At 64.0% G+C, this 55901-nt stretch carries 62 protein-coding genes (2 of these 62 cut by a window edge); 8 read left to right on the top strand and 54 right to left on the bottom strand.

Annotated features, from left to right (window positions below):
- Both HU748_RS07520 and HU748_RS07515 read left to right on the top strand, forming a co-directional pair.
- Window positions 1-192, top strand: partial view of a hypothetical protein gene (locus HU748_RS07520; protein ID WP_186666360.1) — the final stretch only. The gene continues 252 nt to the left of window position 1, outside the view; only the last 192 of its 444 coding nucleotides appear in the window; its start codon lies beyond the left edge, outside the window; it ends in the stop codon at window positions 190-192.
- A gap of 67 nt (window positions 193-259) precedes the next feature.
- Window positions 260-808, top strand: a complete 549-nt coding sequence (locus HU748_RS07515; RefSeq protein WP_186666361.1) for an adenine phosphoribosyltransferase — start codon at window positions 260-262, stop codon at window positions 806-808.
- A gap of 32 nt (window positions 809-840) precedes the next feature.
- On the opposite strand, the gene HU748_RS07510 is transcribed toward HU748_RS07515, so the two are convergent.
- Entirely contained in the window at window positions 841-1770 is a 930-nt protein-coding gene (locus tag HU748_RS07510) for a class I SAM-dependent methyltransferase (RefSeq protein WP_186719890.1), read from the bottom strand.
- 41 nt (window positions 1771-1811) lie between these two features.
- A complete protein-coding gene (locus HU748_RS07505; protein WP_186666364.1) occupies window positions 1812-2702 on the bottom strand; it encodes a DMT family transporter in 891 nt (296 codons plus the stop codon).
- A 132-nt stretch (window positions 2703-2834) separates the two neighbouring features.
- Here HU748_RS07505 and HU748_RS07500 point away from each other — a divergent pair, with 132 nt between their 5' ends.
- From HU748_RS07500 to HU748_RS07490, 3 genes are all read left to right on the top strand, one after another.
- Window positions 2835-3272 (top strand): Lrp/AsnC family transcriptional regulator, encoded by a 438-nt coding sequence (locus HU748_RS07500; protein WP_063545655.1) that lies wholly within the window; start codon window positions 2835-2837, stop codon window positions 3270-3272.
- A 432-nt stretch (window positions 3273-3704) separates the two neighbouring features.
- On the top strand, window positions 3705-5240 hold the full coding sequence (locus tag HU748_RS07495; RefSeq protein ID WP_186719888.1) for an NCS1 family nucleobase:cation symporter-1: 1536 nt from the start codon (window positions 3705-3707) through the stop codon (window positions 5238-5240).
- 17 nt (window positions 5241-5257) lie between these two features.
- Window positions 5258-5986: an aspartate/glutamate racemase family protein gene (locus tag HU748_RS07490; protein ID WP_186719886.1), complete on the top strand. Its 729-nt coding sequence runs from the start codon at window positions 5258-5260 to the stop codon at window positions 5984-5986.
- A 79-nt stretch (window positions 5987-6065) separates the two neighbouring features.
- Here HU748_RS07490 and HU748_RS07485 read toward each other — a convergent pair whose 3' ends face one another.
- The 17 genes from HU748_RS07485 to ccmA all read right to left on the bottom strand — a co-directional run bounded on the left by HU748_RS07485 (window position 6066) and on the right by ccmA (window position 18018).
- Window positions 6066-6311 carry a hypothetical protein gene (locus HU748_RS07485; RefSeq protein ID WP_186666367.1) on the bottom strand — a complete coding sequence of 82 codons (246 nt, stop codon included), beginning with the start codon at window positions 6309-6311 and terminating at the stop codon, window positions 6066-6068.
- Window positions 6312-6467: 156 nt separating this feature from the next.
- Window positions 6468-6797, bottom strand: a complete 330-nt coding sequence (locus HU748_RS07480) for a hypothetical protein (protein ID WP_186719884.1) — start codon at window positions 6795-6797, stop codon at window positions 6468-6470.
- 116 nt (window positions 6798-6913) lie between these two features.
- Window positions 6914-7573, bottom strand: a complete 660-nt coding sequence (locus tag HU748_RS07475; RefSeq protein WP_186719882.1) for a histidine phosphatase family protein — start codon at window positions 7571-7573, stop codon at window positions 6914-6916.
- 174 nt (window positions 7574-7747) lie between these two features.
- Window positions 7748-8086 carry an FKBP-type peptidyl-prolyl cis-trans isomerase gene (locus HU748_RS07470; RefSeq protein ID WP_186666370.1) on the bottom strand — a complete coding sequence of 113 codons (339 nt, stop codon included), beginning with the start codon at window positions 8084-8086 and terminating at the stop codon, window positions 7748-7750.
- A gap of 198 nt (window positions 8087-8284) precedes the next feature.
- A complete protein-coding gene (locus tag HU748_RS07465; protein WP_186666372.1) occupies window positions 8285-8689 on the bottom strand; it encodes a GFA family protein in 405 nt (134 codons plus the stop codon).
- A 117-nt stretch (window positions 8690-8806) separates the two neighbouring features.
- Window positions 8807-9595 (bottom strand): PhzF family phenazine biosynthesis protein, encoded by a 789-nt coding sequence (locus HU748_RS07460; protein ID WP_186719880.1) that lies wholly within the window; start codon window positions 9593-9595, stop codon window positions 8807-8809.
- Between the two features lie 38 nt (window positions 9596-9633).
- Complete coding sequence (locus HU748_RS07455) at window positions 9634-10572, bottom strand: 2-hydroxyacid dehydrogenase (RefSeq protein WP_186719878.1); 939 nt, start codon at window positions 10570-10572, stop codon at window positions 9634-9636.
- Between the two features lie 103 nt (window positions 10573-10675).
- Complete coding sequence (locus tag HU748_RS07450) at window positions 10676-11101, bottom strand: hypothetical protein (RefSeq protein WP_065862031.1); 426 nt, start codon at window positions 11099-11101, stop codon at window positions 10676-10678.
- A 12-nt stretch (window positions 11102-11113) separates the two neighbouring features.
- Window positions 11114-12298, bottom strand: coding sequence for a c-type cytochrome biogenesis protein CcmI (ccmI, locus tag HU748_RS07445; protein WP_186719876.1), 1185 nt, complete (start codon window positions 12296-12298; stop codon window positions 11114-11116).
- Window positions 12291-12767: a cytochrome c-type biogenesis protein gene (locus HU748_RS07440; RefSeq protein ID WP_186666379.1), complete on the bottom strand. Its 477-nt coding sequence runs from the start codon at window positions 12765-12767 to the stop codon at window positions 12291-12293. The genes ccmI and HU748_RS07440 overlap by 8 nt, the downstream gene beginning before the upstream one ends.
- A complete protein-coding gene (locus tag HU748_RS07435; RefSeq protein ID WP_186719873.1) occupies window positions 12764-13300 on the bottom strand; it encodes a DsbE family thiol:disulfide interchange protein in 537 nt (178 codons plus the stop codon). The genes HU748_RS07440 and HU748_RS07435 overlap by 4 nt, the downstream gene beginning before the upstream one ends.
- The gene (locus tag HU748_RS07430; protein WP_186720075.1) at window positions 13297-15270 is read right to left on the bottom strand and encodes a heme lyase CcmF/NrfE family subunit; all 1974 of its coding nucleotides are present in this window, start codon (window positions 15268-15270) and stop codon (window positions 13297-13299) included. The genes HU748_RS07435 and HU748_RS07430 overlap by 4 nt, the downstream gene beginning before the upstream one ends.
- Window positions 15271-15281: 11 nt before the next feature.
- Window positions 15282-15737 (bottom strand): cytochrome c maturation protein CcmE, encoded by a 456-nt coding sequence (gene ccmE, locus HU748_RS07425; RefSeq protein WP_186666381.1) that lies wholly within the window; start codon window positions 15735-15737, stop codon window positions 15282-15284.
- On the bottom strand, window positions 15734-15910 hold the full coding sequence (gene ccmD / locus HU748_RS07420; protein WP_054895614.1) for a heme exporter protein CcmD: 177 nt from the start codon (window positions 15908-15910) through the stop codon (window positions 15734-15736). The genes ccmE and ccmD overlap by 4 nt, the downstream gene beginning before the upstream one ends.
- On the bottom strand, window positions 15907-16674 hold the full coding sequence (locus HU748_RS07415) for a heme ABC transporter permease (RefSeq protein WP_186666382.1): 768 nt from the start codon (window positions 16672-16674) through the stop codon (window positions 15907-15909). Before HU748_RS07415 ends, ccmD begins: the two co-directional genes overlap by 4 nt.
- A 46-nt stretch (window positions 16675-16720) precedes the next feature.
- Entirely contained in the window at window positions 16721-17389 is a 669-nt protein-coding gene (gene ccmB, locus HU748_RS07410) for a heme exporter protein CcmB (RefSeq protein WP_186666383.1), read from the bottom strand.
- Entirely contained in the window at window positions 17386-18018 is a 633-nt protein-coding gene (ccmA, locus tag HU748_RS07405) for a cytochrome c biogenesis heme-transporting ATPase CcmA (RefSeq protein WP_186719872.1), read from the bottom strand. The genes ccmB and ccmA overlap by 4 nt, the downstream gene beginning before the upstream one ends.
- Window positions 18019-18257: 239 nt before the next feature.
- Between ccmA and HU748_RS07400 the strand changes: the two genes are divergently transcribed.
- Together HU748_RS07400 and HU748_RS07395 are read left to right on the top strand one after the other, a co-directional pair.
- Complete coding sequence (locus HU748_RS07400) at window positions 18258-19814, top strand: flagellar hook-length control protein FliK (protein ID WP_186709806.1); 1557 nt, start codon at window positions 18258-18260, stop codon at window positions 19812-19814.
- Complete coding sequence (locus HU748_RS07395) at window positions 19811-20155, top strand: EscU/YscU/HrcU family type III secretion system export apparatus switch protein (RefSeq protein WP_186666388.1); 345 nt, start codon at window positions 19811-19813, stop codon at window positions 20153-20155. Before HU748_RS07400 ends, HU748_RS07395 begins: the two co-directional genes overlap by 4 nt.
- A 58-nt stretch (window positions 20156-20213) precedes the next feature.
- Here the strand turns inward: HU748_RS07395 and HU748_RS07390 are convergent, their stop codons facing one another.
- Complete coding sequence (locus HU748_RS07390) at window positions 20214-20588, bottom strand: hypothetical protein (protein ID WP_186719870.1); 375 nt, start codon at window positions 20586-20588, stop codon at window positions 20214-20216.
- A 128-nt stretch (window positions 20589-20716) separates the two neighbouring features.
- Here HU748_RS07390 and HU748_RS07385 point away from each other — a divergent pair, with 128 nt between their 5' ends.
- Window positions 20717-23446, top strand: a complete 2730-nt coding sequence (locus HU748_RS07385) for a DUF6543 domain-containing protein (RefSeq protein ID WP_186719868.1) — start codon at window positions 20717-20719, stop codon at window positions 23444-23446.
- A 39-nt stretch (window positions 23447-23485) separates the two neighbouring features.
- Here the strand turns inward: HU748_RS07385 and HU748_RS07380 are convergent, their stop codons facing one another.
- The 34 genes from HU748_RS07380 to HU748_RS07215 form a co-directional block, all read right to left on the bottom strand.
- A complete protein-coding gene (locus tag HU748_RS07380; protein ID WP_186709803.1) occupies window positions 23486-23881 on the bottom strand; it encodes a DUF2802 domain-containing protein in 396 nt (131 codons plus the stop codon).
- A 1-nt stretch (window position 23882) separates the two neighbouring features.
- On the bottom strand, window positions 23883-24362 hold the full coding sequence (locus tag HU748_RS07375; protein ID WP_016393802.1) for a chemotaxis protein CheW: 480 nt from the start codon (window positions 24360-24362) through the stop codon (window positions 23883-23885).
- A gap of 67 nt (window positions 24363-24429) precedes the next feature.
- Entirely contained in the window at window positions 24430-25329 is a 900-nt protein-coding gene (locus tag HU748_RS07370; RefSeq protein WP_186666396.1) for a CheW domain-containing protein, read from the bottom strand.
- Window positions 25329-26117, bottom strand: coding sequence for a ParA family protein (locus HU748_RS07365; protein WP_186666398.1), 789 nt, complete (start codon window positions 26115-26117; stop codon window positions 25329-25331). The genes HU748_RS07370 and HU748_RS07365 overlap by 1 nt, the downstream gene beginning before the upstream one ends.
- Window positions 26118-26167: 50 nt before the next feature.
- The gene (gene motD, locus HU748_RS07360) at window positions 26168-27055 is read right to left on the bottom strand and encodes a flagellar motor protein MotD (RefSeq protein ID WP_186719866.1); all 888 of its coding nucleotides are present in this window, start codon (window positions 27053-27055) and stop codon (window positions 26168-26170) included.
- Window positions 27056-27058: 3 nt separating this feature from the next.
- Window positions 27059-27799 (bottom strand): flagellar motor protein, encoded by a 741-nt coding sequence (locus HU748_RS07355; RefSeq protein WP_186666401.1) that lies wholly within the window; start codon window positions 27797-27799, stop codon window positions 27059-27061.
- Entirely contained in the window at window positions 27799-28920 is a 1122-nt protein-coding gene (locus tag HU748_RS07350; protein ID WP_186709801.1) for a chemotaxis response regulator protein-glutamate methylesterase, read from the bottom strand. Before HU748_RS07350 ends, HU748_RS07355 begins: the two co-directional genes overlap by 1 nt.
- A gap of 45 nt (window positions 28921-28965) precedes the next feature.
- Entirely contained in the window at window positions 28966-31197 is a 2232-nt protein-coding gene (locus HU748_RS07345) for a chemotaxis protein CheA (RefSeq protein ID WP_186719858.1), read from the bottom strand.
- A 12-nt stretch (window positions 31198-31209) separates the two neighbouring features.
- Complete coding sequence (locus HU748_RS07340; RefSeq protein WP_186666404.1) at window positions 31210-31998, bottom strand: protein phosphatase CheZ; 789 nt, start codon at window positions 31996-31998, stop codon at window positions 31210-31212.
- 18 nt (window positions 31999-32016) lie between these two features.
- Entirely contained in the window at window positions 32017-32391 is a 375-nt protein-coding gene (locus HU748_RS07335) for a chemotaxis response regulator CheY (RefSeq protein WP_104881405.1), read from the bottom strand.
- A 104-nt stretch (window positions 32392-32495) separates the two neighbouring features.
- Window positions 32496-33236, bottom strand: coding sequence for an RNA polymerase sigma factor FliA (gene fliA, locus HU748_RS07330; RefSeq protein ID WP_186666405.1), 741 nt, complete (start codon window positions 33234-33236; stop codon window positions 32496-32498).
- Window positions 33233-34066 carry a flagellar synthesis regulator FleN gene (gene fleN / locus HU748_RS07325; RefSeq protein WP_016393812.1) on the bottom strand — a complete coding sequence of 278 codons (834 nt, stop codon included), beginning with the start codon at window positions 34064-34066 and terminating at the stop codon, window positions 33233-33235. The genes fliA and fleN overlap by 4 nt, the downstream gene beginning before the upstream one ends.
- 75 nt (window positions 34067-34141) lie before the next feature.
- Window positions 34142-35452 (bottom strand): flagellar biosynthesis protein FlhF, encoded by a 1311-nt coding sequence (gene flhF, locus HU748_RS07320; protein ID WP_186666406.1) that lies wholly within the window; start codon window positions 35450-35452, stop codon window positions 34142-34144.
- Window positions 35453-35463: 11 nt separating this feature from the next.
- Window positions 35464-37593, bottom strand: a complete 2130-nt coding sequence (flhA, locus tag HU748_RS07315; RefSeq protein WP_186719856.1) for a flagellar biosynthesis protein FlhA — start codon at window positions 37591-37593, stop codon at window positions 35464-35466.
- A 162-nt stretch (window positions 37594-37755) separates the two neighbouring features.
- Window positions 37756-38898 (bottom strand): flagellar biosynthesis protein FlhB, encoded by a 1143-nt coding sequence (gene flhB / locus HU748_RS07310; protein WP_186719854.1) that lies wholly within the window; start codon window positions 38896-38898, stop codon window positions 37756-37758.
- A gap of 2 nt (window positions 38899-38900) precedes the next feature.
- Window positions 38901-39677, bottom strand: a complete 777-nt coding sequence (fliR, locus tag HU748_RS07305; RefSeq protein WP_186666409.1) for a flagellar biosynthetic protein FliR — start codon at window positions 39675-39677, stop codon at window positions 38901-38903.
- 7 nt (window positions 39678-39684) lie between these two features.
- Entirely contained in the window at window positions 39685-39954 is a 270-nt protein-coding gene (fliQ, locus tag HU748_RS07300) for a flagellar biosynthesis protein FliQ (protein WP_054891869.1), read from the bottom strand.
- 22 nt (window positions 39955-39976) lie between these two features.
- Entirely contained in the window at window positions 39977-40732 is a 756-nt protein-coding gene (gene fliP, locus HU748_RS07295; RefSeq protein WP_186666411.1) for a flagellar type III secretion system pore protein FliP, read from the bottom strand.
- Entirely contained in the window at window positions 40732-41184 is a 453-nt protein-coding gene (gene fliO, locus HU748_RS07290) for a flagellar biosynthetic protein FliO (protein ID WP_186719853.1), read from the bottom strand. Before fliO ends, fliP begins: the two co-directional genes overlap by 1 nt.
- Entirely contained in the window at window positions 41185-41652 is a 468-nt protein-coding gene (gene fliN, locus HU748_RS07285) for a flagellar motor switch protein FliN (protein ID WP_186666415.1), read from the bottom strand.
- 45 nt (window positions 41653-41697) lie between these two features.
- Window positions 41698-42666 (bottom strand): flagellar motor switch protein FliM, encoded by a 969-nt coding sequence (fliM, locus tag HU748_RS07280; RefSeq protein ID WP_054891873.1) that lies wholly within the window; start codon window positions 42664-42666, stop codon window positions 41698-41700.
- A gap of 11 nt (window positions 42667-42677) precedes the next feature.
- Window positions 42678-43175, bottom strand: coding sequence for a flagellar basal body-associated protein FliL (fliL, locus tag HU748_RS07275; RefSeq protein ID WP_186666417.1), 498 nt, complete (start codon window positions 43173-43175; stop codon window positions 42678-42680).
- Window positions 43176-43435: 260 nt separating this feature from the next.
- On the bottom strand, window positions 43436-44833 hold the full coding sequence (locus tag HU748_RS07270) for a flagellar hook-length control protein FliK (RefSeq protein WP_186719852.1): 1398 nt from the start codon (window positions 44831-44833) through the stop codon (window positions 43436-43438).
- Between the two features lie 72 nt (window positions 44834-44905).
- Entirely contained in the window at window positions 44906-45253 is a 348-nt protein-coding gene (locus HU748_RS07265) for an Hpt domain-containing protein (protein ID WP_186709797.1), read from the bottom strand.
- Window positions 45254-45302: 49 nt separating this feature from the next.
- A complete protein-coding gene (locus tag HU748_RS07260; protein WP_186666421.1) occupies window positions 45303-46994 on the bottom strand; it encodes a fused response regulator/phosphatase in 1692 nt (563 codons plus the stop codon).
- A 7-nt stretch (window positions 46995-47001) separates the two neighbouring features.
- Entirely contained in the window at window positions 47002-47307 is a 306-nt protein-coding gene (locus HU748_RS07255) for an STAS domain-containing protein (RefSeq protein ID WP_186666422.1), read from the bottom strand.
- A 92-nt stretch (window positions 47308-47399) separates the two neighbouring features.
- Window positions 47400-47852, bottom strand: coding sequence for a flagellar export protein FliJ (gene fliJ, locus HU748_RS07250; RefSeq protein ID WP_186666423.1), 453 nt, complete (start codon window positions 47850-47852; stop codon window positions 47400-47402).
- Window positions 47853-47858: 6 nt separating this feature from the next.
- Window positions 47859-49217, bottom strand: a complete 1359-nt coding sequence (gene fliI / locus HU748_RS07245; RefSeq protein ID WP_186719851.1) for a flagellar protein export ATPase FliI — start codon at window positions 49215-49217, stop codon at window positions 47859-47861.
- A complete protein-coding gene (fliH, locus tag HU748_RS07240) occupies window positions 49207-49965 on the bottom strand; it encodes a flagellar assembly protein FliH (RefSeq protein WP_186719849.1) in 759 nt (252 codons plus the stop codon). The genes fliI and fliH overlap by 11 nt, the downstream gene beginning before the upstream one ends.
- Before the next feature lie 162 nt (window positions 49966-50127).
- Window positions 50128-51147 carry a flagellar motor switch protein FliG gene (gene fliG, locus HU748_RS07235; RefSeq protein WP_186666427.1) on the bottom strand — a complete coding sequence of 340 codons (1020 nt, stop codon included), beginning with the start codon at window positions 51145-51147 and terminating at the stop codon, window positions 50128-50130.
- The gene (gene fliF, locus HU748_RS07230; protein ID WP_186666429.1) at window positions 51140-52915 is read right to left on the bottom strand and encodes a flagellar basal-body MS-ring/collar protein FliF; all 1776 of its coding nucleotides are present in this window, start codon (window positions 52913-52915) and stop codon (window positions 51140-51142) included. Before fliF ends, fliG begins: the two co-directional genes overlap by 8 nt.
- A 14-nt stretch (window positions 52916-52929) precedes the next feature.
- Complete coding sequence (fliE, locus tag HU748_RS07225; RefSeq protein WP_054891884.1) at window positions 52930-53262, bottom strand: flagellar hook-basal body complex protein FliE; 333 nt, start codon at window positions 53260-53262, stop codon at window positions 52930-52932.
- Window positions 53263-53367: 105 nt separating this feature from the next.
- Window positions 53368-54741: a sigma 54-interacting transcriptional regulator gene (locus tag HU748_RS07220; RefSeq protein ID WP_186719847.1), complete on the bottom strand. Its 1374-nt coding sequence runs from the start codon at window positions 54739-54741 to the stop codon at window positions 53368-53370.
- Window positions 54738-55901: the 3' portion of an ATP-binding protein gene (locus HU748_RS07215; RefSeq protein WP_186666434.1), read on the bottom strand. 54 nt of this gene lie beyond the right edge of the window; 1164 of the gene's 1218 nt are visible here — the last part of the coding sequence; its start codon lies off the right edge, out of view; it ends in the stop codon at window positions 54738-54740. The genes HU748_RS07220 and HU748_RS07215 overlap by 4 nt, the downstream gene beginning before the upstream one ends.

The following is a 55901-nucleotide window of genomic DNA, read 5'->3' as shown; positions in this document are numbered from 1 at the left end:
CACCTTGATAACCCCGAGAACGTGTTCAATGTCACTACTGAATTGGGCGGCGATAAGCAAACCTTTGGCGCTGGCACGATCACTCCGCTGGTAACGGTAGGGCTAGGTGAAAGCAAGGTAGAGGCCATCGAAATTCAGGCCACCAGCGCAGGTTCACTGCATATCGACTCACTGACCTGGAACAAGGTCTGACCAGACAGGATCTTGGGCATCATCCAACAAGGTATACTGGACCAATTGATCATCCAGGATATCCCAGATGCACAGCGACACCTTCGACCTCAAAGCCCTGATCCGCCCGGTAGTGGACTTTCCCAAGCCGGGTGTGATCTTTCGTGACATCACCCCGCTGTTCCAGTCGCCACGCGGACTGCGCTATGTCGCCGACCAGTTCATCGAGCGCTATGTCGAAGCCGAGTTCAGCCACATCGGGGCCATGGACGCACGCGGTTTCCTCATCGGTTCGATCATCGCCCACCAGTTGAACAAGCCACTGATCCTGTTCCGCAAGCAGGGCAAACTGCCAGCCAACGTGCTGTCGGAGCCCTATCAAACCGAATACGGCGAAGCCTTCCTGGAAGTGCATGCCGACAGCCTATGCGACGGCGATTCGGTGCTGATCTTCGATGACCTGATCGCTACCGGCGGCACCCTGCTGGCGGCCGCCAACCTGGTGCGACGTACCGGGGCCAAGGTGTTCGAGGCCGCAGCGATCATCGACCTGCCCGAACTCGAAGGCTCGCGCCGCCTGCAAGCTGCCGGCGTTCCAACCTTCTGCCTGACCGAGTTTTCGCTGTCCGAATACTGATCGCCATCGGGCCGAACCCGACCCCCTCGGGTTCAGCCCAGCTGGCGGAACACCAGCGCCTTCAACCCGCCCTGCGGGTCCGCATCGGGAAACTCCGGCGGGTTCTCCAGGCGCTCGACAAAGACCAGCTGCGGCGCCTGCTGCGCCATGCCGTCGATGAGAAACTCCGGGCCGATCGCCGGATCGTTCACGCAAGCCAGCACCGTCCCGCCTTCACTCAACAGCTCAGGTAGACGACGCAGGATCTTGGCGTAGTCCTGGGTGAGCACGAAGCTGCCACGCTGGAAGGTCGGCGGGTCGATGATGATCAGGTCGTACGGGCCGTACTTGCGCACCTTGCCCCACGACTTGAAAAGCTCATGCCCGAGATAAGCGACACATGAAGCATCGTGGCCATTGAGGCGATGGTTCTCACGCCCACGCGACAGTGCCGACTTGGCCATGTCCAGGTTCACCACCTGCTGCGCGCCTCCAGCAATGGCTGCCACGGAGAATCCGCAGGTATAGGCGAACAGGTTCAGCACCCGCTTGCCCGCCGCCTGCTCACGCACCCAGCGGCGGCCGTAGCGCATGTCCAGGAACAGGCCGTTGTTCTGCCGCACCCCCAGGTCCAGCAGGTACTTCAAGCCGTCCTCGATCACCTCGCGCTGCTGGCAGGGCTCGCCGAGCAGCCACTGGCCCGGGCTGTCGGGCAGGTAGCGATGCTGCAGCAGGATCGCCTGGCCGCTCCATTGCGGGCGCTCGGCGAGGGCATGCAGCATCGCCTCGAGCTCGGCCAACTGGCCATCGGGCGGCTCGCGGAACAGCGCGACCAGCAGCACCCCGTCGAGCCAGTCGACGGTGATCTGCTCCAGGCCCGGCCAGCAGCGGCCACGGCCGTGGAACAAACGACGGGTTTCGACAGGCGCGGGGTCGAGGGCGGTGAGCAGGTGCTGCTCCAGGGTGTGAATCGGGGAGGTCATGGCGGGCCGCATAGCGAAAAACCGTCATTCTACCTGCTTTGTCAGGCCGGGGCCGCCCTGCGCGACCTGAACCACCACCCCTGCTGCATCCCTGCCGCCGCCAGCAGGATCAGCGCCACGCCCAACCACTGCAGCGGCGCCAAGCGATGACCGAACGCCACCCAGTCCACCAGGATCGCGGCTATCGGGTAGATGAACGACAGGGCGCCGGTCAGCGCCGTGGGCAGGCGTTGGATGGCGCTGTACAGCAGCACGTACATCAACCCGGTATGCACCACCCCCAGTGTCACCAGGCTACCCAGCGCGGCAGGCGCTGCCGGCAGACCGCCGAACCCGACCCAAGGCGCCAGCAGCAGTGCCCCGGTGCTTACCTGGATCAAGGCAATCAGGTGCGGCGGTGTCCCGCTCAAGCGCTTGATGATCAAAGCCGCCAGGGCGTAGAGCAACGCCGCCCCCAATGCCAACCCAATGCCCAGCAGGTACTCATCGCCGCCCTGCCCTTGCCCGTGAGCGCTGACGATCGCCAGCATGCCGACAAAGGCCAGCCCCAGCCAGGTCAGCTTGGCTGCGGTGATCCGCTCACCGAGAAACACCGCCGCCAGGCCCACCAGCATGAACGGCTGGACGTTGTACACGGCGGTGCCGATAGCGATCGAGGCCCGTGAATAGGAGGCGAACAGCAGTAACCAGTTGCCAACGATGGCGACCCCGCTGAGCACCGCCAGCAGAAAAGTGGTGCGGGTCAGGATGCCGGGCTTGAGAAAGCCCATGAACGCGCAGATCAGCAGCAAGGTGCCAGCGCCCAGGACACAACGCCAGAACACCACATCCAGCACCGGCTGCCCGGAGACCAGCACGAACCAGCCGATGGTGCCGGATATCAGCATGGCGGCAACCATTTCCAGTGAGCCGCGACGAATCGAACTGTCCATCTCATGCCTCCTGTCGAAGATGGCAACAGTATGCTGGCGCGGATATTGGCACTCCAGCGGATAAACAAGGCCAGAATCACCAATCGCCTTTACTATCAAGGCAGTTTTACACTTTTACCTCACGAGGCAAGTATGACCGACGATATCGACCAACTGCTGATCAATGCCCTGATGGAGGATTCGCGCCGCTCGCTCAAGGCCCTGGCGCAGATCAGCGGCCTCTCCGCCCCCAGCGTCAGCGAGCGGCTGCGCCGCCTGGAAGAACGCGGCGTGCTGCGCGGCTACACCGTGGAAATCGACCCACGCTGCTTCGGCTACCAGTTACAGGCCATCGTGCGTATCCGCCCGCTGCCAGGGCAATTGCAGGAAGTCGAGCGGCAGATCGTTGCCATTCCCGAGTTCACCGAATGCGACAAGGTTACCGGCGAGGACTGCTTCATCGCCCGCCTGCATGTGCGCTCGATGGAACAGCTGGACACCCTTCTTGACCGGCTCAACACCCTCGCCGAGACCAACACCGCGATCATCAAGAAGACACCGGTCAAGCGGCGCCTGCCGCCGATGGCATGACCCAAGACTTGTACACAAGAATGTCACCTAGAGTGCCATTTTTGTGTGCACTAGTTACGGACATGCCCCAACACGTTACACCGGGAAGCCGATAAAAATTGACTCTAAAGTCAACTAGTAAGTGAATGCAAAATAAATACTGATCAAATGGTCAATTTATAGTTCTTTATTTTCATAACGTTACAAAACAAAAGGAGAAAGTCAAAGTAATAGCAACTCAGAAACTGTGCCCTCTCTGGCATGGAACTGGCTTGAGTGAACTTGTGTTTTGTATACAACTTGAACAAAACATAAATACACAAGAACACGCAGCGCCTGCCCCGCAGGCCGCTAGCGCCCAGAACCCAGTGATGCCAATGCTGCACAGACGAGAAGGCGAGCCCGTGCGCAAGCCCGCCTCATCGCAGTCCTAGCGCATCAGGAGCCGCCGGAATGAGTAGCAGTCTCGACCTTGCCCCTGAACTTTCCGTTGCCAGCACCAGCCCCACCGCCACCACGCTGGAAAATCCCGCCGGGCCGTACGAGCTGAGCCCACGTCTGCACAACCGGGACCTGGCGCCCACCCGCATCGAGGGCCGCCGCTGGGGTGGCTACAGCATCTTCGCGCTGTGGACCAACGACGTGCACAACATCGCCAATTATTCCTTCGCCATGGGGCTGTTCGCCCTGGGCCTTGGCGGCTGGCAGATTCTCGTCTCCCTGGCGATCGGTGCTGTGCTGGTGTACTTCTTCATGAACCTCTCCGGCTACATGGGCCAGAAGACCGGCGTGCCGTTCCCGGTCATGAGCCGCATCGCCTTTGGTATCCATGGCGCACAGATTCCTGCGCTGATCCGCGCGGTGATCGCCATCGCCTGGTTCGGCATCCAGACCTACCTGGCCTCGGTGGTGCTACGCGTCCTGCTCACCGCCGTGTGGCCACAGGTTGCCGCCTATGACCACGACAGTATTCTCGGGCTATCGAGCCTGGGTTGGGTGTGCTTCGTGGCAATCTGGATCGTGCAACTGGTGATCCTCGCCTACGGCATGGAGATGGTGCGCCGCTACGAAGGTTTCGCCGGGCCGGTGATCCTGCTGACCGTGGCGAGCCTCGCCGCCTGGATGTTCTTCAAGAACGATGCGCGCATCGCCTGGTCGGTGGCCGATCCACTGACCGGCTACGAGATGTGGCGCAACATCTTTGCCGGCGGCGCGCTGTGGCTGGCAATCTACGGCACCCTGGTGCTCAACTTCTGCGATTTCGCCCGTTCCTCGCCGTGCCGGCGGACCATCCGCGTCGGCAACTTCTGGGGCCTGCCGGTGAACATCCTGGTATTTGCGGTGATCACTGTGGTGCTGTGTGGCGCACAGTTCCAGATCAACGGCCAGGTAATCGACAGCCCGACGCAGATCGTCGCCACCATCCCCAACACACTGTTCCTGGTGCTGGGTTGCCTGGCCTTCCTGATCGTCACCGTCGCGGTGAACATCATGGCCAACTTCGTCGCCCCGGCCTTCGTGCTCAGCAACCTGGCGCCACGCCACCTGAACTTCCGTCGTGCCGGGCTGATCAGCGCCACCGTGGCGGTGCTGATCCTGCCATGGAACCTGTACAACAGCCCGCTGGTGATCGTGTACTTCCTGTCTGGCCTGGGCGCCCTGCTCGGCCCGCTGTACGGGGTGATCATGTCCGACTACTGGCTGCTGCGCAAAGGCCGGATCAACGTGCCGGAGCTGTACAGCGAGAACCCGGCCGCTGCCTATCACTACTCCCGCGGCGTCAACCTGCGCGCGGTCGCGGCCTTCATTCCATCGGCCCTGCTGGCCATCGTCCTGGCACTGGTACCGCACTTCCACAGTGTCGCGCCGTTCTCCTGGCTGATCGGCGCAGGGACCGCGGCCGCACTCTACCTGCTCATCGCGCCGCGCAATCGCCAATACCTCGACGTCAGCGGCGAAGCCATCGCCGTCGACCACAGCAGCCATTGATCAAGGGACATTCGTTCATGCGTATTCTGATCGCCAACGTCAACACCACCGAAGCCATCACCGAGGCCATCGCCGAACAGGCACGCAGCGTTGCAGCGCCTGGTACCGAGATCGTCGGGCTGACGCCCTGGTTCGGCGCGGAGTCGGTGGAGGGGAACTTCGAGAGCTATCTGGCCGCCATCGCCGTGATGGATCGGGTGCTGACCTACGACCAGCCCTACGACGCCGTGATCCAGGCCGGCTATGGTGAGCATGGCCGTGAAGGTTTGCAGGAGCTGCTCAATGTACCGGTGGTGGACATCACCGATGCCGCCGCCAGCACCGCGATGTACCTGGGCCATGCCTATTCGGTGGTCACCACGCTGGACCGCACCGTGCCGCTGATCGAGGATCGCCTGAAGCTGTCAGGGCTGTATGACCGCTGCGCCTCGGTACGGGCCAGCGGCCTGGCGGTGCTGGAACTGGAAGCTGATCCGCAGCGCGCCGTGGAGGCCATCGTCGAACAGGCCGAGCGCGCCGTGCGTGACGACAAGGCCGAGGTGATCTGCCTGGGCTGCGGCGGCATGGCCGGGCTTGACGAGCAGATTCGCCAGCGTACCGGCGTGCCGGTGGTCGATGGCGTGAGTGCGGCGGTGACCATCGCCGAATCGCTGGTGCGACTGGGGTTGAGCACGTCGAAAGTGCGCACCTATGCGACGCCACGGGTGAAGAAGGTGGTGGGCTGGCCGATGCGGTTGGGGCGATAAATTCAGCTCGAGGCCGCCGTATCGTCATCCTGAAGGCGCGGCGGCCTCGTCACAAGCTGACCCACTCTCCCAGTGAGGCTTACGACTTGTCGACATGCCGGTTGCTGCGAAGCATGAGAAAAATGCCGATAGATACAGCGGTTGACTTCCACATGATTATTTCGTGACCAAAAACTCTCCACATTTCGGTCCAGAAAAAGCTGGCCAAGCCACCCGCTAGAAGAGCCAGCCCTACCCATCCGCGCCAGGGTGATACGGTCCAGCGATCCAGTGTCCACCAGATGATCATGATCAAAATCGGCTGCAGCAGATCATCGAACGACATGTTCAACCCCAGCTTTCAGTAACAGGGAAGTAGAACTGCGTTGCGGACCAATACCGCCCTGGACCTTGGCCTCGACTGATACCAAGACATCCCCCGCGTGAAACGTTGGCAGACGGTCGGAGACAAAAGCGAATGTGCCCATCTTTGCCGCACCAACTACCAACGCCGGGGCGAACGTCCCGGTGACTGCAGCCCCCCTGCCGACACCAGAGCAGCGACTGTCCAGCGCTGTGAGTTCAGAGCATCCCCCTGCTCGCGCGTCAACGGCAATGAAACCGCCACCGCCATCACACAGGGCAACTGCCCGGCCTGCATCCGTTCGTACACCTCCTTCACCTTGCCGACCACGCGATATTGATGTCGGCCCGTTGTCGGAATATGCAGCGTATTGAGCCAGCAGCAGTTATCGGCCCTGACAGTGAACTCGATGACATCGAAGGTCACGCCGCGATGACCGATAAACCGATAAGCTCGATCGATTTCCATGCAACCTCGCACTCCCCACGCCCGAAATCGGATTTCCGGAAACCCGTGGACAGTGCCTTGTCGTCATCTGGAAATAAGTCAGCCCGGATACCGCGAGCGAGTCAGAAACATCGGAATCAAGTCGGGCAAACTTCGGATCCGCCATCGAGCTCCTGGCGTACGTTGCGACTGAGCATCGTGGCCTTACCGTCATGCCAGGTCAGGGTGATCACATAGAGGGTGTCGAAGTCGTCGCCGTCCCAGTCCGAGGTGATGACGCGCTTCTCGCCCAGGGCCTTCCCGGCCACGGCGTTGATCAGGTCTGGCAGGTAGCCGTGGGACCACGCGGTGTAGACCGTGGCGTTGCGGTACTTGGCGCGTAGCAGTTCTTCGGCGAGGTCGTCATAGTCGTTGGCGCCGAAGTCGATATTGACTGGCAACCCGAGGCGGATGGCGCTGGGGCTGATGGTCATGAGCGGGCGAATGTAGCTGTAGCGCTGGTCCTCGCTGCCCTCCTCGACATGTCGGCCGGGGTCGGCGGCGAACACGTAATCGGCAGCGCCGAATCGCTCAGGCAGCAACGTGGCCAAGTCAATGGCGCGGTTGAGGCCCTGGCAATTCAGTTGTCCCAGCCCCTCGCCGGGCTTCTCGGCATGGCGCAGGAACACCAGTGTCTGGGTTCCGTCACCGTGCTGGTCGCGGCTTTGCACCACATCGAGGGTCAGCGGTATCAGCACCGCAGCGAGGGTGAGACCGAAAAACAGGTGACGGCGTCGCAGGTATTGCATCCACTTCATGGCAGGGCTCGTTCGGCTAAGGACGGGGAGCATCCTTGCCTGTGCGCCATCCTTGCCGGCGGCGGTGCAAGGCACCGGCCGCCTGATGGGCTCTTCCATGCTCGCCCTCCCTGGCAGCAGCCATGTTAGACCATCGATGTTGCCGAATTACGTCACCCTCGCAACAACTGGACATCAATCATCCCGCGTCAGCACCTCGAGCAGCTCGATCTCGAAGGTCAGGTCCGAGTTCGGCGGAATGCTGCCCACGGAGCGCTCGCCATAGCCCAGGTGCGCAGGTACTTGCAGCCTGCGCTTGCCGCCCACGCGCATGCCCATCAGCCCCTGGTCCCAGCCCTTGATCACCCGGCCGGTGCCGATCACGCACTGGAACGGCTTGCCGCGCGACCAGGACGAGTCGAACTCGCTGCCGTCGGCCAGCCAGCCGGTGTACTGGGTGGTGATCAGGGCGCCTTTGACCACAGCCTTGCCCTCGCCTTCCTGGATCTCGGTGATGTGCAGTTCCTGAGTCACGGTCATTTCCTTGCGGCAGATTTCGAGGCCGCCCTTTTCTCAGGAATGCAAAGGTTTGGCAAGTCCGGGAGTGACGTTGTGCTGGCACATCGACCACCGGACGCCACCGATCACCTTCACGATGGCTGCCGTCTCCAGCCAGGTAGGGGCAGTCCGACATAAAGTCCCACGGCTTCGCCGAGTTGTTGCGACACAGGCTTAGCTGAACAGCTGCATGACCTGCTCGCCGGTGAGGTCTTGGGTCTCATTGGAGAAGCAATACCAGCTCGGGCGCTGTTCAACGTAGATCTGCATCGTGAACTGCCAGTCATCGCCTTTGAGCAGGCCGACCGGCAAGGCGTACTCATTCTTGTCGATCAGCCGGTAATAGAGGTGGGTGCCACACTGCCCGCAAAAGCCCCGCTCGGCCCATTCCGAGGAACGGTAGACACTGGGATCAGCACCTTCGAAACGGGGCGGCTGGGAGCAGTGCACCGCGAGCATCGGGCCTCCGGCCCAGGTGCGGCACATGCTGCAGTGGCAAGCGTTGACTTCGAGGTTGTCGACCGTGGCGGTCAGGCGGATGGCGCCGCAGAGGCAGGCGCCGTGCTTGGTGTGAGACATGGGGGGCTCCTGACGGGTGGGGAAGCTGCAAAGTATAGCGGTGCAGCTACAGACCTCTTGGCGGGCAAGTCGCAGCGGCGAACCGCCGCACAAGAGGCCCGCAAAGCCATCCTCGCCTCAGATGAACACTGTCCCTCGCATATACAGTGCCCCACGCCCGCTGATGATCACCCGGCCATTCCCCGGCACCTCGCACTGCAACTGCCCCTTGCGCACCCCGCCCTGCTCGCAGCTGAGGCTGCGCTTGCCGAGGCGCTCGGACCAGTAAGGCGCCAGCGTCGTGTGCGCCGAACCGGTCACCGGATCCTCGTTGACCCCTACGCGTGGGCCGAACCAGCGGGTAACGAAGTCGAAGCCACGGCCCGGCGCGGTCACGGCAATACCACGCACATCGAAAGCCGACAGCGCGACGAAATCGGGCTTGAGCGGATCGATCAAGGCTGCGTCGTCGATTACCACCACGAAGTCATCCGAGCGGTACAGCGCGCGGGCGCTCGACAGGCCCAAGGCCTTGAGCAGGCCATCGGGGAAATCTACCTTCGCCGGTTGCTTGGCCGGGAAGTCCATGGCCAGCAGGCCATCAGCATCGCGCCTGACCCGCAACTCGCCACTGCGGGTATTGAAACGTAGCACTTCGGCCTGTTCGCCCAGTTGCTCGAACAACACCCAGGCCGAAGCCAGCGTGGCGTGGCCGCACAGGTCGACCTCCACGGCCGGGGTGAACCAGCGCAGGTCATAGCCTTCGCCGTTGCGCACGAAGTAGGCCGTCTCGGACAGGTTGTTCTCTTCGGCGATGCGCTGCAGCACATCGTCCGGCAGCCAGCTCTCCAGCGGGATCACCGCCGCCGGGTTGCCGCCAAAAGGTTTGGCCGAAAAAGCATCGACCTGGAAGATCTCAAGTTGCATGCACACACTCCTTGTCAGGCGGGATCGAAAGCTGGGGGTTACGACAGTACTGGCGTGAGCACCGGCTCGCCAGCGAAGAATGCCTGGAGATTGCGCAGCACCAGGGTAACGGTATCGCGCGCCGCTTCCGGCGACTGGCCGGCGACATGCGGGGTCAGCACGGTATTGCCCAACACCTTGAGTGCCTCGGGCACGGCAGGCTCGTCATCGAAGACGTCCAATGCGGCACCAGCGATGATGCCCGCCTGCAATGCCTGCACGAGCGCCTGGGTATCGACCACGCTCGCGCGGGCGATATTGACCAGATACCCCTCGCCCCCCAGCGCCGCGAGCACCGGGGCATCGACCAGGTGCAAGGTACCGGCACCACCCGGGGTGGCGATCACCAGGATGTCCACGGCCTGGGCCAGTTGCAACGGGCTGTCGTACCAGGTGTAGGGCACATCGGCACGCGGCGTGCGACTGTGGTAGCTGACGCTCATGTCGAAGCCCTGCGCCGCACGCTTGGCGATGGCCTGGCCGATGGCGCCAAGGCCGATGATGCCAAGGCGCTTGCCGCTCACCGACGGGCTGATGACCCGGTTCCATTCACCGCGCCGGGTGCTCGCATCGGCCCGGGGAATGTCGCGCAACATCGCCAGCAACAGGGCCATGGCGTGATCGGCGACCGGGCCTGCGTTGGCGCCAGCGCCGTTGGTGACGGTAATGCCACGGGCCTTGGCGGCGGCCAGGTCGACCTGCTCATAGCCTGCGCCGATCACGCAGATGATTTCGAGTTTGGGCAGTGCCTGGATTTCCGCACCGGTCAGGCCCAGCGGGCCACGGGTGAGGACAGCGTCGATCTGTTCGGCATGCTCGGCGATGGCTTGCGCACGCCGTTGCGGGGATGGGGCACGAATCAGGCGGTAACCGGCCTGTTCCAGCAGCGGCAGGTAATCATCGACGGTTTCCACCAGTACCAGGACTGTCTTGCTCATGCCACCCTCCGGTTCGATTCAGAGGGGGATTATGCCAGTTCGGTTGGAGACTGCGAGGGCCTCTATCGCGGGGACGCGCCCACGACAGAGGCATGAAGGATGCTTACTGCGCGAAGGCCCTGCCCAACCCACCCGGCACACCGCTGCTGTCAGTCTCCTGCCAGGGGCCATTGGGGCTCAGCGACCAGCTCCAGCCCTTGTCATAACGGTAGTAGGTGCGCTGACGATAGAAGGTGTTGGGCTGCTTCTCCAGCACATAGACGCCAAGCTTCGGATCCCAATGGCTGGCACCGCCCGGCGGCGGCGCGAAGCTCGCGGAGGTGCGTGGCATCGGCTTGGGAATACCGGACGGCGCACCAGGCTGCGGTGCGGGCTGGCCGCCCGGCAGCGGCTTGACCACCGGCCCCTGGTGCGGTGGAGGGGTGGTCTCGATCGGTGGCAGCGACTCGCGCTCGCCTGGCTGATGCACCGTACAGGCGGAAAGCCCCAGGGCCAGGGTGATCAAGGTCAGGCGTACGCTGCGGTTCATGGCGGCAATCTCTTATCGGTCGGGGCGGTCGATGGTCAGCTGCTGGGTTGGCTGGCCACGGGTAGCCAGCGGCGCGCTCTGGCCGATCCACTCGCCCTGGGTCGGCTGGCCGGCACGCGATACGCGCGCAACCAGTTGGACTTCAGCGAAGTCCGACAGTTTCATCTGCGGCATCATCGCGTCGGCATCCGACAACTGCACTTCGATCGGCAACTGCGCCACCGTCACTCGCTTGGCCGCCAGCGGCATCGGCGGGCCGTTACTGGCGCGGGCGAAGATGAACACGGTGTCGTCCGGCTTGACCTTGTCCTTGAGCGCTGCGGCCAGCTCGACGCGCACGGTCAGGCTCGCAGTCCGCACCGGCTTGCCGCCGTCAGCCTTGAGCTTGTCGGCAGCGCGGTCGATCCCACCCTGCAGGGCGGCGCGCGAGGCATCGCCTTCGGGCAGTTGCGCCAGCAGGCGCTGCCAGTAGTCGATCGCTTCCTGATAGCGCTCGCCCTCGAAGGCAGCGATGCCGCGCAGTCCCAGGCTGGTGACCTCGTTCGGGTCGGCCTTGAGCGCTTCGTCGGTCAGGCTCTGCAGTTGTGGGCTCCAGTGCTTGTCGGCAGCGAAGTACTGCGCCTGGGCCCACTGCCCGAGCAGCTCGGGCTCACGACCAGCCAGGGCGACCGCACGTTCGAAGGCCTTGGCGGCATCGGCAGGACGCTGGTCGGCCATGTAGGCGCGGCCCAGGAAATACAGGCCCTCGGCAGAGTCCGGCTGGGCCTGCACGGCACGCTCCAGGCGCGTGGTCATCTCCTGCATGGTTTTCGGCGCGTCGGCGAACTCACGGGTCAGCTCGACCTTGTCGGCGGCGCCGAAATGCAGGTACAACCCCAACGCCATCACCGGTACCAGCACGGCAGCCACCAGCGGCAGGGTCTTGCCCAGATGCCCCTGACGCGGCGCCTCGCTCCCTTCGGTGTCGGACAGCAGTTCACGGGCCGCCTCGTCGCGCCCCTTGGCCAGTTGCTCGGCGTCGAGCACCCCGGCCTCCTGCTGTGCAGTCAACTCGGCGACCCGCTCCTGGTACAGGGCCACGTTGAGCGCGGTGCGGTCTTCTTCGGCCTGCTGGCGGCGGCCACGCAGGATCGGGATCATCAGGAAAGCCAGGGCGGCGAGCAACAGCAGGCCCGCACTCAGCCAGAATTCAGTCATGGGTCTGTTCTTTATCCAGCAGTTTGGCGAGACGTTCGCGTTCGTCCACGGAGAGTTCGCAGGTGCCTTGCGCCACCGGGCTGCGGCGCCGACGGACGATCACCGCCAGCACCACGAAGCCGCCAGCCAGCAACACGCCAGGGCCGAACCAGAGCAGCCAGGTACGCGCCGTCAGCGCTGGCTTGTAGCGTACGAAGTCGCCATAGCGATCGACCATGAAGTCGATGATCTGCTGGTTGCTCTGGTTTTCGCCGAGCATGCGGAAGATCTCCCGGCGCAGGTCGGCGGCGATCGGTGCATTGGAGTCGGCAATGTCCTGGTTCTGGCACTTGGGGCAGCGCAGTTCCTTGGTCAGTTGCTGGTAGCGCTCGCGCTCGGCATCGTCGCGAAACTGATAGGTATCGATAGCCGCCCTGGCCATGCCAGCCAGGCTCAAGCCGAGTACGGCGGCGGCAAGCCAACGCTTCATGGCTGCCCCTCATCGACCAGCCCCTGGTACAGCGGCGCCAGTTGCTCGCGCCAGACCGTGGCATCGACCACGCCGACATGCTTGTAACGAATGATGCCCTTGGCGTCGATCAGGAAGGTTTCCGGCGCGCCGTACACGCCCAGGTCCAGGCCCAGGGTGCCCTGCTCGTCGCGGATATCGAGCTGGTAAGGGTTGTGGAATTCGGCCAGCCATTTGAGCGCGGCGGCGTTGTCATCCTTGTAGTTGATCCCGTGGATCACCACCCCTTGCTCGGCCAGTTGGTTCAGATAAGGGTGCTCGACCTTGCACGACGGGCACCAGGTGCCCCAGACGTTGACCAGCGCCGGCCGTCCCTGCAAGTCGGACTGGGTCAGGGTCCGGTCGCCCTGCACGCTCTGCAGCGAAAATGCCGGGAAGGGCTTGCCGATCATCGCCGACGGCAGTTCGTCGGGCTTGAGGAACAGCCCCTTGTACAGAAACACGGCCATCAGCAGGAACACCGCCAATGGCACTACCATGATCCAACGCTTCATGCCGCCGCTCCAGACAGGCCCAATGTTTCGCGCACCCGCACCGTGACCTTGACCCGATAACGCCGGTCCAGCGCCGCGAGCAGACCGCCCAGCGCGGTCAGCAGGCCGCCCAGCCAGATCCAGCGCACGTAGGGCTTGATGTGTACCCGTACTGCCCAGGCACCGTTCTCCAATGGCTCGCCCAGGGCGACATAGAGGTCGCGGGTAAAGCCTGCATCGATACCGGCCTCGGTCATCATCGATTGCTGGACGGTGTACAGGCGTTTTTCCGGGTGCAACACCGTCACTTCACGCCCCTCACGCGACACACGGATGGTGCCCCTGTCAGAAATGAAGTTCGGCCCCTCGAAGTGCTTGGCGCCCTCGAACAGGAAGTGGTAACCGCCCAGCTCGACGCTTTCGCCCGGCGCCATGCGCAGGTCGCGCTCGGCGCTGTTGTTGCTCGACAACACCACGCCCAGGGCACACACCACCAGCCCCAGGTGGGCCAGGTGCATGCCCCAGTAGCTGCGGTGCAGGCCGCGCAGGCCCTTGAGCAGGCCTTTGTGACGGGTCTTGTCGAGGATGTCGCGCACACCGCCGAGCACCACCCAGGCGGCCAGGGCGAAGACGCTGAGCGCCGGCCAGTCGAAGTCGTCGACGATCAGCCCGGCGACCGGCGCCAGGATCGCGCTGCCGATCAGCACCGGCGTCAGCATGCCGAACAGCCATTTGCCAGGCGTATCCTTCCAGCGCACCAGTACACCGATTGCCAGCACCACCATCAGCAGCGCCATCAACGGCAGGAACAACGCATCGAAGTAAGGTGGGCCGACCGACAGCTTGGCGCCGGTCAGGGCGTCGAGCACCAGCGGGTAGAGCGTGCCCAGCAGGATCATCGAGGCGGCCACCACCAGCACCAGGTTGTTGGCCAGCAGCAGCGTCTCGCGCGACCACAGGCCAAAGCCCACGTGGCTCTTGACCACCGGAGCGCGCAGGGCGAACAGGGTCAGCGAGCCGCCGACCACGAACAGCAGGAAGATCAGGATGAACACACCGCGCGACGGGTCGGCGGCGAAGGCGTGCACCGAGGTCAGTACCCCGGAACGCACCAGGAAGGTACCCAGCAGGCTCAGCGAGAATGCCGCGATGGCCAGCAGCACGGTCCAGCTCTTGAACACCCCGCGCTTTTCGGTCACCGCCAGCGAATGGATCAGCGCAGTACCGACCAGCCATGGCATGAACGAGGCATTTTCCACCGGATCCCAGAACCACCAGCCGCCCCAGCCCAGCTCATAGTAGGCCCACCAGGAGCCGAGGGTGATGCCGATGCCGAGGAAGGCCCAGGCGACAATGGTCCAGGGCCGCGACCAGCGTGCCCAGGCCGCATCCAGGCGGCCACCGAGCAGCGCCGCGATGGCGAAGGCGAAGGCCACCGAGAAGCCCACGTAGCCCATGTACAGCATCGGCGGATGGACGATCAGGCCGAAGTCCTGCAGCAGCGGATTGAGGTCGCGACCGTCGGTGGGCACCTGCGGCAGCAGGCGGGTGAAGGGATTGGAGGTGATGATCAGGAACGACAGGAAACCTGTGCTGATCATGCCCATCACCGCCAGCACCCGCGCCAGCATCACCTGCGGCAACTGGCGCGAGAACACCGATACGGCGAAGGTCCAGCCCCCCAGGATCAACGCCCAGAGCAGCAGCGAGCCTTCGTGGGCACCCCACACGGCGCTGAACTTGTAGTACCAGGGCAGTGCGGTGTTGGAGTTGTGGGCGACATAGGCGACCGAGAAGTTGTCGGTCATGAAGGCATGGGTCAGGCAGGCGAAGGCAAAGGCGAGGAAGGCGAACTGGCCCCAGGCCGCGGGGCGCGCCAGGCCCATCCAGAGGCGGTCGCCGCGCCAGGCACCGAGCAGCGGCACGCTGGCCTGCACCACGGCAAAACAGATCGCCAGGATCATCGCCAACTGGCCAAGCTCGGGGATCACCAGGGCAGCGTTCATGGCTTGACCTCGCCGGCAGTGGCGGCCTGGCCGCTTTCCTTGAGCGCCTTGGTCACCTCGGGCGGCATGTACTTCTCGTCGTGCTTAGCCAGCACTTCGTCAGCCACCACCACACCCTCGGCGTTGAGCTTGCCCAGGGCAACGATGCCCTGCCCTTCGCGGAACAGGTCCGGAAGGATACCGCGGTAGGTGATCGGCACCGACTTGTTGAAGTCGGTGACCACGAAGCGTACGTCGAGCGAGTCGGCCGAGCGCTGCACCGAGCCCTTCTCGACCATGCCGCCGGCGCGAATGCGTGTGTCCTGCGGCGCCTCGCCATTGGCGATCTGGGTAGGGGTGTAGAACAGGTTGATGTTCTGCTGCAGGGCGCTCAAGGCAAAGCCCAGGGCCACGGCGACGCCGAGCAGCAGGCCGAGGATGAGCAACAGGCGTTTCTTGCGCTGCGGATTCACTGGTGGTTCTCCCGGCGCAGACGGCGCGCCTCTTCTTGCAGGTAGCGGCGGCGGGCCTGCAGCGGCAGGGCGACATTGATTGCCAGTACCGTCAGGCAAATGCCATAGGCCGACCACACGTACAGGCCGTGATGGCCCATGGCGAGGAAATCACTGAAAGAGGCGAAACTCATCGCACGGTCTCCCGGCCCAGGCTGTTCAGCACTTCGTCGCGCACCCAACTGGCACGCGCTTCGCGCTTGAGCACTTCAAGACGCATGCGCAGCAGCAGCACGGCGCCGAAGAAGCAGTAGAAGCCCAGCACCGTCAGCAACAGCGGCAGCCACATCTCGGCAGGCATGGCCGGCTTTTCGGTGAGGGTGAAGGTGGCGCCCTGGTGCAGGGTGTTCCACCACTCCACCGAGTACTTGATGATCGGGATGTTGACCACGCCGACGATGGCCAGCACCGCGCACGCCTTGGCGGCGCTGTCGCGGTTACTGATGGCCTGGCCCAGGGCGATGATGCCGAAGTACAGGAACAGCAGGATCAGCATCGAGGTCAGGCGCGCGTCCCACACCCACCAGCTACCCCAGGTCGGCTTGCCCCAGATGGCCCCGGTGACCAGCGCCACTGCGGTCATCCAGGCGCCGATGGGAGCGGCGCACTGCAGGGCGACGTCGGCCAGCTTCATCTTCCACACCAGCCCCACCACACCGGCAACGGCCAGCAGCACATAGCAGGACTGCGCCAGCATCGCCGCCGGCACGTGGATGTAGATGATCCGGAAACTGTTGCCCTGCTGGTAGTCCTGTGGCGCGAAAGCGAGGCCCCAGGCGATGCCCACCAGCAACAGGAGCACGGCAGCGATGGTCAGCCACGGCAGCATGCGCCCGCTGATGGCATAGAACCATTTTGGGGAACCCAGTTTGTGGAACCACGTCCAGCTCATTTTCATCAGGGTACATCCAGGGTCTTTGCCGGGCTTCGGTGCCCGGGACTCGTTATTCGCCGACGCTGATCTTCAGGCCGGCCGCTATCGCAAAGGGTGCCAATGTCACGGCCAGGGCGGTCAGGCTGGCCAGCCAGAGCAGGTGTCCGGTCGCGGGCATATTCTGCAACGCCGCCTGCAACGCACCACTGCCCAGGATCAATACAGGGATATACAACGGCAGAATCAGCAACGCCAGCAGCAAACCACCGCGCTTGAGCCCGACCGTCAGCGCCGCCCCCACCGCTCCCAGCAAGCTCAGCACCGGGGTGCCGAGCAGCAGCGAGCCTAGCAGCACCGGCAGGCAGGCGACCGGCAGCCCCAGCATCAGCGCCAGCAGTGGCGCCAACAATACCAGCGCCAGCCCGGAAAAGGTCCAATGCGCCAGCACCTTGGCCAGCACCAGCAATGGCAGTGGATGCGGTGACAGCACCCATTGCTCCAGCGAACCGTCCTCGAAATCGCTGCGGAACAGGCCGTCCAGCGACAGCAATACCGCCAGCAAGGCCGCGACCCAGACCAGTCCCGGCGACAAGGTTTGCAACAATTGTGTCTCGGGGCCGACCGCCAGCGGGAACAGCGCCACGACGATGGCAAAGAACACCAGCGGGTTGGCCAACTCCGCCGGGCGACGGAACAACAGGCGTGCTTCGCGGCGCAGCAACAGAAGGAATACGCTCATGCCGTCCACTGCCCCAGGTTGAGTTCGCGGTAGCCCGACGGCCTGCGCTCGAGGTTGTGATGGGTGGTCAGCACCACCGTGCCCCCCTGCTCGCAGTGCGCGGCCAGGTGCGCTTCGAGCTGGGCCACCCCTTGTTTGTCCAGGGCAGTGAAGGGTTCGTCGAGGATCCACAGCGGCGGGCAGTCCAGGTACAGGCGGGCCAGGGCGACACGGCGCTGCTGGCCGGCCGAGAGCGTGTGACAAGGCACGTCCTCGAACCCGCGCAGGCCGACTGCCTCGAGTGCCGTCCAGATGCCCTCGCGGGTCGCGGGGCGATGCAGGGCACAGAGCCAGGCAAGGTTCTCTTCGGCCGTCAGCAGTTCCTTGATCCCGGCAGCATGCCCAATCCACAGCAGGATGCTGGCCAGGGCATGGCGCTGGTCGCCCAGCGCACGGCCGTCAAGCAGGATCTGCCCGGCAGTCGGCTGCATCAACCCGGCCAGCAGGCGCAGCAGGCTGGTCTTGCCGCTGCCATTGGGTCCGCTGACCTGCAGCATATCGCCGGGGCGCAGTTCGAAGTCCAGGTGCTCGAAGAGCAGTCGCCAGTCGCGCTCGCAGGCAAGGTTCGCGGCTTGGAGGTGGAGGGTCACGGTTTCGCCTTAATGCTGTTGGTGGCGTGTCGAGCGGTGGCGCCTTCTTCGCGGGCAAGCCCACCCCCACAGAGGCCCTGTGGGAGCGGGCTTGCCCGCGAATGAAACACCGCAGATCAACACCCTTGTCTCAAGTCGCCCCGCCCCTGGCCGTTATACTGGCAGTGGCAGCGCGCCCGGCATTATTACATGTGCCACCCGGCTGCCAAGAGGGCTGGCTCGACAGGTTGTATACAATCATGACGGAAATCAATAGTCTCGGCGCACAAAGCGCATTCGCGGCGCAGGTGGCCAAGGCCAGCCTGACCGGTGAGCTGCTGCGCCTGAGTCAACCGCAACCCGGCCTGATCCCCCCGGGCCAGACTGCCCAGGCCGAAGTGCTGAACCTGCGCCAGGTGGGCCAGGACTTCATGATGCTGTTGCGCCTGAGCCTGCCCAACGGCAACCAGGCCCAGGTGCAGGCCAGCGCCAACCAGCCGCTGCCCCCCGGCAGCCAGATCACCCTCGGCCAAGCCGACGGCAACCGCCTGGCGGTCGTCTTGCAGCAGGCCAGCGCCAGCAACATCGCTACCCTCACGCAGCTCGACACCGGCAAGATACCGATCGGCACCCTGCTGCAGGGCAAGGTCCTGACCAGCCAGGCGCTGCCGGGCGCCACAGCGTTCCGCTCATTGGTGAGCCTGCTCAACAGCAGCCAGGCCGGCGCCACCCTGACCCTCGACAGCCCACGCCCGTTAGCGGTCGGCAGCCTGCTCAGCGCGCTGGTGCAAGGCGACCAGTCGCTGCGCTTCGTGCCCCTGAGTGGCCGTCAGGATCAACTGACCATCGCCCAACAACTGCTGACCCAACAAAGCCGCCAGGCTTCGCTGCCAACCTTGCTCAATGCCTTGCAGCAGATCGCCAGTGCCCCTGCCGGCAACAGCGAGCTGAGTGCCACGGCGGCACGCCTGCTGGCCAGCCTGCCTGACCCTACGCAACTGGGCGATGCCAAGAGCATCGCCCAGGCGCTGAACAACAGCGGTGCGTTTCTCGAAGCCAAGCTGCTCGGCGGGCTGGGCGCCGCTGTCACGCCGGACCTCAAGGCACAACTGGTGCGCCTGGTGGCGCAGATCCTGCCAGGTGTTCCGAGCAACCCGACCTTCAACCCGGCCCTGGCCGCCACCGCCCTGGCTCAGGTCCTGCCGGGCATGGCCCGCAGTGCCCTGGGCATGCTCGACCAGGTCAGCAGCCGCCCTCAACCTGGTGCCTTTCCCCTGCCCTCGCGACTGCTGCAGAGCCTGGAAGAAAAAGGCGACCTGCAGCAATTGCTGCGTCTGGCCGCCGCCGCCATCTCGCGCGTACAAAGCCATCAACTGGCCAGCCTGCAGCAGACCGGCACCACCGAGAGCGGCAACCAGCAGACCACCTGGCAAACCGAGATCCCCTTGCGCCACGGCCAGGAGTTCATCCCGCTGCAGGCCAAGCTGCAACGCGAGGACACCCCACAGCAGCAGGCCGACCCGCAGCGCGAGCAGCGTGATCCGCTGCAGTCGCTGTGGCGCATCGAACTGGCCTTCGACCTGCCACCACTGGGCCCGCTGCAAGTACAGGCACAACTGAGCCAGGGCCGCCTCAGCGGCCAGCTGTGGGCCGAGCGTCCACAGACCGCACAACTGATCGACAGCCAGCTCGGCAGCCTGCGCGAACGCCTGCTCGCCCGTGGCCTCGATGTGGGTGACCTGGCCTGTCACCCCGGCACCCCGCCGCAAGGCCCGCGTACACGACTGGAACAACGCTGGGTGGACGAAACCGCATGAACAACAAAGCCCCTCGCCAGGCCATCGCCCTGAGTTACGACGGTGCACAGGCACCGACCTTGAGCGCCAAAGGCGAGGATGAACTGGCCGAGGCGATTCTCGCCCTGGCCCGCGAACATGAAGTGCCGATCTACGAAAACGCCGAACTGGTGCGCCTGCTGGCCCGGCTGGAACTGGGCGAACAGATCCCCGAGGCCCTGTACCTGACCATCGCCGAGATCATCGCCTTCGCCTGGCAGTTGCGCGGCAAACTACCGGCGAATTTCGACGACACGCCCCCAGGCGAGCGCGATATCACCCCCGGACCGCACCTGCCCCTTCCCGACGCCAGCAGTATCTAACACCCCGCCCATTACCGAACCGCTGTTCGATGAACTTGCCAAGCGCCAGCAGCAAAGGTCATACGCCGATGCCGACAGCCAGATCGTCAGCAATCACCAGATCGACAAGGCGCGCTGGAGCAGCTACCTCAATGCCGCCATGACCCTGCTCGCCCCCGTGGCCATGGTGGTTCCAGCACTCACCCCGCTGCTGGCCGCAGGAGGGCTGGCCCAGTTCGGCCTGGGGCTGGACAAGGCAATCAACGGCAACACGCTCGCGGACAAGGCCGCTGGCGTGAAGGCGCAAGCCTTTGGTCTGTTCAATGCGCTGCCATTGCTGGGCAACGCCCGTTTCCGGCCCGATGCACTGTTCAGCTACTGTCGGCCAGGCTTCGTCACCTTTGGCCAGATGCTGCAGCCCGTGGAAGAAGCCAGCGAGGCCCTCGCCCTGCAACCGTTGGCGCCAAAGCGCTGCCCACCTGCGGATGGCATGCCCGTCCACAGGCAGGGTCGCAGATATCTACCACTGCCGTCGCCACGAAAGCGCCACGCTGGGTCTCCCCCTGCCCAAAAGGTGATGTCATGCTTTCGACTCGAATCAACCCCGCCGGCGTGCAGTACGTACGCGACCATCTGGCTAACCTTCCGCGTCCCGACCATGAAGTCGGCCGCAGCATACAGACCTGGCTGCGCGCCCAAGGCGTGCAACTGGCGCCCGATCAGATCGAGGTCGTGACCCTGCATGTCCGTGAACCAGGTTCCGGCATACCCCTGGCGCAGGTGATCCAGCGCGTCAGTCTGATCGAAGCGGTGCTGATGAATTGGCAGGGTGAGTCAAACAACAATGTGTTCGACGCGCTGTTCGAGCACCCATGGGCCGGAACCTTGCCTGCAGGCAAGATCCGCATCGTCGACACCTTGCCTTCTCCACCGATTGGCCACAACGGTGACTGGTACCGCGTCTTCAATGGCCTGTTCCGCCGCACCGATGATTCGCGCTTCGACTCCAAGACGCTGCTGACAATCTCCGCCGAAACCCTGCAAAGCCATATCGAGGCCCTGGATTACCACACGCAGTACAAGGCATTGCTCGACACCTATTGGGCCGCCCATCTGCAAACCTATGGCCAATCCTGCAAGCTCAACTTCATCGCCGCCTGCAACAAGCAGGTCAGCGAAGGCAGCCTAAGCGATCCGGCAAGACGGCTGATCTGGCGCGCAGCCAAGTTGCTACCGCGCGGCAGGCTGCGCCTGAGCACCCTGAGCATCTATGGCTATGCTTCCACCGACCTGTTGTACATCAATGATGTGGCAAGCGACCTCACCGTGCTGTACATGCCTGGCAACAGCTCGCCGCTGCTCGAATTCGCCAGCGAAGAGGCGATGAAGGACTGGATCGGCGAACAGTGCAAGGACGCCGGTAAACGTAACGCACTCAAGCGCCACTTCCGCCTCGCCGATGGCCCTCAGGGCATTGATTTCAGCGGTCTGGACACTGCCCTGGAAGGGCTTGGCGCCTACCCCGCCAGACACAACCTGCCACCGGAGCATGGTTTTTTCAACGACGACGGAACCTGGCCGCCACGGACCTACGTCAACTACCGACCCGGCAAGTACAATCCCAAGATCAAGGGCGACCTGTTCCAGGCCCTGGCCAAGCGCCAACGCCAGCGTACCTACGACGATGCGGACTTCCTCATCACCAGCGACAGCGAGGTGACGAAGAAAAGGTGGCAAGGCTATCTGAACACCACCCTGAATCTGGTCGCCCCCCTGACCCTGGTGGTTCCCGGACTGGCACCTTTGATCGCCATCGGCGGGCTGGCACAGGCAGGGTTGGGCCTGGACCAGGTCATCAACGGCAAGCATCTTCAGGACCAGCAAGCAGGCGTTAGCAACCTTGCCTGGGGCCTGTTCAATGCCCTGCCGCTGGTTGCCCAGGGTGTGGCCAAGAGCACGACCTTGTTCGAGATCAAGAGCGAAAGCTTCGTCCCTCCTCGGCGCCTGAACGAGCAGATCGGCTACCCACTGAGCCCGATCAGCCCGCCACGCCTGCCGGAACTGGATGCCGCCCCCTACTTCCACAACCACAGCTCGGTCACGCCACTGCCGGGGGCCGATCAGACCGTCGCCGACTCGGTGATCCGCGTCCCCAAGTACGACGGTTCGCTGGACGACCTGGACGCCAGCATAGGCGGCTACAACGTGCGCATGATCTATGACATGGAAAAGAATGCCTTCATCATCGAAGGCGATGAGAACAGCATTGAACCGATCCGCCATGTTGCCCTGCCCCACAGCAAAGACCTGGAGCCCGTCGAAGGTCCGCGCGAGGTCACCGACGCCATGCGCACCAGCACCTTGCGCGCACTGGGTATCGACCTTCCCTTGCCGGTGCAACTTCCGACCCTTGCCGAGAATCGCCTGCCCATTCCCAAGACCTTCTCTTCACTATGGGTCGGCGGCAACGTGATGGACCAGGACCTGATTCGCAACCTGGCCAACAACGCCAGCCACCTGCAGAACAGCGAATATCGGCTACGCCTGTTCCTGTCCAATGCGTCCCCTGCGGCCTTCGAGGAAAATCTGCGCCTGCTCAACGAACAAGCTCCCGGCGTACAGGTTCTGCCGCTGGAAGAGCAAGCGTTCTTCCGCAGCTTCAGCCAGAGCAAGTACCACGCGCAGTACCAGGCTGCCCTCGACGGCAATGGCGGCGTGGCGCGCAACTATGCCTCGGCCGCAGATGTGCTGCGCTACCAGATGCTCTATCACGAAGGTGGCGTATACATTGACGTGGACGATACGCTATTCATGCCCGGCGAGATCGTCGATGGCAAGCCTGCACCAGCCGTCGATCAAGTCGAGCTGCGCACCACCCCCGACGGCCTGTTGCTGGCACCTGCGATGTCCAACGAAAAGATGGGCATGAACTGCCTCTTCAACAACAGCTTGATCGGCAGCCATCCGGGCAACCCGACGCTGGAAGCGATCAGCGAAGAGATGCACACCCGCTACCTGGCCCGCCCCGATTTCTACGACAGCAAACCCAGCGTGGCCGAAGACCCTCTCGGCTTTTACCGCTACGCCCAGCAGTTGAGCGAGCTCACCGGCCCCGCCCTGCTCACCCAAGTCGTCGACCAACGCCTGCCGGGATTGGCAACCTTGCGCCAGATCAACAACTTGTGCGGTATCCCGCGGGTCAACTCGTACCTGTTCGTCGACCTGCCGCAGGCTCAGAAACTGACCGACGAACTGCTGCCACTGGGTCGTGTGGCGAAGGTGGGAGGCAGCAACTCGTGGGCACGAACGTGAAATGAAACAAGGCGATCGATTGATCGCCTTGTTTTACCGTTATTCCCGACGATGCAACTTGCTCATCAACTCAGCCTCCGCCTGGGTCAGCCCGCAGCTTTCGGTGAGTTCGGAAACGCTCGCGCCCATCCCCACCAGCTTGGCGGCCTGGGAGAAGGTGACATTGTTGGGATCGCGCTGCTCCAGTTGCAGCAGCCTGTCAGGCAGCGGCGAGACCGCCGCGCGCAGTTCGTGAATGGCCTCGCCCATGCGCACGGTGACGTTCTGGTAATCATCCAGACGTTTGGCCAGGTCCTTGATGCGCTGGTCACGCAGCGCATCGCCCTGGGCCTGCTGGCTGGCCATCTCGCGCTGGCGCTTGCTGTAGTTGAGGAAAAACCACAGGCTCAGCGCCCACAGCAGCGCCAGAAGGATTACCGCAGCCTCGAAGATCACCTCAGATGTTCTCCAGCTCCGACCACTCTTCCTCGGTCATCATCTTGTCCAGCTCGACCAGGATCAGCAGCTCGCCGTTCTTGTTGCAGACGCCCTGGATGAACTTGGCCGACTCTTCGTTACCGACATTCGGCGCCGTCTCGATCTCCGACTGGCGCAGATAGACCACTTCGGCCACGCTGTCGACCAGGATGCCGACGACCTGTTTGTCCGCCTCGATGATCACGATACGGGTATTGTCGGTGACATCGGACGGCATCAGGCCGAAACGCTGACGGGTGTCGATCACGGTGACCACGTTGCCGCGCAGGTTGATGATACCGAGCACATAGCTCGGCGCACCCGGCACCGGAGCGATCTCGGTATAGCGCAGGACTTCCTGCACCTGCATGACGTTGATGCCGTAGGACTCGTTGTCCAGACGGAAGGTGACCCACTGCAGGATCGGATCTTCGGAACCCTGTGCAGACGACTTTTTCATTCCCCTAGCCCTCTCAATCCGCCGTTGGCGGTGTGCTCGTTGTCGCCGCGGCAGCTGCGGCGCCGATTCAGTTGTGTTTGGTATTCATCTGCTTGACCGCACCGCTGGCGATCAATTCGGCCAGCTCGGCAACGTCGAGCAAGGCACACATGTGTTCGATCACCGTACCGGCCAACCACGGGCGCTGGCCACGCTGGCTGCGCCACTTGATCTCGGCCGGATCCAGGCGCAGCGAGCGGCTGACCTGATGCACCGCCAGCCCCCACTCGTAGCCCTGCACGGAAATCACGTACTGCAGGCCTTGACGGAAATCGTCACGGTAGCGGTCAGGCATGACCCAACGCGCGGTGTCCAGCACCTTCAGGTTGCCGGCCTGGCAACTGAGGATGCCGAGGAACCAGTCCGGTTGGCCGAACAGCGGCGTGAGCTCCTGGCCGGCCAGGCTGTAGATCGAGCCCAGGCACACCAGCGGCACCGCCAGGGTCAGCCCGGCCACGTCGAACAGCAGGCATTCGAAAGGCTCCGCTGCCCAGGCCGGACGACCATCGGCGGTGGCCGGTGGAACCGGTGCAGCAGGCGCCGGCAGGTGAACTTCGACCAGCGGTGCGACCGGCTCGATGGTCTGTGCTTCGGTCAGCACCGGGATGGCCGCCTCGGCCAGCACCTGGTCGTCGACCATGCTGACCACCGGCTGCACCGGCGGCAACACCGTGGGCAGGACATTGGCCACAGGCTCGGCGAACGGCTTGAGCGCTACCACCGACGCGGGTTCGCGGCGCGCATCGCGGGCCTGCTCTTCGCGCACGGCCGCGGCGAATTCGTCGCTGGGCTCAGGTGCCTCTGCCTGCGCAACCGGCAGCGGCGCCTCGGGCACCGAGGCCGGTTCAGTGGCTTCCTGCAACAGACCGTCGAGGTAGGACTGCAGGGCGAGTTGCGGCTTGCTGGTGATCTGCGGAGCGCGGTTCATCAGGCCACCTGCAATGCGTTGCGGTACGTCAGCAGGTGCTTGAGCAGCGCCCGGTAGGCGGTCACACCGCGGCTCTTGCCGTCGAACTGCGAGGGCGTGACACCATTGCGGCTGGCATCGCGCAGGCGCGTGTCGACCGGAATATAACCTTGCCAGACCTGCTCGCCGTAGGTGTCGCGCAGCACTTTGAGCGTGCCGAGCGAGGCCTGGGTACGGCGGTCGAACAAGGTCGGGACGATCTGGAAGGGCAGTGCCTGCTTGCGTGAACGGTTGATCATCGCCAGGGTGCCGACCATGCGCTCCAGGCCCTTGACCGCGAGGAACTCGGTCTGCACCGGGATCACCAGCTGCTGGCTGGCCGCCAGGGCGTTGACCATCAGTACGCCCAGCAAGGGCGGGCTGTCGATCAGGGCAAAGTCGAAATCCTGCCACAGCTGCGCCAGACTCTTGGCGATTACCAGGCCCAGGCCATTCTGGCCCGGCGACTGGCGCTCCAGCACCGCCAGTGCAGTGCTCGAAGGCAGCAGCGAAATGCGCTCATGGCTGGTCGGCAGCAGCAATTGCCCCGGCAGCCCTTCGGGCACCACGCCCTTGTGCAGGAACAGGTCGTAGCAGCTGTGCTCCAGAGCGTCGGGATTGTGCCCGAAATAGCTGGTCATCGAGCCGTGCGGGTCGAGGTCGACGACGACCACGCGCTTGCCCGCCTCGGCCAGCAGGCCGGCCAGGGCGATGGTAGTGGTGGTCTTGCCGACGCCACCTTTTTGATTGGCTACTGCCCAGACTCTCATCGTGCGTTGCTTCCTCCCAGCATGGGCGAAATGTCCCGCCGGGAACGGTTTTATAGATTCGGTGACGGAGATTTGACGGGATTGCTCCCGACCGTCGTGGCTGGCGTAGCTGGTGCACTTTGTGTGCCAGCACGGCGCAACGCCGCGTCCGGGGTGGCATTGGCACTGCCGGAGCCAGTCAGGCTGCGGCGCACCTCGAGGTTGCGCGAAATCACCAGCACGACCCGGCGGTTGCGCGCCCGGCCGTCAGCGGTATCGTTGCTGGCGACCGGCTGATACTCGCCGTAACCCACCGAGGCCATGCGCGCCGGGTTCACCCCTTCCATCGCCAGCAGCCGCACGATGCTCGCGGCCCGCGCCGAGGACAGTTCCCAGTTGGTCGGGTACTGGGCGGTACGGATCGGCAGATTGTCGGTGAAGCCTTCGACATGCACCGGGTTGGCGAAGGGTTTGAGAATCCTGGCCACCTTCTCGATGATCTCGAAGGCGATATCGCTGGGCATGGCGTCGCCGCTGCCGAACAACAAGGCCGAGTTGAGTTCGATCTCCACCCACAGCTCATTGCCACGCACGGTCATCTGGTTCGACTTGATCAGGTCGCCGAAGGCAGCGTCCACCTGGTCGGTGATGGTCTTGAGCGGATCGACGCTGGTCTGCCCCAGGCCCGCATCGACCTGGTCACTGTCCTTGATCAAGGGTTCTGCCGGCTTGATCGTCAGCGGACGTTCATCGCCGATCGGGATCGGCTTGAGGCTGCGCTCGGGGTCGTTGAACACCCCGATCAGCGCCTGGGAAATGACCTTGTACTTGCCCTCGTTGATCGAGGAGATCGAGTACATCACCACGAAAAAGGCGAACAGCAAGGTGATGAAGTCAGCGTACGAGACCAGCCAGCGCTCGTGGTTCTCGTGCTCCTCGGTATGGCGACGACGACGCATGGCTTACTCCATGAAGCCTTGCAGCTTCAGCTCGATCGAGCGTGGGTTCTCGCCTTCGGCGATCGACAGCAGCCCCTCGAGCAGCATCTCGCGATAACGCGACTGGCGCATGACGATGGCCTTGAGCTTGTTGGCCACCGGCAGCAGGATCAGGTTGGCACTGGCCACACCATAGATGGTGGCGACGAAGGCCACGGCAATGCCGTTACCCAGTTGCGACGGGTCTGCCAGGTTGCCCATCACATGGATCAAGCCCATCACCGCACCGATGATGCCGATGGTCGGCGCGTAGCCGCCCATGCTCTCGAAGACCTTGGCCGCCTGGATGTCACGGCTCTCCTGGGTGAGGAAATCGACCTCCAGAATGCTGCGGATCGACTCAGGCTCAGCGCCATCGACCAGCAGCTGCAAACCTTTGCGTGCGTACGGGTCCGGTTCGGCATCGGCGACGCCCTCCAGCCCCAGCAGGCCTTCCTTGCGCGCGGTCAGGCTCCAGTTGACGACACGGTCGATACCGCCGGCCAGATCGACCCGTGGCGGGAAGAAGATCCAGCGCAGGATCTGCAACGCGCGCTTGAACGCCGACAGCGGCGACTGCAGCAGCGCTGCGGCCAGGGTGCCGCCGATCACGATCAGCCCGGCCGGGCCGTTGAGCAGCGCGCCGACATGCCCGCCTTCAAGGAAGTTGCCACCGACGATGGCGACGAACGCCAGGATCAGGCCGATAACGCTGAGAACATCCATCAGACACAGGCCTCTACGAGGTGCTTGCCGATCTCGTCCAGGCTGTACACGGCGTCAGCCAGGTTGGCCTTGACGATGGCCATGGGCATGCCGTAGATCACGCAGCTCGCCTCGTCCTGGGCCCATACGGTGCTGCCGCCCTGCTTGAGCAGGCGAGCACCTTCGCGTCCGTCGGCGCCCATGCCGGTCAGCACGACCGAAAGCACCTTGTCACCGTAGGTCTTGGCCGCCGAGCCGAAGGTGATGTCTACGCAGGGTTTGTAGTTCAGGCGTTCGTCACCCGGCAGGATCTTCACCGTGCCACGGCCATCGACCATCATCTGCTTGCCTCCCGGGGCCAGCAGTGCAAGGCCTGGACGCAGCACATCACCGTCCTCGGCCTCCTTGACGCTGATCTTGCACAGCTTGTCGAGGCGCTCGGCAAAGGCCTTGGTGAACGCCGCCGGCATGTGCTGGATCAGCACGATGGGTGCCGGGAAGCTGGCGGGCAGTTGCGTCAGCACCCGCTGCAGGGCCACCGGGCCACCTGTGGAGGTCCCGATCGCCACCAGCTTGTAGGGCTTGCGCTTGGGCGTCGGCGAATGGCTGGCTGCGGCGCGCACCGGTGCCGCAGCACGAACCGGGGCAGTGCTGCCCAGGGTGCTGGCCGGAGCATGGCTGGTGCTGGGCGCGGCACTGGCAACCGGGCTTGGCGCGTGACTGGCGAAACTGCTGAAACGGCGATTGCTGCGCGAGATGGTGTGGACCTTCTCGCACAGCATCTGCTTGACCTTCTCGGGGTTACGCGAAATATCCTCGAAGTTCTTCGGCAGGTAATCGACCGCCCCTGCGTCCAGCGCATCGAGGGTGACACGCGCGCCTTCGTGGGTGAGCGAAGAGAACATCAGGACCGGCGTCGGGCAGCGCTGCATGATGTGCCGCACGGCGGTAATGCCGTCCATCATCGGCATCTCGTAGTCCATGGTGATCACATCAGGCTTGAGCGCCAGCGCCTGGTCGATCGCTTCCTTGCCGTTGGTCGCGGTGCCGACCACCTGGATGGTCGGGTCCGCCGAGAGGATTTCCGAGACACGGCGGCGGAAGAAACCGGAATCATCCACCACCAGGACCTTGACTGCCATAAACACTCCATTAGGCGGCGCAACCGCCAGGTCGCGCCGCCGAAATCAAATACGCCGGGCGGCGTAACGCTTGAGCATGCTCGGGACGTCGAGGATCAGCGCGATACGACCGTCACCGGTGATGGTGGCGCCGGACATGCCCGGGGTGCCCTGCAGCATCTTGCCCAGCGGCTTGATCACCACCTCTTCCTGGCCCACCAGCTGGTCGACCACGAAGCCGATACGCTGAGTGCCGACCGACAGGATCACCACATGCCCTTCGAGCTGCTCCTCATGCTGCTGGTCCTGGACCAGCCAGCGCTTGAGGTAGAACAGCGGCAGCGCCTTGTCGCGCACGATCACCACTTCCTGGCCATCGACCACGTTGGTGCGCGACAGGTCGAGGTGGAAGATCTCGTTGACGTTGACCAGCGGGAACGCGAACGCCTGGTTGCCCAGCATCACCATCAGCGTCGGCATGATTGCCAGCGTCAGTGGCACCTTGATGATGATCTTCGAGCCCTGGCCCTTGGCCGAGAAGATGTTGATCGAGCCGTTGAGCTGGGAAATCTTGGTCTTCACCACATCCATGCCCACACCGCGGCCGGACACGTCGGAAATCTCGGTCTTGGTCGAGAAGCCCGGAGCGAAGATCAGGTTGTAGCAATCCGACTCGCTCAGGCGGTCGGCTGCATCCTTGTCCATCAGGCCCTTCTCGACCGCCTTGGCGCGCAGGACGTTCGGGTCCATGCCCTTGCCGTCGTCGGAGATCGACAGCAGGATGTGGTCACCCTCCTGCTCCGCCGACAGGACCACCCGACCGGTGCGCGCCTTGCCGGAGGCCTCGCGCTCTTCGGGGGTCTCGACGCCATGGTCGACCGCGTTGCGCACCAAGTGCACCAGCGGGTCGGCCAGGGCCTCGACCAGGTTCTTGTCCAGGTCGGTCTCTTCGCCGACCAGCTCCAGGTTGATTTCTTTCTTGAGCTGGCGGGCCAGGTCGCGCACCAGGCGCGGGAAGCGGCCGAAGACCTTCTTGATCGGCTGCATGCGGGTCTTCATGACCGCGGTCTGCAAGTCGGCGGTGACCACGTCCAGGTTGGACACGGCCTTGGACATGGCCTCGTCGCCGCTGTTCAGGCCCAGGCGCACCAGGCGGTTACGCACCAACACCAGTTCGCCGACCATGTTCATGATTTCATCCAGGCGCGCGGTATCGACCCGCACCGTGGTTTCCGCCTCGCTGGCGCCGTGCTTGTCGGCAGCCGGGGCTGCAGCGCGTGCAGGGGCCGCAGCGGCGGCAGGCTTGGCGGCTGGCGCGGGTGCAGGCGCCGGTTTGGCGACGGGCTTGCTTTCAGCCTTGGCAGCAGGTGCGGCCGCCACGGCAACGGCAGGCGCTTCAGCCGCAACGGCATCGCCACTGAACTTGCCCTTGCCATGCAGTTGGTCCAGCAGGGCCTCGAACTCGTTGTCGGTGATATGGTCGCCGACAGGTTCGGCCGCCGGTGCAGTGGCAGTGCTGGCGGTGGCTTCGACGCTCGGCAGTGCATCGGCGGCAAAAGCGCCCTTGCCATGCAACTGGTCGAGCAGCGCCTCGAACTCTTCGTCGGTGATCTCGTCACTGGCCGGCGCCGCGACTGCAGCCTCCGGCTCGCTCGCCGCGACTTCCGGCGAGAACTGACCCTTGCCATGCAACTGGTCGAGCAGCGATTCGAACTCGGCGTCGGTGATCTCGTCAGCGCTGCCGGAAACGGCTTCGCCCTGCGACTGCTCGGCCGCCTCGGCCTGGGCCTTGACCGCGTCGAGGGAATCGAGCAGTTGTTCGAATTCGGTATCGGTGATGTCCGCCTCGGCAGCCGGTGCCTCGACGACGGCCGCGGCCACGGCAACCGGTGCCACGGCATCGGCGCTGGCCGGTTCGGCCAGGCGCGACAGCGCGGCGAGCAGCTCTGGCGTGGCCGGGGTGATGTCGCTGCGCTCGCGAACCTGGCCAAACATGCTGTTGACCGTATCCAGCGCTTCGAGCACCACATCCATCAGTTCGGCATCGACCCTGCGCTCTCCCTTGCGCAGGATGTCGAAGACGTTCTCGGCAATGTGGCAGCACTCCACCAACTCATTGAGCTGAAGGAAGCCGGCGCCCCCTTTTACAGTGTGAAAACCGCGAAAGATCGCATTGAGCAAATCCGCATCGTCAGGTCGGCTTTCCAGCTCGACCAGTTGCTCGGACAGTTGCTCGAGGATTTCGCCGGCTTCTACCAGGAAATCCTGAAGGATTTCTTCATCGGCGCCGAAGCTCATTAAACGTGCTCCCTAAAAACCCAGGCTGGACAGCAGATCATCGACATCGTCCTGACCGGACACGACGTCTTCACGCTTATCGGCATGAATCTGCGGACCTTCACCCCGAGTTGGATGTTTTTCTTCATCTTTTTCAGCACGCAATTGATCGTGGTCATGTTCGATACCGGCAAAGCGGTCGACTTGACTGGCCATCAACACGAGCTTGAGCAGATTGCTTTCGACTTCGGTGACCAGCGCGGTCACCCGCTTGATCACCTGCCCGGTCAGGTCCTGATAGTCCTGAGCCAGGAGAATATCGTTGAGGTGGCCGGCCACCTTGCGGTTACCTTCGGCGCTGTGCGTCAGGAAACTGTCGACGCGCTTGACCAGCTCACGAAACTCCGGCGCCGCCACCTCGCGACGCATGAAGCGCTGCCAGTCGACGGACAAGGTCTGGGCCTCGCTCGCCAGGTCGTTGAGCACCGGCGTGCTCTGCTCGACCAGGTCCATGGTGCGATTGGCCGCGTTCTCGGTCAGCCGGACCACGTAGGACAGCCGTTCGGTGGCGTCGGTGATCTGCGACACTTCCTCGGCCTGCGGCATGCGCGGATCGATTTGGAAACTGACGATGGCGCTGTGCAGCTCGCGGGTGAGCTTGCCGACCTCCTGGTAAAGGCCACGGTCACGGGTCTGGTTGAGCTGGTGGATCAGCTGCACCGCCTCGCCGAACTGGCCGCGCTCCAGGCTTTGCACCAGCTGCTCGGCGTGCTTCTTCAGGGTCGACTCGAACTCCCCCAGAGAATCGTTTCTTGATTCCATAGCGCCCCCAGACATGGCTCAGCCGTTGACGCGTTCGAAGATCTTCTCGATCTTTTCTTTGAGTACCTGCGCGGTGAAAGGCTTGACCACGTAGCCGTTGACGCCGGCCTGGGCCGCTTCGATGATCTGGTCGCGCTTGGCCTCGGCGGTCACCATCAGCACCGGCATGCCCTTGAGACGGTCGTGGGCACGTACCTTGCGCAGCAGGTCGATACCGGACATGCCGGGCATGTTCCAGTCGGTCACCAGGAAGTCGTAATGACCGCTTTCGAGCATCGGCAGGGCCGTGGTGCCATCGTCGGCCTCGTCGGTGTTGGTGAAGCCCAGATCACGCAACAGGTTCTTGATGATCCGCCGCATCGTCGAGAAGTCGTCAACGATGAGGATTTTCATATCTTTGTTCAATTAGACCTCCAAGCAGTCTTAAACGCGCTCGTCTGGCAAGCGCGCGCTCAATCAATTCGGCACCACGTAAAACGACTGCATCGAACCCGGGTTCACCGTGCCCGCCATTCACCCAACCGGCTGCGCAGACGCGCTGCGCACTGGCTGTGCAACTGGCTGACACGCGACTCGCTGACCCCCAGCACTTCCCCGATTTCCTTGAGGTTCAACTCTTCGTCGTAGTACAGCGCCAGGACCAGGCGCTCGCGCTCCGGCAGGTTGGCGATCGCGTCGGTCAGTGCGGCCTGGAAGCGTTCGTCTTCCAGATCCCGCCACGGCTCGACCTGGCCGCTGGCACCGTCCTCGTGCAGCCCTTCGTGTTCGCCGTCCTGCAGCAGGTCGTCGAAACTGAACAGGCGGCTGCCCAAGGTATCGTTCAGAATCCCGTAATAATCGTCGAGACTCAATTGGAGTTCGGCAGCAACCTCGTGATCTTTAGCGTCACGACCGGTTCTTGCTTCGACGGCGCGAATCGCGTCACTGACCATGCGCGTGTTGCGGTGCACCGAACGCGGCGCCCAATCGCCCTTGCGCACCTCGTCGAGCATGGCGCCACGGATGCGGATGCCGGCATAGGTCTCGAAGCTCGCGCCTTTGCTGGCGTCGTACTTGTTGGCCACTTCCAGCAGGCCGATCATGCCGGCCTGGATCAGGTCCTCGACCTGCACGTTGGCCGGCAGGCGCGCCAACAGGTGGTAGGCGATGCGCTTGACCAGCGGGGCATAGCGCTCGACCAGCTCGTACTGGGCGTCCTTGGACGCCTTGCTGTACATCTTGAATCCGCTCGCGTTCATAGCACCGGCCCCGCACTGGTAGGCTGCACCAGGCGCTCGACGAAGAACTCCAGGTGCCCACGCGGGTTGGCCGGCAGCGGCCAGCTGTCGACCTTCTGCGCAATGGCCTTGAAGGCCAGGGCGCACTTGGAGCGCGGGAAGGCCTCGTACACTGCGCGCTGCTTCTGCACCGCCTTGCGCACGCACTCGTCGTAGGGCACGGCGCCGACGTACTGCAGGGCCACGTCGAGGAAGCGGTCAGTGACCTTGGTCAGCTTGGCGAACAGGTTGCGCCCTTCCTGCGGGCTCTGCGCCATGTTGGCCAGGACGCGGAAGCGATTCATGCCGTAATCGCGGTTGAGCAACTTGATCAGGGCGTAGGCATCGGTGATCGAGGTAGGCTCGTCGCACACCACCAGCAGCACCTCCTGCGCGGCGCGGACAAAACTGACCACCGAGTCACCGATACCCGCAGCGGTGTCGATCACCAAAACGTCGAGGTTGTCGCCGATCTCGCTGAACGCCTGGATTAGCCCGGCATGCTGGGCCGGCGCCAGGTGCACCATGCTCTGGGTGCCCGAAGCCGCCGGCACGATGCGTACGCCGCCCGGCCCCTGCAGCAGCACGTCGCGCAGCTCGCAGCGTCCTTCGATGACGTCGGCCAGGGTACGTTTGGGGGTCAGCCCCAGCAGCACGTCGACGTTGGCCAGACCCAGGTCGGCGTCCAGCAGCATGACCCGGCGGCCGAGTTCGGCCAGCGCCAGGGACAGGTTCACTGAAACGTTGGTCTTGCCGACGCCACCTTTGCCACCGGTGACGGCGATCACCTGTACGGGATGCATGCTACCCATGTCTGTTCTTTACCTTGTCTCGCGTGGGACCCGCCCACTTGAAGGGCCGCTGTCGACCCCCTGCGCCGTTCATCTTCAACCCGCGCGCTTATCGGGATTGTGGTAGAGATCAGCGAACATGTCGGCCATGGCCTCTTCGCTGGGCTCTTCCTGCAACTGCACGCTGACCGCACGGCTCACCAACTGGTGCTTGCGCGGCAACTGCAGGTCGTCCGGAATGCGCGGACCATCGGTGAGATAGGCCACGGGCAGTTCGTGACTGATGGCCAGGCTCAGCACTTCGCCGAGGCTGCCCGTTTCATCGAGCTTGGTCAGGATGCAACCGGCCAGGCCACAGCGCTTGTAGCTGTGATAGGCGGCGGTCAGCACCTGCTTCTGGCTGGTGGTGGCCAGTACCAGGTAGTTCTTGGCGGCGATGCCGCGACTGGCGAGCGACTCGAGCTGCATGCGCAGGGCCGGATCGCTGGCCTGAAGGCCCGCGGTGTCGATCAGCACCACGCGCTTGCGCAGCAGTGGTTCCAGGGCCTGGGCCAGCGACTGGCCCGGATCGACATAGGTCACCGGCACATTGAGGATGCGCCCGAGGGTCTTGAGCTGCTCCTGGGCACCGATGCGATAGCTGTCCATGCTCACCAGCGCCAGGTGCTGCGAGCCGTACTTGAGCACGTAGCGTGCCGCAAGCTTGGCCAGGGTGGTGGTCTTGCCCATGCCGGCCGGGCCGACCATGGCGATGACCCCGCCCTCCTCGATCGGCTCGACCTCAGGCACCTCGATCAGGCGCGCCAGGTGCGCCAGGACCATGCGCCAGGCCTGGCGCGGGTCTTCGATTTCACCGGCCAGGTCGAGCAGTTCACGGGCGATCGGGCCAGACAGGCCCAGGCGCTGCAAGCGACGCCAGAGGTTGGCCTGCTGAGGCTTGCTGCCCTGCAACTGGCCCCAGGCAAGCGAGCCGAGCTGCACTTCGAGCAGCTCGCGCAGGCCCGAAAGCTCCGAACGCATGGCATCGAATACGCGCTTGTCCACCGCCGGAGCTGCCGGGGGCGGCGCAGGCACCGGCGCTTCCACATGCGGCTCGACCAGTGGCTCGGACGCGGTCAGCGACAGGCCGGCAAACAGTTGCCGGTTGCCGAGCTCGGCGTCACCACGCCCGTCCAGCTCGGCCTGGGCGGTGGCGATGCGCGAATGGGTCTTGCGCAGCTCGTCCTCGAGCTCGACATTCGGCACGCGTGGGGCCAGGGCGGACAGCTTGTAGTCCAGCGCGGCCGTCAGTTCGACACCGCCGGCGATACGCCGGTTGCCGATGATCGCGGCATCGGCGCCAAGCTCATCACGGACCAGTTTCATGGCCTGACGCATATCGGCGGCGAAAAAACGCTTAACTTGCATAACCCACTACCTCAGCCATTAGGGCCCACGGTGGCAACGATGGTGACTTGCTTGTTGTCCGGTATTTCCTGGTACGCCAGCACATGCAGGTTGGGCACGGCCAGACGACCGAATCTCGACAGCATGGCACGGATCGGGCCGGCGACCAGGAGGATGGCCGGCTGGCCTTGCATCTCCTGGCGCTGCGCCGCCTCGATCAGCGAACGCTGCAACTTCTCGGCCATGCTCGGTTCAAGAAGAACACCGTCTTCCTGACCCTGCCCGGCCCTTTGCAAACTATTGAGCAAGATCTGTTCCAACCTTGGTTCAAGGGTGATCACAGGCAGCTCGGACTCAACGCCGACAATGCTTTGCACGATGGCGCGGGACAAGCCGACCCGCACCGAAGCCACCAACGCGGCGGTATCTTGACTCTTGGCGGCATTGTTGGCGATGGCCTCGGCAATGCTGCGGATGTCACGCACGGGCACCTGCTCGGCAAGCAGGGCCTGCAGGACCTTGAGCAACCCCGACAAGGAAATGACACCCGGCACCAATTCCTCGGCAAGTTTCGGCGATGCCTTGGACAGCACCTGCAGCAACTGCTGAACCTCTTCATGGCCGATCAGCTCGTGGCAGTGCTTCTGCAGAATCTGGTTGAGGTGAGTGGCGACCACGGTGCTGGCATCGACCACCGTGTACCCCAAGGACTGCGCCTGGGCGCGCTGGGCCACATCGATCCACACCGCCTCCAGGCCAAAGGCCGGGTCGCGCGCGGCGATACCATTGAGGGTGCCGAACACCTGCCCAGGGTTGATCGCAAGCTCGCGGTCCGGGTAGATCTCCGCCTCGGCCAGGATCACCCCCATCAGCGTCAGGCGATAGGCACTGGGCTGCAGGTCGAGGTTGTCGCGAATGTGCACGGTGGGCATGAGAAAGCCCAGGTCTTGCGAGAGCTTCTTGCGCACGCCCTTGATCCGCGCCAGCAACTGGCCGCCCTGGTTGCGGTCGACCAGCGGAATCAGGCGATAGCCGACTTCCAGGCCGATCATGTCGATCGGGGTCACGTCGTCCCAGCCCAGCTCCTTGGTTTCCATGGCGCGCTGCGGCGATGGCAGCAGATCCTGTTGGCGCTGCGCTTCCTGCACGGCCTGGAGCTTGGCCTTCTGCTGTTTCTTCCACACCAGGTAGGCGCCACCACCGGCCATCAGGCCGAGGCTGAGGAAGGCGATGTGCGGCATCCCCGGCACCAGCCCCATCACCACCATCAGCGCGCCGGAAACGGCCAGCGCCTTGGGCGAATCGAACATCTGCCGGTTGATAAGCTTGCCCATGTCCTCGGAGCCCGAGGCGCGGGTGACCATGATCGCGGCCGCAGTGGACAGCAGCAGCGAGGGCAACTGCGCCACCAAACCGTCACCGATGGTCAACAAAGCGTACACCTTGCCGGCGTCGCTGAAGGTCATGCCATGCTGCAGCATGCCGATGAGCATGCCGCCGATAAGGTTGATGAACAGGATCAGCAGGCCGGCGATGGCGTCACCACGCACGAACTTGCTGGCACCGTCCATCGAACCGTAGAACTCGGCCTCCTGGGCCACCTCGGCGCGACGCGCCTTGGCCTGGGTCTGGTCGATCAAGCCGGCGTTGAGGTCGGCGTCGATCGCCATCTGCTTGCCGGGCATGGCGTCGAGGGTGAAGCGCGCGCTCACCTCGGAGATACGCCCGGCACCCTTGGTCACCACGACGAAGTTGATGATCATGAGGATGGCGAACACCACCGCACCGACCACATAGTTGCCGCCGATCACCACCTCACCGAAGGCCTGGATCACCTTGCCCGCCGCTCCATGGCCCTCCTGGCCGTGGAGCATGACCACGCGAGTCGAGGCGACGTTGAGCGCCAGGCGCAGCAGCGTCGCCACCAGCAGGATGGTCGGGAAGGCGGCGAAATCCAGTGGGCGCAGGGCGTAGACGCAGACCAGCAGGACCACGATCGACAGCGCGATGTTGAAGGTGAAGAACACATCGAGCAGGAACGGCGGGATGGGCAACATCATCATTGCCAGCATCACCAGCAGCAACAGCGGCACACCCAGGTTCCCCCGACCGAGACCGGCCAGGTTGTTACGGGCGTTGCTGATTAACTGAGCGCGATCCACCGGGTATCCTCTTCAAGCAAAACTTTGACGCCTGGACGGCGCTTGGGCGTGGCTTTGCAAGAAGCTTTCCAACTTTGCCTGGGTGCGGGGCCAGGCGCTCTGTTGCGGTGTTTTCGCGGTCATCGCGGTGGTCTTTTCGCGGGCAAGCCCGACCCCACAGGATCAATTGTCGCGCTGCAGGTCCGGCGGAATCGGCAGATCCTTCTTCAGCGGCTCGGGCGGCTTGCCCTTACCCGAGCGGTACTGGCGAATCTGGAACACGTACGCCAGCACCTGCGCCACTGCCAGGTACAGCCCGGCCGGAATTTCGTGCTCAAGCTCCGTGGAGTAGTAGATCGCCCGTGCCAGCGCCGGCGATTCGAGGATCTGTACCTTGTGCTCCTGGCCGATCTCGCGGATCTTCAAGGCCAAAAAGTCAGTGCCCTTGGCCAACAGCAACGGCGCCGCACCGCCCTTCTCCGGGTCGTACTTGAGCGCCACGGCATAGTGCGTCGGGTTGGTGATGATCACATCGGCCTCGGGCACCGCCGCCATCATCCTGCGCTGCGACGCCTCGCGCTGCAGTTGGCGAATGCGCTGCTTCACCTCCGGCTTGCCCTCGGTATCCTTGTATTCGTCGCGCACTTCCTGCTTGGTCATCTTCAGCTTCTTGTGCGTCTGCCAGAGCTGGAACGGCACATCGACGATGGCGATCAGCAGCAGACCCGCTGCCATCCACAAGGTGCTCCAGCCCACCACCTGCACGCTGTGGATGATCGCCTGCTCGAGCGGCTCCTTGGCAATCGCCATCAGCGCCTCGCGGTCGTTGGCCAGCACCACCAGCGCCACCACCAGCACCAGGAAGAACTTGGCCACCGCCTTGAGCAGTTCGGTCAGCGAGTTCAGCGAGAACATGCGCTTGATCCCGGACAGCGGGTTCATCCGGCTGAACTTGGGCTGCAGCAAGGAGCCGGAAAACAGAAAGCCCCCCAAGGCGATCGGGGCCACGAACGATACGACGAACAGCAACACCAGCACCGGCTGGGTGGCCCAGATGGCCATCTTGCCCGAGGCCATCAGGAAGGCACCCATGGCCCGCTCGTCGACTATCACTTCGCGCGACAGGGTGAAGTTCACGCGCATCAGCGTCATCAGGGTTTCGGCAAGGTGGCCACCGAAGGCCAACAAGGCACCGGCACCGCCCAGGGTCACAGCGAAGGTGTTGAGCTCTTTGGAACGGGCGATGTCACCCTTTTCCCGTGCGTCGCGCTTGCGCTTCTCGGTGGGTTCCTCTGTCTTGTCCTGACCGCTCTCGCTCTCTGCCATGCTCAGGGCGCCCGTGCCAGTTCACGCAGCCACTGCAAGGCCTCGCTGGCCAGCTGCTGATAATGCGAGAGGATGTCGGCAAGGCCGACCCAGAAGATGGCCAGCCCCAGCACCAGGGTCAGCGGGAAACCAATGGAGAAGATGTTCAACTGAGGTGCGGCGCGGGTCATCACACCGAAGGCAATGTTGATCACCAGCAGCGCTGCGATGACCGGCAGGATCAACACCAGGCCCGCACCGAGCACCCAGCCCAGACGCCCGGCGATCTCCCAGAAATGCGCGACCACCAGGGCATTGCCCACCGGCAGCGTGGTGAAACTTTCGGTCAGTACCTCGATCACCACCAAGTGGCCGTTCATCAGCAGGAACAGCACACTCACCAGCATGGTCAGGAACTGCCCGACCACCGCCACGTTGACGCCGTTGGCCGGATCGACCATCGAGGCCATCGCCATACCCAGCTGGATGGCGACGATCTGCCCGGCAACGACGAAGGCCTGGAACAGCATCTGCAGCGAAAACCCGAACAGCGCACCGACGATGATCTGCTCGGCGCACAGCAGCACGCCGCGCACGCTCAACGGCTCGAACTCGGGCAGCGGCGGCAGGCCCGGCACGATCACCACGGTGATCGCCACCGCCACGTACAGGCGGATCCGCGCCGGCAGCATGCGCGTACCGAACACCGGCATGGTCATCAGCACCGCTGCCACGCGAAACAGCGGCAGGATGAAAGTGGCGACCCAGGTGCCGATCTGCGCGGCGCTCAGCTCGAGCATGGGTTCATCATCCGATCAACTGCGGAATGCCGCTGTACAGGCCGGTCATGTATTCCATGAACTTCTGCACCAGCCACGGACCGACCACGATCAGAGTGATCAGCATCACCAGCAGACGCGGCAGGAAGCTCAGGGTTTGTTCGTTGATCTGCGTGGCCGCCTGGAAGATCGCCACCAGCAGGCCGACCAGCAGGCTGGGCACCACCAGCACCGCCACCATGAGGGCCGTCAGCCAGAGCGCATCGCGAAACAGGTCGACGGCTACTTCCGGGGTCATCGAAAACTCTCCTTGAGCGGCCTCAGACGCCGCCGAAACTGCCGGCCAGCGTACCCATGATCAACGCCCAGCCATCGACCAGGACGAACAGCATGATCTTGAACGGCAGCGAGATGATCAGCGGCGACAGCATCATCATACCCATCGCCATCAGCACACTGGCGACCACCATGTCGATGATCAGGAACGGGATGAAGATCATGAAACCGATCTGGAACGCGGTCTTGAGCTCGGAGGTGACGAAGGCTGGCACCAGAATGGTCAGCGGCACCTGGTCGGGACCGGCGATGTCGGTACGCTTGGACAGGCGCATAAACAGGTCCAGGTCGCTTTGCCGGGTCTGCGCCAGCATGAAGTCCTTCAGCGGCCCCTGGGCCTTGTCGATCGCCTGCTGGGCGGTCATCTGCTCGTTCAGGTAGGGCTGCAAGGCATCACGATTCACCCGATCGAACACCGGCGCCATGATGAACATGGTCAGGAACAGCGCCATGCCGGTGAGCAACTGGTTCGACGGTGTCTGCTGCAGGCCCAGGGCCTGGCGCAGGATGGAGAAGACGATGATGATGCGGGTGAAGCTGGTCATCAGGATGACGAACGCTGGAATGAAGCTCAGCGCCGTCATGATCAGCAGGATCTGCAGGCTGACCGAGTATTCCTGCTGGCCGTTCGGCCCATTGGACAGGGTGATGGCCGGGATCGACAACGGATCGGCGGCCAGGGCCACGGGCGCGGCCAGCAACAGCGCCAGGGTCAACAGTAAGCGCAGCGCGCCGCTCATCACTTCTTGTCCTTCTGGTCCTTGCCCATCAGCTCGAGCAGCCGCTGGGCGAATTCCGGTGCCGCCTGGCGCGCGCCGGCAGGCACTTCCACGGGCTCGGCCATGACGTGCAATGCTTCGATGCTGCCAGGGCTGTGGCCGATCAGGATCTGCTCCTTGCCCACCTGCACCAGCAGCAGGCGGTCGCGCGGGCCGAGGGCACGGCTGCCGACGATCTCGATCACCTGCCCGCCGCGCGGCTGCGCCACCTGCAGGCGGCGCAACAGCCAGGCGAGCAGGAAGATGGCGCCCACCACCACGAGCAGGCCAAAGACCATCTGCGCCAGTTGCCCGCCCATGCCGGCCGGCGTCGCCGTGCTGGCCGGCACCGGCGCGGGATCAGCCGCGGCGATCACCACCTCGCTGGCGAGCAATGTGCCCAGGGCGGCGACGCCGCGTATCCGGCCCTTCACTCAGCGCAGCTTCTTGATGCGTTCGCTGGGGCTGATCACGTCGGTCAGGCGGATGCCGAACTTCTCGTTGACCACCACCACTTCGCCATGGGCGATCAGCGTGCCATTGACCAGTACGTCCAGGGGCTCGCCGGCCAGGCGATCGAGCTCGATGACCGAACCCTGGTTCAGTTGCAGCAGGTTGCGAATGCTGATTTCCGTGGCGCCCACTTCCATGGAGATGCTCACTGGAATGTCCAGGATCACGTCCAGGTTCGGACCTTCCAGGCCGACGTTCTCGCTCGGCCGCGGGGAACTGGCGAACTCTTCCATGGGCAGGCGACCTGCGCCGGAGGAGCGGCCACTGTCGGCTGCCAGCAGCGCATCGATGTCCGCCTGGCCCGCATCACCGGTTTCTTCCAGGGCTGCCGCCCACTCATCGGCCAGGGCCTGTTCCTCTGGGGAGGTGATCTCGTTTTCGTTAGCCATAAAGTCCTCGACAGGCTTTCAATTCGTAGTGCGACCGGCTCGCCGTCAGCGGCGCTCGATCGGGTCGATGATCTGCAGCGACAGGGTGCCCTTGTGCGAGCCCAGACGCGCCTTGAACGACGGCACGCCATTGGCGCGCAGTACCAGGTGTTCGGGCAGCTCTACCGGAATCACATCGCCCGGCTGCATGTGCAGGATGTCGCGCAGCTTGAGCTGACGACGGGCAACGGTGGCCGAGAGCGGCACATTGACGTCCAGCACGTCCTCGCGCAGGGCCTTGACCCAACGCTCGTCCTGATCGTCCAGGTCGGACTGGAAACCGGCATCGAGCATCTCGCGCACCGGCTCGATCATCGAGTACGGCATGGTCACGTGCAGGTCACCGCCGCCGCCATCGAGCTCGATGTGGAAGGTCGAGACCACCACCGCCTCGCTGGGCCCGACGATGTTGGCCATGGCCGGGTTGACCTCGGAGTTCATGTACTCGAAGTTCACCGGCATGATCGCTTGCCAGGCTTCCTTGAGGTCGACGAAGCACTGGTCCAGGACCATGCGCACCACGCGCAGCTCGGTCGGCGTGAACTCTCGGCCTTCGATCTTGGCGTGACGGCCGTCGCCACCGAAGAAGTTGTCCACCAGCTTGAACACCAGCTTGGCGTCGAGGATGAACAGCGAGGTGCCGCGCAGCGGCTTGATCTTGACCAGGTTGAGGCTGGTCGGCACGTACAGCGAATGCACGTACTCGCCGAACTTCATCACCTGCACACCGCCCACCGCCACGTCGGCGGAGCGACGCAGCAGGTTGAACATGCTGATGCGGGTGTAACGGGCGAAGCGCTCGTTGATCATCTCCAGGGTCGGCATGCGACCGCGGACGATCCGGTCCTGGCTGGTCAGGTCGTAGCTCTTGACGCCACCGGGCTCGGCAGCGCTCTCGGTCTGTACCAGCCCATCGTCGACCCCATGCAGCAGGGCATCGATCTCATCCTGGGACAGCAGGTCCTGCACGGCCATCGAGTGTGCTCCTACTGCAATACGAAATTGGTGAACAGCAACTGGTCGATGACCGGCTTGCCGACTTCCTTCTGCGCCACTTCCTGGACCACCGCAGTGGCCTTCTGGCGCAGCATTTCCTGGCCCACGGCACTGCTGGCCAGACTGTCGAAACCTTGCCCGGAGAACATCATCACCAGATTGTTGCGAATCACCGGCATATGCACCTTCAGCGCATCGAGGTCAGCCTGGTTGCGGCCCTGCAGGGTGATACTCACCTGCATGTAGCGCTGGCGGCCGTTCTGGTTGAAATTGACCACGAAGGCCGGCGCCAGGGGCTCGTAGATCGCCGCTTGCTTGACGCTGGCCACGGCAGGATCGGCTGCAGGCGCAGGCTCGCTCTTGTGCATGATGAACCAGGTGGCGCCAACCGACAGGCCCACGGCCAGCAGCAGGGCCAGCACCAGCAGCAGGATCATCTTCAGTTTGCCTTTAGTGGCGGGGTCTTTGACTGCGTCGCTCTTCGCCATGCCAATAATCCGTCGTCCATCGGGGTTTCAAGAAAGGATGACGTGGCAGAGCAAGTGTTATGCCAGATTTGGCCGAGGGGGCTTGAGGAGGTGGTAGGAGCGGGCTTGCCCGCGAACACGGGCGTAGCCCGTGCCAGGCAGCGCGGTGTATTTTTCGCGGGCAAGCCCGCTCCCACAGGGATTTGGGCTGGCTTCTAGATTTTGAGCAAGACAGTTGCTCACAAAAGCCCGCACCGGTGTCAGACGCAACCCCCGAGCGATCAGGCGTAGTAATCGACCGCACTGTCGCCGATCACCACCTGCTGCTCCACCGGCCGTGAAGCATCGGCCAGCTCACCGTCCTCGCCCACCTCCCCGGCCCGACGGGCTGCGACACCGGACAGGTTCGACCCACCCTGCTGGGCCTGCTGTTGCTGCTGGCGCGACTGATCGGCGACGTTGACGTCAGGCTGGGCCAGCCCCTGCTGGGCGAACAGTTCGCGCAGGCGGTACAGCTGGCTGTCCAGTGCATCGCGCACGCCGGCGTGACCACTGATGAAGGTGACCTGGGTAGCCTGGTCCGCCGCGACATTGACACGAATGTCCAGGCGGCCGAGCTCGGCAGGTTCGAGCTGGATATCGGCCGACTTGAGGTTCTGGCTGGACAGATACATGACCCGGTTGACCAGGCCCTCCGTCCAGGCGCCCTGGTTCATCGCCAGCGGTTGGTGCAGCGGGTTGGTCGGCGGCACGGCGTGGGCGGTCTTGGGTGTGACGGCCTGGGTCAGGTTGGCCAGGCGATTGGCGAAATCGTCCACACGGGTGTCACTGTCAGCATGCTTGACGTCCTTCAGGCCACTGGACAACAGCTCGGAGAAGCCTTTTTCGCCAGGCTGTGATTGGCCGCGCTCGGATTCGCCCTCAGGCTTGACCGCCAGGCTCGCCAAGGTATTGACGTTGGCCTGGGCACTGTCATCCTGGGCCGCAGCCTTGTCGCCCGCAGCGGACGCATGGGCCGAAGTGGTCCCTTTGGCCTGGGCGTTCTGCTCCAGGGCCAGGCGCAGTGTCGGCATGTTTGCCAAGGCATCGGCTTCGGGATCGAAGTCGCTGTCGCTGGCGGCCTCTTCGGTGAGCGCAGGGGGTAAGGGTTCGGCCTGCGCTGCAGGCTGCTGGATCGCGGCCTGCAGCACGGGCGCCACGGCCTCGGCCTGAGCCTGGATCAGCTGCGCGCCCGCCAGGGCATCGGTCACCTGCCCTGCGACCAGGTTGGCATCCAGCGAGTTCGAGTCGCCTGACTGCGCACTGTTGCCAGGCGTGGAAACCTGTCGATCATCGCCACCAGCCTGCTGGGTGCTGTCGCTCGGCGTGTTCTTGTCACTGGTTGGCGCGGCCTTGTTGCTGCTGGCTGGCAAATTCTTGCCATTGGCGGCAACCGACGGGGATTTGTCATTGCCGACTTTGCCGCCGGCGCTGAAGTCAGGCTTATCCTTGAATGCAGGTTGCGAGGCCTTGTCGTTGCGCACCGGCGTCGTGTCACGCTGCTGGCGCGCCATCAACTGATCGAAGCCGCCGCCCTGATTGCCTGCTGCCTGCGAGGTTTTGTCCGTCGCGGAACTGGTCGCCCGCGAGTTCGCATTGGCGAGGCCGGCTTGCAACAAGGGATTAGATGCGACAGGCATTGAAACTCTCCACGCCAGTGAACCGAAATAGTATCTGGGTGAAGACAGGCAAAACTCGCGCCAGTTTTGCCATCAGCCTGCAGAAACCCGCTCACGCTCGCTGCGGTAGAAGCGCTGGACCTCGACAAATTCCTGGTCAATCTGATTGATCAGGTCTTCGATGCCGTACAGAGGCTGTTGCCGCACACGTTCCTCAAGCTGTTGGCACAGACCTGCCAAGCCCACTGCGCCCATGTTGCTGCTGCTGCCCTTGAAGCTGTGGGCGGCCATACCCAGCTCGTGGGCATCCTTGGCCTCGTGCAACATGCTGAGTCGACACACGGAGTCTTCCAGGAAGGTTTCCAGCAACTGCAGGTAGCCATCTTCCATGACCTCCCGCAGGTCGCTCAGGACCTTGTGATCGATATGCTCGTCTGTCACTTGCTCACTCCTTGATCAAGCTTGATTATGCCTCAATCGCCGGGGCCGCTCACCAGCCGAACTCAACCCGCGCCCGCCGCCCCTGGTCGAGCCATTGAGCCCGGACGCCCAAGCGCTGTACCAGATGCAGCCCACGCCCACTCAAACCTTTTTCCGACGCCGGGCGTGCCAACACCTTCTCGATATCAAAACCCGTGCCACTGTCGCTGATTTCCACTGTGAGACGCCCACCTGCCGCCATCGGTTCCACTCTCAGCGCTATTCGCACGAAGCCCTCGGACAAAGCTGTCAGACGCCGGCCGCGCTCGCGGTAGTACTCGGCAAATCCCGCGGCATCCTGCTTGAGCCGCGAGTCCAGGCCCAAGACTCCGTGCTCCAGTGCGTTGGAGTAAAGCTCACCGAGCACACTGTGCAACACCGCACTGCTGGGGCGCAGACCGTGGATTTCCTGAAGAAACTGCAACAGATAGGGAACCGGATTGAACCGCTTCAGGCTGTCGGCATGCAGCACCAGCGACAACGACCAGTCCAGTGGGCTGGAACGACCGCTGTCGGAATACACCGGCGCCACGGGTGCCAGGCCACCTGGCTCAGCCATGCGGATATCGCACAAGCTGATATCGTCTCGCGGCACACCGCCAAAACGCTCCAGTGCCTGCATCACTTCATCGAACAGCTGCCCAGGGTCTCGGTTGGCCGCCAACACCTCACGCAAACGCTCCACGCCAAACAATCGATCCTTTGCATCGCCGGTATCGACCACGCCATCGGAGAGCAGGAACACTCGCTCCCCCGCCGTCAGCGGCAGTATGTCGGTGCGGTCGTCGAACTGCTCGGGCGCAAGGATACCCAGCGGCAAATGCCGCGATTGCAGCACCGACAGCACCTCGCCGGCGGCCGACAAGCGATAGCCATCGGGCATGCCGCCGTTCCACACCTCGACCGTGCCACGCTCGAAGCTCAGGTTCAGCAGCAGCGCGCAACAGAACATGTCCACCGGCAGGATGCGCTTGAGCTTGGCGTTCATCTCGCGCAGCGTCTCGACCAGGCCATAGCCCTTGGCGGTCATGCCATAGAACACCTCGGCCAGGGGCATCGCCCCAACAGCCGCCGGCAGGCCGTGTCCAGTGAAATCACCCAGCAGTACATGCATGTCGCCCGAAGGTGTGAACGCAGCCAGCAGCAGGTCGCCGTTGAACAATGCGTAGGGCGACTGCAGGTAGCGGATATTGCTGCTTCTCAGGCAACCGGAATGGGCGACCTTGTCGAACACGGCTTTGGCCACGCGCTGCTCGTTGAGCAGGTGATGGTGGTGACGGGCCAGTTCGTCGCGCTGCTCCAGCACCGTGGCCTGCAGCCGGCGCAGGCGATCCATCGCGCCGATCTTGGCGGCCAGAATCACCGCGCTGTAGGGTTTGGCCATGAAATCGTCGCCGCCGGCCTCCAGGCAACGCACCAGCCCCTGCTCCTCGTTCATCGAGGTGAGGAAGATGATCGGCACCAGCGCTTCACCGGCCATGGCCTTGATCCGTCGCGCCGCCTCGAAGCCATCCATCACCGGCATCAAGGCATCGAGCAGCACCAGGTCCGGCCGCTCTTCGGCGAACAGTGCCACGGCCTGCTCGCCATTTTCGGCAGTGACCACCTCGTGCCCCTGGCGCCGCACGATCTGCGCGAGCAGCAAGCGATCCGCCGCACCGTCCTCGGCGATCAGCACCCTCAATCCCTGTTCGGCGGGCATGGTCGGCTCAGCTGACGTCGAACAGTTTTTCGAAATTGGAAATGGCGAGAATCTTGCGCACGTCCGAACTGGTATTGATCACTTTGATATCCGAGCGCTCGCCACCGGCGTGATCGCGCAACAGCAGCAGCATGCCCAGCGCGGAGCTGTCCAGATACGTCGCGTCCTTGAGATCCACCACTACCGAATTCGGGGTCGGATCCAAGCGCTCGTAGGCGTCACGAAATTCCTGATGCTTGCCAAAATCGAAACGGCCCTTGACCTTGATCGTCAACTGCTTTTCGTCCGGTGAAAAATCAGATTCGACTGCCATGCGTGCGATTCCTTCGAAGATGGCTACGACTCAGGAAGGTTTAGCAGTCGCCCAGCCAGGCCGCAAGCGCAGCGGGTTGAAGCAACGTCGAGCTAGAAATGATTCTGCCGCGGCAACCGCTGCGATAGCTCGTCGAGCAACTTCTGCTCGCGCTTGTCTTCTGCCCGACGAGCCTCGTCCAGGTATCGCTGCACCAGCTTGCGCAGGCCCTCGACCCGGGCATAGGCCTGTTGCCAGGCATCACGGGCGTTCTTGAGGTTGTTCTGGTGCCAGGTCAGGCTCTGACGCTGCTGGGTCATGGCCGTTTCCAACTGCCCCAGAAAGCGCTGGTAGTTGACCAACCAGCTGCCGCCAACGCCCTGGCTGCCGCGGTTGATCCACTGCAACTGGTAGTCCTCGCGAAAACGCTCAAGCTCGGCGAGCTTGGCCTGGGCCTGGGCCACCAATTGCTGGAAATGGCCCATGCGCTGGACGGCCTTGCGCTCGGCCTCCTCGGCCATCTCCACCACCGGCGACAGGCGCGCGGCACGACTGGGCAGGGCCATGGCCTATCAGCCGCCCGCCGGCGGGGCGAACACCGCGCCCAACTGCTCGCCGCTCTCGGCCATGCCGACACTCTCGCCCAGCCCTTGGCGCAAGAACGCCACCAGCTTGGACTGCAAGGCAATGGCCAGGTCGGTTTCCGGATCGCCACCGGCCACGTAGGCACCGACGCTGATCAGGTCGCGACTCTGCGACAAACGCGACCACAACTGCTTGAATTTCTGCGCCTGGCGCAGATGGTCGGCATCCACCACCTGCGGCATCACCCGGCTGATCGAGGCCTCGATGTCGATCGCCGGATAATGCCCTTCCTCGGCCAGACGCCGGGACAGCACGAAGTGACCGTCCAGCACGCCACGCGCCGAGTCGGCGATCGGATCCTGCTGGTCATCACCCTCGGAAAGCACGGTATAGAACGCGGTGATCGAACCCCCGCCGGCCTCGCCATTGCCCGCGCGTTCGACCAGCTTGGGCAACTTGGCGAACACCGACGGCGGGTAGCCACGGGTGGCGGGCGGCTCGCCGATGGCCAGGGCGATTTCCCGCTGCGCCTGGGCAAAACGGGTCAGCGAATCCATCAACAGCAGGACATTCTTGCCCTTGTCGCGGAAATACTCGGCGATGCGCGTGCAATACATGGCTGCGCGCAGGCGCATCAGCGGCGCATCGTCGGCCGGTGAGGCGACCACCACCGAACGCTTGAGCCCTTCTTCGCCGAGGATGTGCTCGATGAACTCCTTCACCTCGCGGCCCCGCTCGCCGATCAGCCCGACGACGATGATGTCGGCCTTGGTGAAGCGGGTCATCATGCCCAGCAGCACCGACTTACCGACACCGGTACCGGCGAACAGGCCCAGGCGCTGGCCGCGACCGACGGTCAACAGGCCGTTGATGCTGCGGATGCCCACGTCGAGCGGCTGACTGATCGGATCGCGGTTGAGCGGGTTGATCACCGGACCATCCAGCGGCACCCAGTCCTCGGCCTTCATCCCGCCCTTGCCATCGAGGGCACGGCCAGCGCCATCGAGCACCCGCCCAAGCATGCTCATGCCCATCGGCAGGCGGCCGCTGTCATCCAGCGGCACCACCCGCGCCCCCGGGGCGATACCGGCGATACTGCCGACCGGCATGAGGAAGACCTTGCTGCCGGCAAAGCCCATCACCTCGGCCTCGACCTGCACCGGGTGGTAGCTGTCGTCGTTGATCACCATGCAGCGGCTGCCTACCGCCCCGCGCAAGCCTTCGGCTTCGAGGGTAAGGCCGACCATACGCAGCAGGCGCCCCTCGACCACCGGCTGCTCGGGCAGGCTCACCGCCTCGGCATAACCACTCAAGCGCTTGGCGAAACTGGTGCGATCAAGGCGCATCGGGCGCATCCAGCTCAATGGACAGATCCGGTGCCGCCGGATGCAGGGATTGATCGTGGGACTGCTCGAACAGTTGCGCCACGGCCTTCTCCATGCGGGTTTCCATGGTGGCATCGATGCGGCTGTGGGCCGTCTCGATGCGGCAACCACCCGGCAGCAAGGACTCGTCTTCGAGCAGCTTCCAGCTCTCCTCGTGACGCTCGCGCAAGGCCTTGGCCAGCTCGAAGTCCTGGGGATTGAGGTGGATGCGAATATTGTCGGCGCCCATTGGCAGCAACTTGAGGGCCTCACGCAGCACATGGGTGATCTGCCCGGAGTCGCTGCGCAGCTCGCGGCCGATCACCTGACGGGCGACATGGACGACCAGGTGCACGAGGGACTTCTCGATCTGGGTGTCCTGCTCGGCAATGGGCTCGAGCAGGTTCGCCATCAGTTGCTCCAGGCCTGCCAGCTTGGCCGTCAGTGCCTCCTCGGCTTCCTGGCGCACCTTGAGCTGCGTGCTGTGGAAACCCTCGCGCTCGCCAGTGGCGAAGCCTTCGTTGTAGGCCTCCTGACGGATCGCCTCGAGCTCTTCGAGGGTCAACGGCTGGACTTCCTCCAGCGGCACTTCCTCGACTTCCTCGACCACCTCGGGTTCAGGCTCAGGCTCGAACTCGGGTTGCGGATCGAAGCTGGGCAGTGCCCACACATCGACACCCTCGAGGTCGCGGGCGCGGATCAGGTCGCTGGGATGTTCTTTGGTGGACATGCTGTCATGTTCTCGAAACCATGTTCGGCCAACGCGATCCCCGTGGGAGCGGGCTTGCCCGCGAATGCGTCAGCAGGGGCAACGCGTTGCCTGGCCTGGCGCCTTCGCGGGCAAGCCCGCTCCCACAGGGTCAGCGCCAGTCAGCACGGTGCGCGAAATCGCTTAGATCATTTCCTCGGCACCCTTGCCACCGAGCACGATCTCGCCGGCCTCGGCCATGCGTCGAGCGATGGTGAGGATTTCCTTCTGCGCCGCCTCCACATCGCTGACCCGCACCGGCCCCTTGGCCTCCAGGTCGTCGCGCAGCAGTTCCGAAGCACGCTTGGACATGTTCTTGAAGATCTTGTCCTTGACCTTCTCGTCCGCGCCCTTGAGCGACACCACCAGCACGTCCGAGGACACCTCGCGCAGCAGCGCCTGGATACCACGGTCATCGACGTCGGCCAGGTTGTTGAAGACGAACATCAGGTCTTCGATCTGCTCCGACAGGTCGCTGTCGATATCGCGGATCGCATCCATCAGCTGGCCTTCCACGGAACTGTCGAGGAAGTTCATGATGTCGGCAGCGCGCTTGATGCCACCCAGGGTGGTGCGCGCGGCATTGGAGTTGCCCGAGAACTGTTTCTCGAGGATCTGGTTCAGTTCCTTGAGTGCCGCCGGTTGCACGGTGTTCAACGACGAAACGCGCAGGACGATGTCCAGGCGCACCTTGTGGTCAAAATTGCTCAACACTTCACCGGCCTGGTCGGGATCGAGGTAGGCGACCACGATGGCCTGGATCTGCGGGTGCTCATAGCGGATGACATCGGCCACGGCACGCGGCTCCATCCACTTCAGGCTGTCCAGGCCGCTGGTGTTGCCGCCGAGCAGGATGCGGTCGATCAGGCCGTTGGCCTTGTCCTCGCCGAGCGCCTGGTTGAGCATCTTGCGGATATAGCCGTCGGAGCCGACGCCCAGGCTGGTCTGGTCGCCGACGATCTCGACGAACTCGCTCATGACCTGCTCGACCTGCTCGCGGTGCACATTGCCCATCTGCGCCATGGCGACGCCGACCCGCTGCACTTCCTTGGGCCCCATGTGGCGCAGGACCTGGGCTGCATCGGTCTCGCCCAGAGACAGCAGGAGAATCGCCGCCTTGTCGACGCGGCTCAGCTTGGCGGTAACGGCTCGGTTGTCACTCATCGGCGTTGATCCACTCTTTCACGACCTGGGCGACACGGCCCGGGTCTTCGGCCACCAGGCCCTTGATTGCGTTCAGTTGCGCCTCGTAGCCTTCGCTCGGGCTTGGCAACAGGATACTGCTCGGGCCGCCGAGGCTGACGCGGTCGTTGCCGAGCTCGCCGTCCAGGCCGATCATGCCGCCCAGTTCCATGTCGCTGTCGGTGGCCGCACTCTTGCCGCCACCGGTGATGTTGTTGAGCACAGGGCGCAGCACGCCGAACACCAGCACCAGGATGAACACCACGCCCAGCACTTGCTTGATGATGTCCCAGAACCACGGCTGCGAGTAGAACGGAATGTCGGCGAGCACTTCACCGCGGTCGGCGGAGAACGGCACGTTCATCACGGTCACGCTGTCGCCACGGCTGGCGTCGAAGCCGACCGCATCCTGCACCAGGCGAGTGAAGCGCGACAGGTCCTCGGCGCCCCAGGGCGCGCGAGTGGTCTCGCCATTGGCATCGACCTTGACCTGGTCGTCCACCACCACGGCCACCGACAGGCGGGTCAGGCGACCTTGCTGCTGGCGGGTATGGCTGATGGAGCGGTCCAGCTCGAAGTTCTTGGTGCTCTGCTGACGCTTGTCGGACGGATATGGCGCGAGCATCGGCTGGCCGGTGGCAGGGTCCATGATCTGCTGGCCGTTGGCATCGACCAGCGGCTGGCCCGGCGCAATGGCACCGGCTGGCGTACCACCGCCAGCGGCGTTTTCCGGGGCGGCGGCACCCGCCGGCGGCTGATTGCTCAGCGCACCGGGCACACCCTGCGGGCCCTGGCTGCTGGCACGCTGCTCATTCACCGACTGCTCGCTGCGCAGGGCAGGTTGATCGGGGTTGAACTGTTCAGAGGTGGACTCGACTGCGTTGAAGTCGACGTCGGCGGACACCTCGGCCTTGTAGCGGTCGTTGCCCAGCACAGGCTGCAGGATATTGTGCACACGCTGGGTGAGCAGGCCTTCCATACGCCGGGTGTAATCGAACTGCTTGCCGGCCACGGTCAGCGAGGTGTCTTGCAACTGGTCGGAGAGCAGGTTGCCCTTCTGGTCGACCACGGTGACTTGCGACTTGTCCAGCTCCGGCACGCTGGTGGCAACCAGGTTGACGATCGCCATCACCTGACCGGCTTCCAGGTTGCGCCCCGGGAACATCTCGACCAGTACCGAAGCGCTCGGGCGGCGCTCGTCACGCACGAATACCGAGCTTTTCGGAATGGCCAGGTGCACCCGTGCAGCCTTGATGTTGTTCAGGCTGGAGATGGTCCGCGCCAATTCGCCTTCCAGGCCGCGACGGTAACGGGTCGCCTCCATGAACTGGCTGGTGCCCAGGCCCTGGTCCTTGTCGAGGATCTCGAACCCGATGTTGCCGTCGCTCGGCGCCACGCCGGCGGCGGCCAGTTTCATGCGGGCACGGGAGAGGTCATCGGCCTTGACCAGCAGTGCACCGGAATTCGGCTCGACGGTGTAGGGAATATCAGCGGCGGCCAGGGTTTCCATGACCTGCTTGGTGTCCATGCCGGCCAGGCTGCCATACAGCGGACGGTAATCCGGCTGCTGCGACCAGAGCACCACGGCAAAGCCGATAGCCACGCTGGCGGCCAGCCCGACCAGCAGGCCGACCTGACGCAGCATGGGCATCTGCGAGATGTTTTCCAGGAACGCCATGCCGAACAGCGGCGGCTTGGCCACGGGCGGGCCACTCTTGGCGGGGGCGTTATCGACGACTGCTTCGGCCATGACTCAATACGTCCTCAAACCGGCATCTGCATGATGTCCTGGTACGCCTGGACCAGCTTGTTGCGCACCTGGGTCAGGGCCTGGAACGACACACTGGCCTTCTGCGAGGCGATCATCACATCGGTGAGGTCGACGCCGCTCTTGCCGATCTCGAAGGCGTTGGCCAACTGGCTGGATGCCTGCTGGGTATCGCTGACCTTGTTGATGGCCTGGCCGAGCATGTCGGCGAAGCTGCTCTGGCCCGGGGCGAGCTCAGGCGCAGCGGCGACCTTGGGCAGCGACATGGCATCGGCCTGCATCGCGCGCATGTCCAACATCAGACGATTGAATTCAACACCTTGGCTCATGACCTTCTCTCTCCGGCGGCCGCATTTTTTTGACACTGATGCAGCGGGTAAAACGGTTAAAGCAACAAAGGTGCCAGCCTTCGCAAAGTCACTCCGCAGAGGCGCTCACCCGTACAGGCTGGCCTCGACATCCATCCCCGCATCGCGCATCTGCGCCAGCTTGTAGCGCAGCGTGCGCGGGCTGATGCCCAGACGCTCGGCGGCCTCCTTGCGACGCCCACGTTCGGCGCGCAAGGTATCGATGATCATCTGGAACTCATGACGACGCATATCGTCGCCCAGGCCACTGGACTCCGAGGACGATTCGAGCGATGATGGCTCAGTGATATCATCGCTCACTGGCGACAAGGGAATGGCGCCCGCCAGACAGAAATCCGCCGCCTCGATCACCCCACCTTGCTGCAGGATCAGCGCTCGCTGCAGCGCGTTGTCCAGCTCGCGCACGTTGCCAGGCCATGCGTGCGCTTGCAGGCATGCCCGCGCCTCGGCCGACAGACGAACCGGCGCATGCTTCATCTTGCCGACATGCTTGGCCAGTAGGCGCTCGGCCAGCGGCAGGATATCTGCGCTGCGCTCGCGCAGTGGGGGCCAGGCCAGCGGGAAGACCGAAAGACGGTAGTACAGGTCTTCGCGGAAGCGCCCCGCCGCCACCTCGCCCGCCAGGTCACGGTTGGTGGTGGCCAGCACGCGGATGTCCAGGGTGATCGGCTTGCGCCCGCCGACCCGCTCGACTTCCCGCTCCTGCAGCACGCGCAACAGCTTGGCCTGCAGGCCAAGTGGCATTTCGGAAATTTCGTCGAGCAACAGGGTGCCGCCTTCGGCCTGCTCGAACTTGCCCGCTTGGGCCGCGACAGCACCGGTGAACGCGCCTTTTTCGTGACCGAACAGTGTGGCTTCGAGCATGTTGTCCGGAATCGCCGCACAGTTGATCGCCACGAACGGCTGCGCTGCACGCCCCGACTGCTGGTGAATGTAGCGCGCCAGCACTTCCTTGCCGGTACCCGACTCGCCCGAGATCAGCACCGTGGAGTCACTGCGGGCAACACGGGCGGCCAGTTCGAGCAACTGCCTGCTGGCCGGCTCGCTAGCCACCGGCCCTTCTTCCTCGGCATCCAGGCGACCCGCCGCATGCCGCTCGACCAGGCTCAGCAGTGCCTTGGGCTCGAACGGCTTGACCAGATAGTCGGCAGCCCCTTGGCGCATCGCCTCCACGGCACGCTCGACCGCAGCATGAGCGGTCATCAGTAGCACCGGAAGTTGGGGATGATGGCGACGCAACCTGGCCAGCAACTGATGGCCGTCCATGCCCGGCATGTTCACATCGCTGACCACCAGGCCGTAGGCGTCCTCGGCCACGGCATCCAGCGCTTCCTCGGCGCTGCCCACGGCGCGGTAGTCGAAGCCGCCGATCTCCAGGGTATCGCCCAGCGCCTGACGCAGGACACGGTCATCCTCGACCAGCAACACCTTGACCATCACAACACCTCCGTCGATTGCCCGCCGATCAGCGGCAGCACCACCCGCACGCAGGTGCCGCGGCCGACCTTCGAACGCAACTCCAGGCTACCCTGATGCGCCTTGACCACCGCCTTGACCACCGCCAGGCCCAGGCCGGTGCCGGTGGCCTTGGTGGTCAGAAACGGCTCCCCCAGACGCGCCAGCAGTTGCGCGTCGATTCCGCTGCCAGCGTCACTGACGCACAGGTGCAGGCTCAGCCCGCGCCGGAACAGGTGAACCTTCAGGCGCGCAGGCTCAGGGCTTGCCTGCAGCGCGTTTTCGATCAGGTTGAGCAAGGCGCCGACCAAGGTGTCGCGATTGCACAGCAACTCGCCCAGGTGCGTGTCACACTGCCAGCGCACCGCATGCCCCTGCACATGCGACTGCGCAGCCTGCTGCAGCACCTGGAACAACGCCTTGGGGGTCAGCCGATCACTCAGCGGCAGCTCGCCGCGGGCGAACACCAGCATGTCGCGCACCTGATGCTCGAGCTCGTGCAAGCGCTCCTTGAGGCTGCCGGCAAAGCGCTGCCGGGTTGCCAGCGCCAGCTCCCCCTCATCGTCTGCCAGGTGGCTGGCATAGAGCAGCGCCGCCGACAGCGGCGTACGAATCTGGTGGGCCAGCGACGCGACCATGCGCCCCAACGACGACAGACGCTCGTGACGCGCCAGTTGCCCCTGCAGGCGACGGGTTTCAGTCAGGTCGTTGAGCAACACCAACTGGCCGGGCTCGGCATCCAGCGAACGGGTGGCAATGGACAGGCGTCGACCGTCACGCAGCGACACCTCATGGCCGTCATCTTCTCGCGGCGCGAAACTGCGGGCGATGACCTGGCGCCACAGCTCACCGACCAACGGCGCACCGAGCAACTCACAGGCGGCAGGGTTGGCTTCGCGCACATGGCCCTGGCCATCGATGACGATCACCCCGCCAGGCAGCAAATCCAGCAAATGCTGCAAACGGTTGGCCAGACGTTCCTTTTCACCAAGCTCGGCCATACGCTGCGCGCTGACCACTTCCAACTCGCCCTTGAGCTCGCTTACGCGCGCCTCGAGCATGTTGTACGACTCGCTGAGCTGGGAGGAAACCTGGTTGAACAGGGCGAACGCCTGCTCGAGCCCTTGTCGACTTTCCTGTTCGAC

The organism is Pseudomonas sp. RW3S2, assembly GCF_014268955.1.
Classification (GTDB): domain Bacteria; phylum Pseudomonadota; class Gammaproteobacteria; order Pseudomonadales; family Pseudomonadaceae; genus Aquipseudomonas; species Aquipseudomonas wayambapalatensis.
Note: the sequence above shows the minus strand (reverse complement) of the source record. Positions and strands in the feature narration are given on the sequence as shown.

Bases quoted from the DNA above. Each gene is read 5' to 3' on its own strand.
- HU748_RS07335 (WP_104881405.1), bottom strand. From the start codon at position 32,391: ATGAAAATCCTCATCGTTGACGACTTCTCGACGATGCGGCGGATCATC.
- HU748_RS07515 (WP_186666361.1), top strand. From the start codon at position 260: ATGCACAGCGACACCTTCGACCTCAAAGCCCTGATCCGCCCGGTAGTG.
- HU748_RS07255 (WP_186666422.1), bottom strand. From the start codon at position 47,307: ATGGCAGTCGAATCTGATTTTTCACCGGACGAAAAGCAGTTGACGATC.
- fliJ (WP_186666423.1), bottom strand. From the start codon at position 47,852: ATGGCCCTGCCCAGTCGTGCCGCGCGCCTGTCGCCGGTGGTGGAGATG.
- HU748_RS07510 (WP_186719890.1), bottom strand. From the start codon at position 1,770: ATGACCTCCCCGATTCACACCCTGGAGCAGCACCTGCTCACCGCCCTC.
- HU748_RS07365 (WP_186666398.1), bottom strand. From the start codon at position 26,117: ATGAGAGTCTGGGCAGTAGCCAATCAAAAAGGTGGCGTCGGCAAGACC.
- HU748_RS07270 (WP_186719852.1), bottom strand. From the start codon at position 44,833: ATGCCTGTCGCATCTAATCCCTTGTTGCAAGCCGGCCTCGCCAATGCG.
- ccmI (WP_186719876.1), bottom strand. From the start codon at position 12,298: ATGACTGAATTCTGGCTGAGTGCGGGCCTGCTGTTGCTCGCCGCCCTG.
- HU748_RS07475 (WP_186719882.1), bottom strand. From the start codon at position 7,573: ATGAAGTGGATGCAATACCTGCGACGCCGTCACCTGTTTTTCGGTCTC.
- fliG (WP_186666427.1), bottom strand. From the start codon at position 51,147: ATGAGTGACAACCGAGCCGTTACCGCCAAGCTGAGCCGCGTCGACAAG.
- HU748_RS07345 (WP_186719858.1), bottom strand. From the start codon at position 31,197: ATGAGCTTCGGCGCCGATGAAGAAATCCTTCAGGATTTCCTGGTAGAA.
- HU748_RS07350 (WP_186709801.1), bottom strand. From the start codon at position 28,920: ATGGCAGTCAAGGTCCTGGTGGTGGATGATTCCGGTTTCTTCCGCCGC.
- HU748_RS07500 (WP_063545655.1), top strand. From the start codon at position 2,835: ATGACCGACGATATCGACCAACTGCTGATCAATGCCCTGATGGAGGAT.
- HU748_RS07480 (WP_186719884.1), bottom strand. From the start codon at position 6,797: ATGGAAATCGATCGAGCTTATCGGTTTATCGGTCATCGCGGCGTGACC.
- HU748_RS07490 (WP_186719886.1), top strand. From the start codon at position 5,258: ATGCGTATTCTGATCGCCAACGTCAACACCACCGAAGCCATCACCGAG.
- fliP (WP_186666411.1), bottom strand. From the start codon at position 40,732: ATGAGCGGCGCGCTGCGCTTACTGTTGACCCTGGCGCTGTTGCTGGCC.
- HU748_RS07495 (WP_186719888.1), top strand. From the start codon at position 3,705: ATGAGTAGCAGTCTCGACCTTGCCCCTGAACTTTCCGTTGCCAGCACC.
- HU748_RS07440 (WP_186666379.1), bottom strand. From the start codon at position 12,767: ATGAAGCGTTGGCTTGCCGCCGCCGTACTCGGCTTGAGCCTGGCTGGC.
- HU748_RS07465 (WP_186666372.1), bottom strand. From the start codon at position 8,689: ATGTCTCACACCAAGCACGGCGCCTGCCTCTGCGGCGCCATCCGCCTG.
- HU748_RS07385 (WP_186719868.1), top strand. From the start codon at position 20,717: ATGCTTTCGACTCGAATCAACCCCGCCGGCGTGCAGTACGTACGCGAC.
- fliQ (WP_054891869.1), bottom strand. From the start codon at position 39,954: ATGACCCCGGAAGTAGCCGTCGACCTGTTTCGCGATGCGCTCTGGCTG.
- HU748_RS07485 (WP_186666367.1), bottom strand. From the start codon at position 6,311: ATGTCGTTCGATGATCTGCTGCAGCCGATTTTGATCATGATCATCTGG.
- fliM (WP_054891873.1), bottom strand. From the start codon at position 42,666: ATGGCCGTGCAGGACCTGCTGTCCCAGGATGAGATCGATGCCCTGCTG.
- HU748_RS07340 (WP_186666404.1), bottom strand. From the start codon at position 31,998: ATGGAATCAAGAAACGATTCTCTGGGGGAGTTCGAGTCGACCCTGAAG.
- HU748_RS07375 (WP_016393802.1), bottom strand. From the start codon at position 24,362: ATGAAAAAGTCGTCTGCACAGGGTTCCGAAGATCCGATCCTGCAGTGG.
- HU748_RS07435 (WP_186719873.1), bottom strand. From the start codon at position 13,300: ATGAAGCGTTGGATCATGGTAGTGCCATTGGCGGTGTTCCTGCTGATG.
- fliN (WP_186666415.1), bottom strand. From the start codon at position 41,652: ATGGCTAACGAAAACGAGATCACCTCCCCAGAGGAACAGGCCCTGGCC.
- HU748_RS07355 (WP_186666401.1), bottom strand. From the start codon at position 27,799: ATGGATGTTCTCAGCGTTATCGGCCTGATCCTGGCGTTCGTCGCCATC.
- HU748_RS07450 (WP_065862031.1), bottom strand. From the start codon at position 11,101: ATGAACCGCAGCGTACGCCTGACCTTGATCACCCTGGCCCTGGGGCTT.
- motD (WP_186719866.1), bottom strand. From the start codon at position 27,055: ATGCGTCGTCGTCGCCATACCGAGGAGCACGAGAACCACGAGCGCTGG.
- HU748_RS07505 (WP_186666364.1), bottom strand. From the start codon at position 2,702: ATGGACAGTTCGATTCGTCGCGGCTCACTGGAAATGGTTGCCGCCATG.
- HU748_RS07455 (WP_186719878.1), bottom strand. From the start codon at position 10,572: ATGAGCAAGACAGTCCTGGTACTGGTGGAAACCGTCGATGATTACCTG.
- fliL (WP_186666417.1), bottom strand. From the start codon at position 43,175: ATGGCGAAGAGCGACGCAGTCAAAGACCCCGCCACTAAAGGCAAACTG.
- fliE (WP_054891884.1), bottom strand. From the start codon at position 53,262: ATGAGCCAAGGTGTTGAATTCAATCGTCTGATGTTGGACATGCGCGCG.
- flhF (WP_186666406.1), bottom strand. From the start codon at position 35,452: ATGCAAGTTAAGCGTTTTTTCGCCGCCGATATGCGTCAGGCCATGAAA.
- ccmD (WP_054895614.1), bottom strand. From the start codon at position 15,910: ATGAGTTTCGCCTCTTTCAGTGATTTCCTCGCCATGGGCCATCACGGC.
- HU748_RS07460 (WP_186719880.1), bottom strand. From the start codon at position 9,595: ATGCAACTTGAGATCTTCCAGGTCGATGCTTTTTCGGCCAAACCTTTT.
- fliR (WP_186666409.1), bottom strand. From the start codon at position 39,677: ATGCTCGAGCTGAGCGCCGCGCAGATCGGCACCTGGGTCGCCACTTTC.
- HU748_RS07370 (WP_186666396.1), bottom strand. From the start codon at position 25,329: ATGAACCGCGCTCCGCAGATCACCAGCAAGCCGCAACTCGCCCTGCAG.
- flhB (WP_186719854.1), bottom strand. From the start codon at position 38,898: ATGGCAGAGAGCGAGAGCGGTCAGGACAAGACAGAGGAACCCACCGAG.
- fliH (WP_186719849.1), bottom strand. From the start codon at position 49,965: ATGTCCACCAAAGAACATCCCAGCGACCTGATCCGCGCCCGCGACCTC.
- fliI (WP_186719851.1), bottom strand. From the start codon at position 49,217: ATGCGCCTTGATCGCACCAGTTTCGCCAAGCGCTTGAGTGGTTATGCC.
- HU748_RS07400 (WP_186709806.1), top strand. From the start codon at position 18,258: ATGACGGAAATCAATAGTCTCGGCGCACAAAGCGCATTCGCGGCGCAG.
- ccmB (WP_186666383.1), bottom strand. From the start codon at position 17,389: ATGAGCGTATTCCTTCTGTTGCTGCGCCGCGAAGCACGCCTGTTGTTC.
- fliA (WP_186666405.1), bottom strand. From the start codon at position 33,236: ATGAACGCGAGCGGATTCAAGATGTACAGCAAGGCGTCCAAGGACGCC.
- fliF (WP_186666429.1), bottom strand. From the start codon at position 52,915: ATGGCCGAAGCAGTCGTCGATAACGCCCCCGCCAAGAGTGGCCCGCCC.
- fleN (WP_016393812.1), bottom strand. From the start codon at position 34,066: ATGGGTAGCATGCATCCCGTACAGGTGATCGCCGTCACCGGTGGCAAA.
- HU748_RS07415 (WP_186666382.1), bottom strand. From the start codon at position 16,674: ATGAAAATGAGCTGGACGTGGTTCCACAAACTGGGTTCCCCAAAATGG.
- HU748_RS07395 (WP_186666388.1), top strand. From the start codon at position 19,811: ATGAACAACAAAGCCCCTCGCCAGGCCATCGCCCTGAGTTACGACGGT.
- HU748_RS07260 (WP_186666421.1), bottom strand. From the start codon at position 46,994: ATGCCCGCCGAACAGGGATTGAGGGTGCTGATCGCCGAGGACGGTGCG.